Annotated in this window: 65 protein-coding genes and 1 tRNA gene (2 of these 66 running past the window's edge); 29 read left to right on the forward strand and 37 right to left on the reverse strand. The window is 69.6% G+C overall.

Translation table 11 applies throughout. The annotated features are described in order from the left end of the window. The 3 genes from KZX17_RS14585 to KZX17_RS14595 form a co-directional block, all read right to left on the reverse strand. Window positions 1-954, reverse strand: partial view of a glycine cleavage T C-terminal barrel domain-containing protein gene (locus tag KZX17_RS14585; RefSeq protein WP_248175011.1) — the 5' portion only. 123 nt of this gene lie to the left of the window's left edge; the window shows 954 of its 1,077 coding nt (coding positions 1-954); its start codon is at window positions 952-954; its stop codon lies beyond the left edge, outside the window. Next, entirely contained in the window at window positions 951-1,556 is a 606-nt protein-coding gene (locus KZX17_RS14590; protein WP_248175009.1) for an FABP family protein, read from the reverse strand. The genes KZX17_RS14585 and KZX17_RS14590 overlap by 4 nt, the downstream gene beginning before the upstream one ends. 154 nt (window positions 1,557-1,710) lie before the next feature. Continuing rightward, window positions 1,711-1,998, reverse strand: coding sequence for a hypothetical protein (locus KZX17_RS14595; RefSeq protein WP_248175007.1), 288 nt, complete (start codon window positions 1,996-1,998; stop codon window positions 1,711-1,713). A gap of 127 nt (window positions 1,999-2,125) precedes the next feature. Between KZX17_RS14595 and KZX17_RS14600 the strand changes: the two genes are divergently transcribed. The 8 genes from KZX17_RS14600 (at window position 2,126) to KZX17_RS14635 (ending at window position 11,350) form a co-directional block, all read left to right on the forward strand. Continuing rightward, window positions 2,126-2,812: a response regulator transcription factor gene (locus tag KZX17_RS14600; RefSeq protein WP_248175005.1), complete on the forward strand. Its 687-nt coding sequence runs from the start codon at window positions 2,126-2,128 to the stop codon at window positions 2,810-2,812. Window positions 2,813-2,875: 63 nt separating this feature from the next. Then, window positions 2,876-5,044: an RNA degradosome polyphosphate kinase gene (locus tag KZX17_RS14605; protein WP_248175003.1), complete on the forward strand. Its 2,169-nt coding sequence runs from the start codon at window positions 2,876-2,878 to the stop codon at window positions 5,042-5,044. Continuing rightward, window positions 5,041-5,979: an NUDIX domain-containing protein gene (locus tag KZX17_RS14610; protein WP_248175001.1), complete on the forward strand. Its 939-nt coding sequence runs from the start codon at window positions 5,041-5,043 to the stop codon at window positions 5,977-5,979. The genes KZX17_RS14605 and KZX17_RS14610 overlap by 4 nt, the downstream gene beginning before the upstream one ends. A 137-nt stretch (window positions 5,980-6,116) precedes the next feature. Beyond that, entirely contained in the window at window positions 6,117-7,235 is a 1,119-nt protein-coding gene (locus KZX17_RS14615; protein ID WP_248174999.1) for a phosphate ABC transporter substrate-binding protein PstS, read from the forward strand. Between the two features lie 82 nt (window positions 7,236-7,317). Further along, complete coding sequence (gene pstC, locus KZX17_RS14620) at window positions 7,318-8,292, forward strand: phosphate ABC transporter permease subunit PstC (protein ID WP_248174997.1); 975 nt, start codon at window positions 7,318-7,320, stop codon at window positions 8,290-8,292. Next, on the forward strand, window positions 8,292-9,386 hold the full coding sequence (gene pstA / locus KZX17_RS14625) for a phosphate ABC transporter permease PstA (protein WP_248174995.1): 1,095 nt from the start codon (window positions 8,292-8,294) through the stop codon (window positions 9,384-9,386). Before pstC ends, pstA begins: the two co-directional genes overlap by 1 nt. Before the next feature lie 29 nt (window positions 9,387-9,415). Continuing rightward, complete coding sequence (pstB, locus tag KZX17_RS14630) at window positions 9,416-10,195, forward strand: phosphate ABC transporter ATP-binding protein PstB (RefSeq protein WP_248174993.1); 780 nt, start codon at window positions 9,416-9,418, stop codon at window positions 10,193-10,195. A 246-nt stretch (window positions 10,196-10,441) separates the two neighbouring features. Further along, on the forward strand, window positions 10,442-11,350 hold the full coding sequence (locus tag KZX17_RS14635) for a type IV toxin-antitoxin system AbiEi family antitoxin domain-containing protein (protein WP_248174991.1): 909 nt from the start codon (window positions 10,442-10,444) through the stop codon (window positions 11,348-11,350). Between the two features lie 95 nt (window positions 11,351-11,445). Here the strand turns inward: KZX17_RS14635 and KZX17_RS14640 are convergent, their stop codons facing one another. The 4 genes from KZX17_RS14640 to sigK form a co-directional block, all read right to left on the reverse strand. Next, window positions 11,446-12,330, reverse strand: a complete 885-nt coding sequence (locus KZX17_RS14640; RefSeq protein ID WP_248174989.1) for an aminodeoxychorismate lyase — start codon at window positions 12,328-12,330, stop codon at window positions 11,446-11,448. A 230-nt stretch (window positions 12,331-12,560) separates the two neighbouring features. After that, window positions 12,561-13,199 (reverse strand): DNA-directed RNA polymerase subunit beta, encoded by a 639-nt coding sequence (locus tag KZX17_RS14645; RefSeq protein WP_248174987.1) that lies wholly within the window; start codon window positions 13,197-13,199, stop codon window positions 12,561-12,563. An 81-nt stretch (window positions 13,200-13,280) separates the two neighbouring features. Then, window positions 13,281-14,138, reverse strand: coding sequence for an anti-sigma factor (locus KZX17_RS14650; protein WP_248174985.1), 858 nt, complete (start codon window positions 14,136-14,138; stop codon window positions 13,281-13,283). Then, window positions 14,135-14,722: an ECF RNA polymerase sigma factor SigK gene (gene sigK, locus KZX17_RS14655; RefSeq protein ID WP_248174983.1), complete on the reverse strand. Its 588-nt coding sequence runs from the start codon at window positions 14,720-14,722 to the stop codon at window positions 14,135-14,137. The genes KZX17_RS14650 and sigK overlap by 4 nt, the downstream gene beginning before the upstream one ends. Window positions 14,723-14,903: 181 nt before the next feature. On the opposite strand from sigK, the gene KZX17_RS14660 reads away from it, so the two are divergent. The 3 genes from KZX17_RS14660 (at window position 14,904) to KZX17_RS14670 (ending at window position 15,956) form a co-directional block, all read left to right on the forward strand. Beyond that, complete coding sequence (locus KZX17_RS14660; protein WP_248174981.1) at window positions 14,904-15,581, forward strand: fasciclin domain-containing protein; 678 nt, start codon at window positions 14,904-14,906, stop codon at window positions 15,579-15,581. An 83-nt stretch (window positions 15,582-15,664) separates the two neighbouring features. Continuing rightward, window positions 15,665-15,844 carry a hypothetical protein gene (locus KZX17_RS14665; RefSeq protein ID WP_248174979.1) on the forward strand — a complete coding sequence of 60 codons (180 nt, stop codon included), beginning with the start codon at window positions 15,665-15,667 and terminating at the stop codon, window positions 15,842-15,844. 39 nt (window positions 15,845-15,883) lie between these two features. Further along, window positions 15,884-15,956: transfer RNA gene (locus KZX17_RS14670), tRNA-Lys, on the forward strand. Between the two features lie 93 nt (window positions 15,957-16,049). On the opposite strand, the gene KZX17_RS14675 is transcribed toward KZX17_RS14670, so the two are convergent. Continuing rightward, on the reverse strand, window positions 16,050-16,556 hold the full coding sequence (locus KZX17_RS14675) for a hypothetical protein (RefSeq protein WP_248174977.1): 507 nt from the start codon (window positions 16,554-16,556) through the stop codon (window positions 16,050-16,052). Between the two features lie 114 nt (window positions 16,557-16,670). Here KZX17_RS14675 and KZX17_RS14680 point away from each other — a divergent pair, with 114 nt between their 5' ends. Then, window positions 16,671-17,174: a hypothetical protein gene (locus tag KZX17_RS14680; protein ID WP_248174975.1), complete on the forward strand. Its 504-nt coding sequence runs from the start codon at window positions 16,671-16,673 to the stop codon at window positions 17,172-17,174. Between the two features lie 128 nt (window positions 17,175-17,302). On the opposite strand, the gene KZX17_RS15235 is transcribed toward KZX17_RS14680, so the two are convergent. From KZX17_RS15235 to KZX17_RS14695, 3 genes are all read right to left on the reverse strand, one after another. Then, a complete protein-coding gene (locus KZX17_RS15235; protein ID WP_308194638.1) occupies window positions 17,303-17,896 on the reverse strand; it encodes a site-specific integrase in 594 nt (197 codons plus the stop codon). 434 nt (window positions 17,897-18,330) lie between these two features. Then, complete coding sequence (locus KZX17_RS14690; RefSeq protein ID WP_248174967.1) at window positions 18,331-18,681, reverse strand: hypothetical protein; 351 nt, start codon at window positions 18,679-18,681, stop codon at window positions 18,331-18,333. A 123-nt stretch (window positions 18,682-18,804) separates the two neighbouring features. Beyond that, entirely contained in the window at window positions 18,805-20,379 is a 1,575-nt protein-coding gene (locus KZX17_RS14695) for a DUF6119 family protein (RefSeq protein WP_248174965.1), read from the reverse strand. A 161-nt stretch (window positions 20,380-20,540) separates the two neighbouring features. Here KZX17_RS14695 and KZX17_RS14700 point away from each other — a divergent pair, with 161 nt between their 5' ends. Then, window positions 20,541-21,374: a hypothetical protein gene (locus KZX17_RS14700; RefSeq protein ID WP_248174963.1), complete on the forward strand. Its 834-nt coding sequence runs from the start codon at window positions 20,541-20,543 to the stop codon at window positions 21,372-21,374. 3 nt (window positions 21,375-21,377) lie between these two features. Here KZX17_RS14700 and KZX17_RS14705 read toward each other — a convergent pair whose 3' ends face one another. Beyond that, on the reverse strand, window positions 21,378-21,818 hold the full coding sequence (locus tag KZX17_RS14705) for a DUF488 family protein (RefSeq protein ID WP_248174961.1): 441 nt from the start codon (window positions 21,816-21,818) through the stop codon (window positions 21,378-21,380). A gap of 535 nt (window positions 21,819-22,353) precedes the next feature. Continuing rightward, the gene (locus KZX17_RS14710; protein ID WP_248174959.1) at window positions 22,354-22,860 is read right to left on the reverse strand and encodes a hypothetical protein; all 507 of its coding nucleotides are present in this window, start codon (window positions 22,858-22,860) and stop codon (window positions 22,354-22,356) included. Window positions 22,861-23,092: 232 nt separating this feature from the next. Between KZX17_RS14710 and KZX17_RS14715 the strand changes: the two genes are divergently transcribed. Beyond that, complete coding sequence (locus KZX17_RS14715) at window positions 23,093-23,674, forward strand: 1-acyl-sn-glycerol-3-phosphate acyltransferase (RefSeq protein WP_248174957.1); 582 nt, start codon at window positions 23,093-23,095, stop codon at window positions 23,672-23,674. Window positions 23,675-23,777: 103 nt separating this feature from the next. On the opposite strand, the gene KZX17_RS14720 is transcribed toward KZX17_RS14715, so the two are convergent. Then, window positions 23,778-24,722, reverse strand: a complete 945-nt coding sequence (locus KZX17_RS14720; RefSeq protein WP_248174955.1) for an SDR family oxidoreductase — start codon at window positions 24,720-24,722, stop codon at window positions 23,778-23,780. Window positions 24,723-24,810: 88 nt separating this feature from the next. Here KZX17_RS14720 and KZX17_RS14725 point away from each other — a divergent pair, with 88 nt between their 5' ends. Then, a complete protein-coding gene (locus tag KZX17_RS14725; RefSeq protein WP_248175228.1) occupies window positions 24,811-25,647 on the forward strand; it encodes a helix-turn-helix transcriptional regulator in 837 nt (278 codons plus the stop codon). A 51-nt stretch (window positions 25,648-25,698) separates the two neighbouring features. Here the strand turns inward: KZX17_RS14725 and KZX17_RS14730 are convergent, their stop codons facing one another. From KZX17_RS14730 to KZX17_RS14765, 8 genes are all read right to left on the reverse strand, one after another. After that, window positions 25,699-26,097: a nuclear transport factor 2 family protein gene (locus KZX17_RS14730; RefSeq protein ID WP_248174953.1), complete on the reverse strand. Its 399-nt coding sequence runs from the start codon at window positions 26,095-26,097 to the stop codon at window positions 25,699-25,701. 49 nt (window positions 26,098-26,146) lie between these two features. Next, on the reverse strand, window positions 26,147-28,255 hold the full coding sequence (locus tag KZX17_RS14735; RefSeq protein WP_308194637.1) for an iron ABC transporter permease: 2,109 nt from the start codon (window positions 28,253-28,255) through the stop codon (window positions 26,147-26,149). Between the two features lie 8 nt (window positions 28,256-28,263). Beyond that, window positions 28,264-29,295, reverse strand: a complete 1,032-nt coding sequence (locus tag KZX17_RS14740; RefSeq protein WP_248174949.1) for an iron-siderophore ABC transporter substrate-binding protein — start codon at window positions 29,293-29,295, stop codon at window positions 28,264-28,266. A gap of 37 nt (window positions 29,296-29,332) precedes the next feature. Beyond that, window positions 29,333-30,142: an ABC transporter ATP-binding protein gene (locus tag KZX17_RS14745; RefSeq protein ID WP_248174947.1), complete on the reverse strand. Its 810-nt coding sequence runs from the start codon at window positions 30,140-30,142 to the stop codon at window positions 29,333-29,335. 104 nt (window positions 30,143-30,246) lie between these two features. Further along, entirely contained in the window at window positions 30,247-31,197 is a 951-nt protein-coding gene (locus KZX17_RS14750) for a manganese catalase family protein (RefSeq protein WP_248174945.1), read from the reverse strand. Window positions 31,198-31,296: 99 nt separating this feature from the next. Next, window positions 31,297-32,031 carry a glycosyltransferase gene (locus tag KZX17_RS14755; protein WP_248174943.1) on the reverse strand — a complete coding sequence of 245 codons (735 nt, stop codon included), beginning with the start codon at window positions 32,029-32,031 and terminating at the stop codon, window positions 31,297-31,299. Next, the gene (locus KZX17_RS14760) at window positions 32,028-33,386 is read right to left on the reverse strand and encodes a bifunctional PIG-L family deacetylase/class I SAM-dependent methyltransferase (RefSeq protein ID WP_248174941.1); all 1,359 of its coding nucleotides are present in this window, start codon (window positions 33,384-33,386) and stop codon (window positions 32,028-32,030) included. The genes KZX17_RS14755 and KZX17_RS14760 overlap by 4 nt, the downstream gene beginning before the upstream one ends. Further along, complete coding sequence (locus KZX17_RS14765) at window positions 33,380-34,465, reverse strand: acyl-CoA dehydrogenase (protein WP_248174939.1); 1,086 nt, start codon at window positions 34,463-34,465, stop codon at window positions 33,380-33,382. The genes KZX17_RS14760 and KZX17_RS14765 overlap by 7 nt, the downstream gene beginning before the upstream one ends. 213 nt (window positions 34,466-34,678) lie before the next feature. Between KZX17_RS14765 and KZX17_RS14770 the strand changes: the two genes are divergently transcribed. From KZX17_RS14770 to KZX17_RS14800, 7 genes are all read left to right on the forward strand, one after another. Beyond that, the gene (locus KZX17_RS14770) at window positions 34,679-35,005 is read left to right on the forward strand and encodes a hypothetical protein (RefSeq protein WP_248174937.1); all 327 of its coding nucleotides are present in this window, start codon (window positions 34,679-34,681) and stop codon (window positions 35,003-35,005) included. A 65-nt stretch (window positions 35,006-35,070) separates the two neighbouring features. Beyond that, a complete protein-coding gene (locus KZX17_RS14775) occupies window positions 35,071-35,349 on the forward strand; it encodes a hypothetical protein (RefSeq protein ID WP_248174935.1) in 279 nt (92 codons plus the stop codon). Window positions 35,350-35,472: 123 nt separating this feature from the next. Then, the gene (locus KZX17_RS14780) at window positions 35,473-35,883 is read left to right on the forward strand and encodes a phage holin family protein (protein WP_248174934.1); all 411 of its coding nucleotides are present in this window, start codon (window positions 35,473-35,475) and stop codon (window positions 35,881-35,883) included. Then, window positions 35,870-36,253, forward strand: coding sequence for a DUF3618 domain-containing protein (locus KZX17_RS14785; protein WP_248174933.1), 384 nt, complete (start codon window positions 35,870-35,872; stop codon window positions 36,251-36,253). The genes KZX17_RS14780 and KZX17_RS14785 overlap by 14 nt, the downstream gene beginning before the upstream one ends. Window positions 36,254-36,277: 24 nt before the next feature. Then, window positions 36,278-36,589 carry a DUF4235 domain-containing protein gene (locus KZX17_RS14790; protein WP_248174932.1) on the forward strand — a complete coding sequence of 104 codons (312 nt, stop codon included), beginning with the start codon at window positions 36,278-36,280 and terminating at the stop codon, window positions 36,587-36,589. Window positions 36,590-36,661: 72 nt separating this feature from the next. Continuing rightward, window positions 36,662-37,066: a VOC family protein gene (locus tag KZX17_RS14795; protein ID WP_248174931.1), complete on the forward strand. Its 405-nt coding sequence runs from the start codon at window positions 36,662-36,664 to the stop codon at window positions 37,064-37,066. Next, window positions 37,063-37,353, forward strand: a complete 291-nt coding sequence (locus tag KZX17_RS14800) for a helix-turn-helix domain-containing protein (protein WP_248174930.1) — start codon at window positions 37,063-37,065, stop codon at window positions 37,351-37,353. Before KZX17_RS14795 ends, KZX17_RS14800 begins: the two co-directional genes overlap by 4 nt. Window positions 37,354-37,356: 3 nt before the next feature. Here the strand turns inward: KZX17_RS14800 and moaA are convergent, their stop codons facing one another. The 6 genes from moaA to KZX17_RS14830 form a co-directional block, all read right to left on the reverse strand. After that, window positions 37,357-38,445: a GTP 3',8-cyclase MoaA gene (gene moaA, locus KZX17_RS14805; RefSeq protein WP_374107966.1), complete on the reverse strand. Its 1,089-nt coding sequence runs from the start codon at window positions 38,443-38,445 to the stop codon at window positions 37,357-37,359. Window positions 38,446-38,561: 116 nt separating this feature from the next. Next, window positions 38,562-39,038: an SRPBCC family protein gene (locus tag KZX17_RS14810; RefSeq protein WP_248174929.1), complete on the reverse strand. Its 477-nt coding sequence runs from the start codon at window positions 39,036-39,038 to the stop codon at window positions 38,562-38,564. A 38-nt stretch (window positions 39,039-39,076) separates the two neighbouring features. Then, window positions 39,077-40,117, reverse strand: a complete 1,041-nt coding sequence (locus KZX17_RS14815) for an ABC transporter ATP-binding protein (RefSeq protein ID WP_248174928.1) — start codon at window positions 40,115-40,117, stop codon at window positions 39,077-39,079. Then, window positions 40,114-40,896 (reverse strand): ABC transporter permease subunit, encoded by a 783-nt coding sequence (locus KZX17_RS14820; protein ID WP_248174927.1) that lies wholly within the window; start codon window positions 40,894-40,896, stop codon window positions 40,114-40,116. Before KZX17_RS14820 ends, KZX17_RS14815 begins: the two co-directional genes overlap by 4 nt. After that, entirely contained in the window at window positions 40,893-41,642 is a 750-nt protein-coding gene (gene modA, locus KZX17_RS14825) for a molybdate ABC transporter substrate-binding protein (RefSeq protein WP_248174926.1), read from the reverse strand. Before modA ends, KZX17_RS14820 begins: the two co-directional genes overlap by 4 nt. 1 nt (window position 41,643) lies before the next feature. Then, window positions 41,644-42,036 carry a molybdopterin-binding protein gene (locus KZX17_RS14830; protein ID WP_248174924.1) on the reverse strand — a complete coding sequence of 131 codons (393 nt, stop codon included), beginning with the start codon at window positions 42,034-42,036 and terminating at the stop codon, window positions 41,644-41,646. A gap of 113 nt (window positions 42,037-42,149) precedes the next feature. Between KZX17_RS14830 and KZX17_RS14835 the strand changes: the two genes are divergently transcribed. The 4 genes from KZX17_RS14835 to KZX17_RS14850 are packed head-to-tail and all read left to right on the forward strand — an operon-like array spanning window position 42,150 to window position 44,873. Then, a complete protein-coding gene (locus KZX17_RS14835) occupies window positions 42,150-42,932 on the forward strand; it encodes a HesA/MoeB/ThiF family protein (RefSeq protein ID WP_248174922.1) in 783 nt (260 codons plus the stop codon). Beyond that, complete coding sequence (glp, locus tag KZX17_RS14840; RefSeq protein ID WP_248174920.1) at window positions 42,929-44,158, forward strand: gephyrin-like molybdotransferase Glp; 1,230 nt, start codon at window positions 42,929-42,931, stop codon at window positions 44,156-44,158. The genes KZX17_RS14835 and glp overlap by 4 nt, the downstream gene beginning before the upstream one ends. Then, window positions 44,158-44,643, forward strand: a complete 486-nt coding sequence (gene moaC / locus KZX17_RS14845; RefSeq protein ID WP_248174918.1) for a cyclic pyranopterin monophosphate synthase MoaC — start codon at window positions 44,158-44,160, stop codon at window positions 44,641-44,643. The genes glp and moaC overlap by 1 nt, the downstream gene beginning before the upstream one ends. Continuing rightward, window positions 44,640-44,873: a MoaD/ThiS family protein gene (locus tag KZX17_RS14850; RefSeq protein ID WP_248174916.1), complete on the forward strand. Its 234-nt coding sequence runs from the start codon at window positions 44,640-44,642 to the stop codon at window positions 44,871-44,873. Before moaC ends, KZX17_RS14850 begins: the two co-directional genes overlap by 4 nt. A gap of 26 nt (window positions 44,874-44,899) precedes the next feature. Here KZX17_RS14850 and KZX17_RS14855 read toward each other — a convergent pair whose 3' ends face one another. The 6 genes from KZX17_RS14855 to KZX17_RS14880 all read right to left on the reverse strand — a co-directional run bounded on the left by KZX17_RS14855 (window position 44,900) and on the right by KZX17_RS14880 (window position 48,952). Then, window positions 44,900-45,328 carry a molybdenum cofactor biosynthesis protein MoaE gene (locus tag KZX17_RS14855; protein ID WP_248174914.1) on the reverse strand — a complete coding sequence of 143 codons (429 nt, stop codon included), beginning with the start codon at window positions 45,326-45,328 and terminating at the stop codon, window positions 44,900-44,902. Beyond that, on the reverse strand, window positions 45,325-45,813 hold the full coding sequence (locus tag KZX17_RS14860) for a molybdenum cofactor synthesis domain-containing protein (protein ID WP_248174912.1): 489 nt from the start codon (window positions 45,811-45,813) through the stop codon (window positions 45,325-45,327). The genes KZX17_RS14855 and KZX17_RS14860 overlap by 4 nt, the downstream gene beginning before the upstream one ends. 34 nt (window positions 45,814-45,847) lie before the next feature. After that, window positions 45,848-47,404: a molybdopterin-dependent oxidoreductase gene (locus KZX17_RS14865; protein ID WP_248174910.1), complete on the reverse strand. Its 1,557-nt coding sequence runs from the start codon at window positions 47,402-47,404 to the stop codon at window positions 45,848-45,850. Between the two features lie 165 nt (window positions 47,405-47,569). Next, window positions 47,570-47,917: a hypothetical protein gene (locus tag KZX17_RS14870; protein WP_248174907.1), complete on the reverse strand. Its 348-nt coding sequence runs from the start codon at window positions 47,915-47,917 to the stop codon at window positions 47,570-47,572. Window positions 47,918-47,977: 60 nt separating this feature from the next. Then, on the reverse strand, window positions 47,978-48,646 hold the full coding sequence (locus KZX17_RS14875; protein WP_248174905.1) for a hypothetical protein: 669 nt from the start codon (window positions 48,644-48,646) through the stop codon (window positions 47,978-47,980). A gap of 135 nt (window positions 48,647-48,781) precedes the next feature. Continuing rightward, window positions 48,782-48,952 (reverse strand): CsbD family protein, encoded by a 171-nt coding sequence (locus tag KZX17_RS14880; RefSeq protein WP_248174903.1) that lies wholly within the window; start codon window positions 48,950-48,952, stop codon window positions 48,782-48,784. A 128-nt stretch (window positions 48,953-49,080) separates the two neighbouring features. Here KZX17_RS14880 and KZX17_RS14885 point away from each other — a divergent pair, with 128 nt between their 5' ends. Further along, window positions 49,081-50,124, forward strand: coding sequence for a GNAT family N-acetyltransferase (locus KZX17_RS14885; RefSeq protein ID WP_248174901.1), 1,044 nt, complete (start codon window positions 49,081-49,083; stop codon window positions 50,122-50,124). 24 nt (window positions 50,125-50,148) lie between these two features. Here KZX17_RS14885 and KZX17_RS14890 read toward each other — a convergent pair whose 3' ends face one another. Beyond that, window positions 50,149-51,003, reverse strand: coding sequence for a MerR family transcriptional regulator (locus KZX17_RS14890; protein ID WP_248174899.1), 855 nt, complete (start codon window positions 51,001-51,003; stop codon window positions 50,149-50,151). Window positions 51,004-51,076: 73 nt separating this feature from the next. Between KZX17_RS14890 and KZX17_RS14895 the strand changes: the two genes are divergently transcribed. Then, a complete protein-coding gene (locus tag KZX17_RS14895) occupies window positions 51,077-51,931 on the forward strand; it encodes a PhzF family phenazine biosynthesis protein (RefSeq protein ID WP_248174897.1) in 855 nt (284 codons plus the stop codon). A 66-nt stretch (window positions 51,932-51,997) separates the two neighbouring features. On the opposite strand, the gene KZX17_RS14900 is transcribed toward KZX17_RS14895, so the two are convergent. Continuing rightward, window positions 51,998-52,942 carry an alpha/beta fold hydrolase gene (locus KZX17_RS14900; RefSeq protein ID WP_248174895.1) on the reverse strand — a complete coding sequence of 315 codons (945 nt, stop codon included), beginning with the start codon at window positions 52,940-52,942 and terminating at the stop codon, window positions 51,998-52,000. Between the two features lie 86 nt (window positions 52,943-53,028). Here KZX17_RS14900 and KZX17_RS14905 point away from each other — a divergent pair, with 86 nt between their 5' ends. After that, window positions 53,029-53,661 (forward strand): MBL fold metallo-hydrolase, encoded by a 633-nt coding sequence (locus tag KZX17_RS14905; protein WP_248174893.1) that lies wholly within the window; start codon window positions 53,029-53,031, stop codon window positions 53,659-53,661. Between the two features lie 8 nt (window positions 53,662-53,669). On the opposite strand, the gene KZX17_RS14910 is transcribed toward KZX17_RS14905, so the two are convergent. Then, window positions 53,670-54,255 carry the final stretch of an NAD(P)/FAD-dependent oxidoreductase gene (locus KZX17_RS14910; RefSeq protein ID WP_248174891.1) on the reverse strand. The gene runs 593 nt beyond the window's last position, so only the last 586 of its 1,179 coding nucleotides appear in the window; its start codon lies beyond the right edge, outside the window; it ends in the stop codon at window positions 53,670-53,672.

Genomic DNA, 54,255 nt, shown 5'->3' on the forward strand with positions numbered 1-54,255 from the left:
GTCGACGGGTGTCGATCGCTTGACGATCGCCAGGGCGATCGGCCCCTCCTCGTGATGGCGCGCGACCGAGGTGACGGCGCCGACCTCGGCGCCGCCTGCTCGGACGGGAGCGCCCTGCTCGGGCAAGTCGGCGTCGGAGCCGTCGAGCTGCAGGGCGACGATGCGGCGGGGCGGGTGGCCGAGGTTGTGCACCTTGGCGACCGTCTCCTGGCCGCGGTAGCACCCCTTGTCGAGGTGGACGGCGCTGCGGAGCCAGTCGACCTCGTGCGGCAGGGTCCTGCCATCGGCCTCGTTCGATGCGCGCGGTCGCCACGCCGCGACGCGGAGCGCCTCGGCGGCGAGTCGGCCGGCGAGCACGCGTTCGCCGCGAGCCGCCTCGGTGACGAGCTCGTCGAGGGCCGCGACCGGGATGACGGCCTCCGACCAGTCCCGCTCCCCACCGGGGTGCGGGCTCGCCGGGGCGTAGCCCCAGCCGCCGGGTGCGACGACGGGCCACGGGTCGTGCCAGACAGCGACCGACGGGAGCGCGTCGACCGCGTCGCGCGTGCCACCCACGACGGCGTACTCCGCCGAGCGGTCCCTCGGGTCGACGCGGAGTCGGAAGCGCATCCTGGTGAGCCAGGTCAGCAGCCCCGCGGCACGGTCACCGTCGACGATGAGCCAGGTCTGCTCGCCGTCGTCGACGACGGATGCCGCATGCTCGACGTGACCCTGCGGGTCGAGGACCAGCAGCTCCGTCGATCGTCCGGGCTCGAGGTTCGTCAGCGCCTGCGAGGTGACCGAGTCCAGCCACGACAGCCGGTCCTCGCCGGAGACGCTCAGGACGGTCCGGTCCGCCAGCGGCGCGAGTGCTCGACCGGACGCCAGGTCGCGCTGCTCGCGCATGGGGTTGCCGAGGTGCTCGAGTCCTCGCTCGTCCACGACCGCACCCGGGACGGCGCCGAAGTCCGTCACTGGACCCTCGCCAGCCGGGCCGAGGCGTGCGAGCCCAGCTCGGAGCCGAGGGCGGCGATGTCCCACGCCCACAGCAGATGGCCGTCGACGAGGCCGTACATCCGCGTGGCCGCAGCGTAGGGCTTGGCGCCGGAGGGCCGGACGATGGCATCCGTCGCGATGTCGATCCGCGGCCCGCGCACCTGCCCGAGGTAGAGCTCGCTGATGCCGTCGGAGTGCACGAGCGCGACCTCGATCTCGAAGCCCGCGCCGTCGACGCGGAGTGCCTCGACGTCGTCGACCGTTCGCGCCGTCTCCCGCGGGGCGAGGGCGGGAAGCAGGGCAGGACCCGCGTCGGCGTCGGTCGCGGGCCGGGACAGGCGCCAGTACCCGGTCTCGGCGACGAGGTCGCGGCGATGACCGTCGGCATCCTCGAACCAGGCGGTCGCGGCGTAGTTCAGCGCGTCCCCGCCGTCATGGCTGAAGCTGACGCGGTGCGTGAATTCGCCCGACATCGTCCGGCCCTGCGCGTCGTACTCGAGGACGCCGGTGCCCTCCCAGACGCCGAGGAGCCAGGAGAGCGGGACGAGATCGGCCGGGAGGTCGGTCGGCAGCTCGATCACGGGGTCAGCGCTGGCCGCGGTAGAGGTTCCAGATCACGACGCCGGACACGAACGCGATCGCGAGCGATGCGAGGCCGAGCAGCCCGACGAAGAAGAGTTCGAGTGCGACGAGGTCCATGGCTCCACTTTAGCCGCCGCGGGGGGCGACGCGGGCTCAGCCGACCAGCTCGGCGAGCGCGAACCCCGCGCCGATCAGCCCCATGACGACCATCGCCCCCAGCACGCTCGCCGAGATGCGCAGGATGAACCCCTGCGAGCGGCCGTAGGCCAGCTGCACGGCGAACGAGAGGAAGAAGCAGACGCCGAGACCGACGAGCAGCCACGCGCCGCGCCAGTCAGGCTCGGTGAGGATGCCGATGCTCAGCGCCACGACCACGGCGGCGCCCCACACCGCGAGGACGCCCGCGATCCGTTTGCGGGGCACGATCTCGGGGGCGGTCATGCTCCTCATTCTTGCGCACCCCCGGGCCGGTCGCACGGGGCGGGCCTCGACGACGGCCCCGGCACGGGGTGCCGCGGCGGACGCCCTAAGATGAGGACGGTTCCGAGTCCGCATCGGAGGGTCCCCCTTGGCACAGCTGCTCGTTCTGAGCTCCGCCGCCGGCGGCGACTCCGTCCTGCCTTCGCTCGAGCTCCTGAGCCACCGGGTCCGCCAGATCCCGGCCGAGGCGGCGCAGCTGGTCAACGCGCCGAGCGCCGACATCGTCTTCGTCGATGCGCGCCACGACCTCGTCGGGGCCAAGTCGCTGTGCAAGATCCTCACGACGACCGGTGTCGATGCGCCCCTCGTGCTCGTCGTCACCGAGGGCGGGCTCACCGCGGTCTCCCCCGACTGGGGCATCGACGACGTCGTGCTCGTGAGCGCCGGTCCCGCCGAGGTCGATGCGCGCATCCGCCTCGCCGTCGGGCGGGTCTCGAAGGAGCAGGTGTCGACCCGCATCCAGACCTCCGGCATCACGATCGACGAGTCGTCGTATTCGGCGAAGGTCCACGGCCGGCCGCTCGACCTCACCTACAAGGAGTTCCAGCTCCTGCACTTCTTCGCGACGCACCCCTCGCGCGTCTTCACGCGTGAACAGCTGCTCAGCGAGGTGTGGGGATACGACTACTTCGGCGGCACCCGCACCGTCGATGTCCACGTCCGTCGCCTCCGCGCGAAGCTCGGCGATCTCGAGCAGCTCATCGGCACGGTGCGCAACGTCGGCTACCGGTTCAACGTCTACGAGGACGAGCAGCTGCCGGGCACACCCGCCTGATCCGGGTGCGTGGCATCCCGCCATGTTCACGCGTACGTCACGCCGCCCTGCAATGATGTGGGGATGATCGACACCCAGGTTCACGACTCCGGACTGGGCGACGCGGACGACGACGACTTCGACGATGTCGTCGAGGCGTACGACTCGCAGCTCCCCGACAGCCGCTATCTCGACCGCGAGCTCAGCTGGCTCGCCTTCAACCAGCGCGTGCTCGAGCTGGCCGAGGATCCGAACCTGCCGACGCTCGAGCGCGCGAACTTCCTCGCCATCTTCGCAAGCAACCTCGACGAGTTCTTCATGGTGCGCGTCGCCGGTCTCAAGCGCCGCATCCTGACCGGCCTCGCCGTTCCGACGAACGTGGGCCGCGCGCCGCTCGACGTCCTCGCCGACCTCGCGACGGCCGCACACGCCCTGCAGGAGCGCCACGCGGCCGTGTGGTCGGAGCAGGTCCGCCCGTCGCTGGCAGAGGCCGGCATCGAGGTCGTGTCGTGGAAGGACCTGTCCGACCAGGAGCGCAGCGACCTCTACGACTACTTCTCGGCGCAGGTCTTCCCGGTGCTGATGCCCCTGGCGGTCGACCCGGCGCATCCGTTCCCCTACATCTCGGGTCTGTCGCTGAACCTCGCGGTCCGCATCCGCAACGCCCGGACCGGCCGTCAGGAGTTCGCGCGCCTCAAAGTGCCGCCGATGCTCCCCCGCCTGGTCGAGGTCGCCAAGAACGGCTCGACGGTGCGGTACCTGCCGCTGGAGGAGCTGATCTCCGAGAACCTCGGCGACCTGTTCCCGGGCATGGAGATCCTCGAGCACCACACCTTCCGCCTCACACGCAACGAGGACGTCGTGATCGAGGAGGACGAGACCGAGAACCTCATCCAGGCCCTCGAGGCCGAGCTCCTCCGCCGTCGATTCGGGCCGCCGATCCGTCTCGAGATCACCGAGGACATGGACGAGGTCACCCTCGCCCTGCTCCTCGACGAGCTCGACATCACCGACAACGACGTCTACCGGCTGCCCTCGCCGCTCGACCTGCGCGGGCTGTTCTCGCTCTCGCAGATCGAGCGCCCGGACCTGCGCTACCCCGCGCATGTGCCCAAGACGGCGACGCCGTTCCAGCCCGCGGAGCAGAACGGGCGGGCCGACATCTTCGCGGCCATCCGCAAGGAGGACGTCCTCGTCCACCACCCCTACGAGTCGTTCACGACGAGCGTCGTCGCGTTCCTGCAGCAGGCCGCCCGCGACCCGCACGTGCTCGCGATCAAGCAGACGCTCTACCGCACCTCCGGTGACAGCCCGATCGTCGAAGCGCTGATCGACGCCGCCGAGAACGGCAAGCAGGTCCTCGCGCTGGTCGAGGTGAAGGCCCGCTTCGACGAGGCGGCGAACATCGTCTGGGCTCGGAAGCTCGAGAAGGCGGGCGTCCACGTCGTCTACGGCCTCGTGGGGCTGAAGACCCACTGCAAGCTCCTGCACGTCATCCGCGAGGAGGACGGCGTCCTCCGCAGCTACAGCCACATCGGCACGGGCAACTACAACCCGAAGACGAGCCGCATCTACGAGGACTACGGCCTCTTCACCGCGAACGAGCAGGTAGGTCGCGACCTGACGCGCCTGTTCAACGAGCTCAGCGGCTACGCGATCGAGAAGAAGTTCAAGCGGCTGCTGGTGGCTCCCCTGCACCTGCGCAAGGGACTGCTCCGCCGCATCGACGCCGAACGCCGCAACGCGCAGGCCGGCAAGCCCGCCTCGGTCCGCATCAAGGTCAACTCGATGGTCGACGAGCAGATCATCGACGCCCTCTACCGCGCCAGCCAGGCGGGCGTGAAGGTCGACGTCTGGGTGCGCGGCATCTGCTCGCTGCGGACCGACCTGCCGGGCGTCAGCGACAACATCACGGTGCGATCGATCCTCGGCCGCTACCTGGAGCACTCGCGCATCTTCATGTTCGAGGGCGACGGCGAGCCGCAGGTGTTCATCGGCAGCGCCGACATGATGCACCGCAACCTCGACCGCCGCGTCGAGGCGCTCGTGCGGGTGACCGAGCCCGCGCACGTGGGCGAGCTGACCGCGCTGTTCGACCTCGCGATGGCCGACACGACCAGCTCGTGGCACCTCGGTCCCGAGGGCGAGTGGACGCGTCATCACCTGGATGCCGAGGGCACCCCCCTCGTCGACCTGCAGGAGAAGACCATGTCGCAGGTGCTCCGTCGGCGCCGCGCGCGGGCGGTGCGATGACCGAGACCGCGGTCTACGCGGCCGGCGGCGTCGTCTGGCGTCTCGTCGAGGGCAAGCTGCACGTCCTGGCGATCCATCGCACGAAGTACCGGGATCTGACGCTGCCCAAGGGCAAGGTCGATCCCGGTGAGACGCTCGCCGAGACGGCGGTGCGCGAGATCCACGAGGAGACCGGCATCCGCGTCGCGCTCGGCGTGCCCGTCGGCGTCTCGACCTACCGCCTGCCCAGCAAGCGGAAGAAGATCGTGCACTACTGGAGCGCCGAGGCGACCGACGAGGCCATCCGCGCGTCGGCCTTCGTGCCCAATCGCGAGATCGCGGCGATCGAATGGCTCCCGCCGCGCAAGGCGCTCAGCCGGCTCAGCTATCCGGTCGACATCGAGATCCTCGAGAACTTCCTGCGCCTCGTCGACGACGGGGTGCTCGCCACCTTCCCGATCGTCGTCCTGCGCCACGGCAAAGCGACCCCGCGGGAGGACTGGAAGGGGAAGGATGCCGATCGCCCCCTCACCGACCGCGGTCGCCGTCAGGCGAAGGCGGTTGTCGGCCCGCTGCGCTCGTTCGGCGTGCAGCGGGTGGTCTCGAGCGACGCCGTGCGCTGCGTGGACACTGTGGCGCCCCTCGCGAAGGCGCTGCACCGCGACATCCGCCGCACCGAGCTGATCTCGCAGGATGCCTGGGAGGGGGGCCGCGCGGACCTCCGGAAGGTCGTCGGCAAGCGCGTGCGCGCCGGCAAGCCCGCGGTGCTGTGCTCGCACCGGCCGGTGTTGCCGGAGCTCATGAGCGAGATCGCGCTGGCCACGGGGACCATGAAGGGCTCGTATCTCGGCAGTGCCTCGTCGCTGGAGACGGGCGGGTTCTCGGTCGTGCATCTGTCGGCCACGAACCCCGGGTCGGGCATCGTGGCGATCGAGACGCATCCGCCGAAGGTGTGAATCAGCCGGGTGGAGGCGTTCGGACCCGGTCCGTTCACCTGTCGTTCACCTGCGGAGCGGAACCTGGTCACCAGCGACTCCTACCGTCGAGCCAGCCCCTGCACCGGGGTGTCCCGATCACCCGAAGGAAATCACACGTGAAGCTCAACCGCATCGCCCGCGTGGGCGCTGTCGCAGCCGTCGCAGCCCTCTCCCTCACCGCTTGCGCGGCCAACGAGCCCGCCGCAGGCGGCGGCGCGCAGCCGTCCGCCGGTGGCGAGACCGCGCTGTCCGGCACGGTCAAGGCGACCGGCGCGTCGTCGCAGGGCGCCGCCCAGCAGGCGTGGACCGCGGCCTTCCAGCAGGCGAACCCCGACGTCACGATCAACTACCAGCCCACCGGCTCGGGCACGGGTCGCGACAACTTCCTCGCTGGCTCCAGCAACTTCATCGGCTCCGACCGCGCGTACGACGCGGACGAGCTCGCCGCCGGCGGCTTCGGCGCCTGCGCGACCGACGACATCGTCGAGGTCCCCGCCTACATCTCCCCCGTCGCCGTCGTCTTCAACCTCGAGGGCGTCGACACGCTGAACCTCACCCCCGAGGTCATCGCGGACATCTTCAACGAGCAGATCGAGAAGTGGAACGACCCGGCGATCGCCGACCTGAACGAGGGCGTCGAGCTCCCCGACCTCGCCATCACCCCGGTCTTCCGCGGTGACGCGTCGGGCACCACCGGCACGTTCACCGAGTACCTCGCCTCGGTCGCACCCGACGCATGGCCCTACGAGGACGCCGACGAGTGGCCCGTCTCGACCACGCGCTCCGAGGCTGCCCAGCAGACCTCCGGCGTCGAGGCAGCCGTCACCGGCGGCCAGGGCACCATCGGCTACATCGACGCCTCGCGCGTCGGCGAGCTCGGCTCGGCCGCGGTCCAGGTCGGCGACGAGTTCGTACCGTTCTCGTCCGAGGCCGCTGCGCAGCTCGTGGCCGCGTCGCCGCTCGAGGAGGGCCGCGGCGAGGGCGACCTCGTCTTCGCGGTCGACCCGGCCTCGGCTCCGGCCGGCTCGTACCCGATCGCGCTCGTCAGCTACCTCATCGGCTGCGTCGAGTACGAGGACGCCGCCGTCGCCGACGTCGTCCGCTCGTACTTCTCGTACATCGTGAGCGAGGACGGCCAGAACGCCGCGAACGAGGCCGCCGGTTCGGCGCAGCTCTCGCCCGAGGTCGCCGAGCAGGCACAGGCTGCCATCGAGCTCATCGGCGCCGCCGAGTAAGACACCCTCGCTGCTGGTGCCTCCCCGCCCGGGAGGCACCAGCAGCACTCATGTGAAACCCGCTTCCAACCCGAGGACTGCGATGCCCCCCACCACCACGACGGTCGTCGACCAGGACGCGTCGACCGACACCGGCCGCCGCCCCACCCGGCGCCGCGGCGATCTGTTCTTCTCCGGCAGCGCGCTGGCTGCGGGCATCATCATCCTCATCGTCCTGGCGGCGGTGACCCTCTTCCTCATCATCGAGAGCGTCCCCGCCTTCACCGGCAACCCGGACGAGATCCAGTTCCTGAACGGCCGACCCTTCTGGGAGTACGTCTGGCCCTTCGTCTTCGGAACGCTGTGGGCATCCGTCATCGCCCTCGTCGTCGCAACACCGCTCGCCATCGGCATCGCGCTGTTCATCTCGCACTACGCGCCCCGCCGTATCGCCGCGGTGCTCGGCTACATCATCGACCTCCTCGCCGCGATCCCCTCCGTCGTGTACGGACTGTGGGGTGCGCTCGTGTTCTCGCAGCTGCTGCAGCCGTTCTACGTCTGGCTGAACGAGAACCTCGGCTGGATCCCCTTCTTCGCCGGTGCGGTCTCCCCCACCGGGCGGACGATCCTCACGGCATCCCTCGTCCTGGCCGTGATGATCCTCCCGATCATGACCGCGATCACCCGGGAGGTCTTCCTGCAGACGCCGGTCCTCCACGAAGAGGCGGCGCTCGCGCTCGGCGCGACACGCTGGGAGATGATCCGCATGGCCGTCTTCCCGTTCGCCCGCGGCGGCATGGTCTCGGGCGCGATGCTCGGCCTCGGCCGCGCGCTCGGCGAGACGATGGCCGTCACCATGGTGCTCTCGGCCACCGGCGCCGTCACGTTCCAGGTGCTGAACTCGAACAACCCCACGCCGATCCCCGCGAACATCGCCCTCAACTTCGGTGAGGCCTACGGCGACGGCGTCAACGTCCTCATCGCGACGGGCCTCATCCTCTTCATCGTGACCTTCGCGGTCAACGCGATCGCGCGGTGGGTCGTCAACCGCCGCGCCGAGTTCTCCGGAGCGAACTGATGTCCACCACCCTCACCCGCTCCGCCACCAAGACCCCCGTCGGCAACTCGCTGACCGCGGGGCAGCTTCCCGCATGGATGCCGTGGGTCCTCCTCGCCGGCGCCCTCGCCCTCTCCGCGGCGGTCTTCGCGATCCTCCACGGCGGGCGCCCGATCGCCGACTTCAACATCGCCGGCACGGTCTTCGTCGGGATCATCCTGTTCTCGGTGGTGCTCGTCGTGCTCTCGAGCGTCGTCGAGACCCGCCGGCGCGCCGCCGACCGCCTGGCGACCGTGCTCGTCTCGACGGCCTTCACCATCGCGCTCCTGCCGCTCATCTCGCTGCTGTTCACGGTGATCGTGAACGGCGTCTCGCGGTTCGACGGTGAGTTCTTCAGCTTCTCGATGCGCAACATCGTCGGCGAGGGCGGCGGCGCCATCCACGCCGTCTGGGGCACCCTCATCGTCACCGCCTGGGCCGCGCTCATCTCGGTGCCGATCGGTCTGCTGACCTCGATCTACCTCGTCGAGTACGGCCGGGGCCGGCTCGCGAAGGCGATCACCTTCTTCGTGGACGTCATGACCGGCATCCCCTCGATCGTCGCGGGCCTGTTCATCGTCGCGGTCTGCGCGCTGCTCTTCGGTCCGGGTCTCAACACGGGCTTCATGGGCTCGCTCGCCCTGTCGGTGCTGATGATCCCGGTCGTCGTCCGCTCGAGCGAGGAGATGCTGCGCCTCGTCCCGAACGAGCTGCGCGAGGCGAGCTACGCCCTCGGTGTGCCGAAGTGGCTGACGATCGTCAAGGTGGTGCTGCCGACCTCGATCGCCGGCATCACGACGGGCATCATGCTCTCGATCTCGCGCGTCATCGGTGAGACGGCGCCGCTGCTGCTGACCGCCGGCTTCACGCAGTCGCTGAACGTCGATGCGTTCGACGGCCCGATGATGACGCTGCCGGTCTTCGTCTACGACCAGTTCCAGAACCCCGGCACGAACATCGCCGCCGCGCTCGAGCGCGCGTGGGCCGGAGCGCTCACCCTCATCATCATCGTCATGGCGCTGAACCTCGTCGCACGCTTCGTCGCGAAGAAGTTCGCCCCCAAGTTCGGCCGCTGACCCGCGGCATCCGACAGAAAGCACCCGAAGTGTCCAAGAGCATCGAAGTCAACGACCTCAACGTCTACTACAGCGACTTCCTCGCCGTGGAGGGCGTGTCCCTCGAGATCGAGCCCCGCAGCGTCACGGCGTTCATCGGCCCGTCGGGCTGCGGCAAGTCCACGTTCCTTCGCACCCTGAACCGCATGCACGAGGTCATCCCCGGCGCGCGCGTCGAGGGCGAGGTGCTGCTCGACGGCGAGGACCTGTACGGCCAGGGCGTCGACCCGGTGCTCGTGCGCCGCCAGATCGGCATGGTCTTCCAGCGCCCGAACCCGTTCCCGACGATGTCGATCCGCGACAACGTGCTGGCGGGCGTGAAGCTCAACAACTCGCGCATCTCGAAGTCCGACGCCGACGCGCTCGTCGAGAAGTCGCTCCGCGGAGCGAACCTCTGGAACGAGGTCAAGGACCGGCTCGAGAAGCCCGGCTCCGGCCTCTCGGGCGGTCAGCAGCAGCGCCTCTGCATCGCGCGTGCGATCGCCGTCTCGCCCGACGTGCTGCTCATGGACGAGCCCTGCTCGGCGCTCGACCCGATCTCGACCTTCGCGATCGAGGAGCTCATCCAGGAGCTCAAGAGCGAGTACACGATCGTCATCGTCACGCACAACATGCAGCAGGCGTCGCGCGTCTCGGACAAGACCGCGTTCTTCAACATCGCCGGCACCGGCAAGCCGGGCAAGCTCATCGAGTACGACGAGACCGGCACGATCTTCACCAAGCCGTCCGTACAGGCCACCGAGGACTACGTCTCGGGCCGCTTCGGATAAGGGACGCGTCGCAGCCGGGGGGCTCGGCGACGCAGGAGACGCGCCGGTACGGATTCGGGTTTCGTGCCGGCGCGTCTGTGTGCGCCGGGGGCGGCGGCGTGCGGGGTGCGGCGTGCGGGATTGCAATGGATGCCGGGGAGTCGGGGTCGGTCTCGGTCGCGGTGCAGGGCGTCGGATGCCGCGACTCGCCGCGCGGCGTGTTGTCGCCGAGTACTGGGTGGCGGGCCGCGGTATCCGACACCGCGCATGAGCAAGGCCTCCTCCCCCGGCCGCAGGATGAATGGCCAGTACCCGGACAGGCCGACTGCTCGATCGTGGGCTCACGCACGGCTGCAGGCTGGGGGCATGTGCGGGGACACCTCGATCTCGACCTTCGCCGCGCTCCGCGCGGCCGGCATGCCGCGTTCTGCCATCGACCGAGCGGTACAGCGAGGAACGCTCCACCGTGTTCGCAACGGCGTGTATGCGACGAGGGATGCATGCGTGGATGTCGTGGGCGCGGCGGCGCACGGAGGATCCACAGCCTGCATCACTGCGGCACGTCACCTGGGCCTCTGGGTCCTGGATGACGACCCTGCGACGCACGTGTGGATGGGCCACGACGGTCGCGCCCACCATGCCGCCGGGTGCGGATGCGTCGTGCACTGGGACGGCGGTGCTCGCCGAGGCTTCGGCATCCCTTCGCTGGCCATCATCCTGTGGCAGATCAGGCGCTGCCGCGGGCTCGAGTCGTTCTTCGTCGCACTGGAGTCCGCGCTCAGACAAGGGATGCTGCGATCAGACGACCGGTCGGAACTGGTCGGCCTGCTCGATCATGAGGCGCAGAGTGTGCTGGCACTCGCGAGGACGGATGCCGACAGCGGGCTGGAATCGCTCGTGCGCTTTCGGCTGCGAGGACATGGCCTCCGCATCCGCACCCAAGTCTCGGTTGTCGCGGTCGGCCGGGTCGACCTGATGATCGGCGGCAATCTGATTGTCGAGGTCGACGGTCGCGAGAACCACGAAGGACCTTCTCATCGACACAGGGACCTGGTTCGCGATGCGAACGCGGCGGTCTGGGGTCATCGGACCCTGCGATTCGACTACGCCATGATCATTCACGACTGGGATCTCGTCGAGCGTGCGATCCTCGCCGCCGTCGCGGAGTCGTCCTGACACGTCGTCGGATGACAGACCTCGCAGCGCGGAGCGTCACCCGATCGCACGGCGTGTCTGGCTGCTGCATCCGACACCGTGCGTCGAACGCCCGGTCAGTCGCGCGGGCTCAGCAAGTACCGGTTGAAGGATGCCGTGAGCTCCGCGTCGAGGGCGATGCGGCGCCCGTCGACGGCGGTGATCGGGGCGGCGAGGCGCACGCTCGAGACGAGCCAGGCGGCATCCGCCTCGTGCAGGGCCGACACCGGCAGGGTCTCGTACGCGGTCTCGACGCCCTGTTCGGCCAGGTGGTCGAACAGGCTCAGCTGGGTGGTGCCGTGCAGGATGCCGCCGTTCGGCGCCGGGGTCACGAAGGTGTCGCCGCGGCGGATGATGAGCGACGCGGTCGGCGCCTCGAGCACGAACCCGTCGGAGCTGACGAACACGGCGTCGTCGGCGCCGCGGCGCTTGGCCTCGCGGATCGCCGCCATGTTGACGGCGTACGACAGGGTCTTCGCGCCGAGCAGCAGCCAGGGCGCTCGTCCGGGCAGGTCGATGCTGTAGCCGCGATCGAGGACGGCCACCGCGATGCCCTCGGTGCGGGGCTTCGTGAAGTCGGATGCCGGGGCGACCGTGACCCACGCGGTCGGAGTCGGCCCGTGCTCGACGCCGCGGCTGAGGATGAGCTTGATGACCGCCTCGCCCTCCCCCGACGCGGCCTGCGCGCGGCGGATCGCCTCGCGCCACTGCCCGAGGTGCGGCGCCGGCAGCTCGCAGATCTCGGCCGAGTGCGCGAGGCGCTCGAGGTGCGGCTCGACCTCCTGCGCGTGGCCGTCGACGACGCCGATCGACTCGAAGATGCCGTCGCCGCGCTGCGTGCTGAGCTCCCCCACCGTCAGCGCCGGAGCCGACGGATCGACCTCGGTGAAGGTGTCGGCGAAGTCGGTGCGGGCGTCATCGGATGCCGCGGGGTCGATCATGAGAGCGAAGCGCCAAGCCATGAGCCGAGCCTACGCTCGGCCGCCCGCGCGACACGCCCGGGCTCGGCGGAATCCGGCGACGGACGGAATACCTCGCGGGCCCCTCCGTTACACTTTTCTAGCCGGGCCGCAGTAACCCCGGGCTCCAAAATTCGCCGCTCCGAGCGGCCTCGCGCCGAGAGGCGTTTCTGCGGCTCGGCACTTTCATGCCCGGATGCCGGCAGTCGCCCGGGCTCGCCGAGGCATCCCGATCAGGTCAGGCTGTCGCGTCGCCAGAGGTTCGCGGCGACGGTGAGGTCGCCCGCATAGGTGTCGAGGCGCAGCGCGCGGGTCGTGAACTGCGACGCGCGCTCGGGTTCGCTGCGGTCGTAGTCGTCGGCGAGGTCGGTGGCACCCGCGCCGACGACGCGCGAGAACGCGGCGGCCCGGTCGAGTGCGAGGCCGAAGTCGCCCGCGAACACGCCCCGCAGGATGAGGTCGGTGAGCGCGACGAGCTCATCGGGGCTCGCCGGTGCGGGGGCTCCCGCGATGACGACGTCAGCGGAGGCGAGGCGGGTGCGCCCGCGCTCGTAGAGCAGGGCCGAGGTCTGCGGGTCGTCGTGGATCATCAGCTGCAGCAGGTACAGCCGCCACAGCGCGCCCGGCAGGGACTTCGCGGGCGAGTGCGACCACAGCTCGGCGATCGTGGCGATGCCGTGCGCGTCGGTGAAGCTCACGAGGCGGTCGATGACCTCGTCATGCGGCTGCTCGCGGACGCGGGACAGCAGCGCGGATGCCGTGGCGTGCGCCACCCGGCTGGCCTCAGCGGGGTCGTCGGCGGCGAGGTTCCGGTCGAACACGTCAGGTGAGCGACGGACCGGCTTGTGGAAGTCGCGGGAGTCGTCGGGCATCGTTCCAGGCTACCCGCGGGCGGGAACACCGACGCGGCCCCCGGATGTCGGGGACCGCGTGGGCGTGGCGACCTCGGGTCGTCAGGCTGTGGGGATCGCGATGATCGGGTCGGTGGTCGGCACGCCGTCGGGCGAACCGCCCTCCTGCTCGACCGTCACCGCGATGACGTCGCCCGGTTCGGGTGTGCCCTCGAGGAGCGCGGTCACGTCGTCGCCGGGGTTGAACGTTCCGGCCGAGATCGGCTCGTCGCCGCGGACGAACCACATCTCGAACGTGCGGTCGGCATCGATGGAGGGCAGGTCGTCGGTGGTGATGACGGCCTTGCCGACCTCGGCCGACCAGTGCAGCACGGCCTCGCCGCCGTCGGTGAACTGTCCGGCGATGGTCTGCGTGTCGGGGGCGCTGTCGATCTGCTCGAGCGCCTGGACCTCCAGCGGCGTGCGCGCCTGCTCGACGATCGATCCGACGCCCCAGCCGATGCCGACGAGCAGCGCAGCGGAGGCGACGAGCGCGAAGAGGCCGCGCGTCCAGTTGCGGCGCTGGACGGTCTGCACGACCTCGGTCGGCGGTCCCGCGGCCATGACCGGCTCCGCGTGGGCAGCTTCGGCCGCGGCCACGGCTGGTCGCGGCGGCACCTCGTCCGCGGCGCGCGGCGCGGCGACGGGTGCGGGAACCGGCTCGACGGCGGGTGTCGATGCGGGCACAACGGCCTGGGGCATCCCGACGATGCGGTCGAGGATGCGGGCGCGGAGTTCGGCCGGCGGGGCGTCCTCCCCCATGCCGTCGGCGAGGGTGCCGACGACCTGCGCGTCGGCGTCGGCGAGCGCGGCCCATTCGGGGTGCGCGGCGAGCGCCTCGTGGTAGGCGCGTTCGTCCTCTGGGGACAGCGCGTCGAGCGCGTGGCCGGCTGAAAGCTCGGCGAAGTCCTTCTCGTTCACAGCGTCACCCCCATCTCCTGTCGTAAGCGAGTCAATCCATCACGCATTCGGGTCTTGATCGTTCCGAGCGGTGCGTTCACCAGTGCAGCGATCTCACTCTGGCTGTATCCCCCGAAGTAGGCGAGAGTGATGGCTTCGCGCTGCGGGTCGGGCAACGTTCGAAGGGCTCGCACGACACGGCGTCCTTCGATGCGCAGCTCGACCTGCTCGGCTATTGATTGTTGTGGTGTGTGTGCGTCTCGGACTCCGATGCGCACATCGCGGTCTGCGCTCGCCTGCGACGATCGCACCCGGTCGACGGCCCGACGATGCGCGATCGTCAGGACCCAGCTTCTTCCTTGACCCTTGTTCGGAGCGAAGGCTGCAGCGGATTGCCAGACCTCGAGGAAGACTTCCTGCAGCACTTCTTCGCTCTGCGAGGGGTCCACCAGGACGCGGCGGATGAGTCCGAAGACGCGGGACGAGAGCATGTCGTAGAGGTCCGCGAACGCTGCCTGGTCGCCGGCGGCGACACGGACCAGCAGGTCTGCGACGTGATCCGCCGCAGGCCCGTCCTCGGGGACGTCAACACCGTCGATAACCATTCCTCCAAGCATGCCATCCCGCTCCGCGCGCGCGCGAAGAACGGTCCCGGATGACGGCGCGTCGAGGCGCGGGTCGAGGTGTGTGTCGAAGAATCTCGAAAAACTTGCAATCCAATTCCTGAGCTACTCCGAAGACCAGACATCGCCGCCGCAGAGGGCGGTCCCAACACATGGAGGAATCATGCTCAGCACGAAGAAGAAGATGACCGCAGCGCTCTCTCTGACTCTGGCCGGAGCCTTCGCTCTCGCCGGATGTTCCACCGGCGGCGGCGCCGAGGGTGGAACGACTGAAGAGGGCATGGAGTCGCAGGCTCCCATGGAGTCGTCGGCACCCGCCGAGACCGATGAGGGCTCGATGGAGGCCGCCACGCTTGTCGGCCCCGGTTGCGCCGACTACGCCGAGGCTGTTCCGGACGGTGCCGGCTCGGTCGAGGGCATGGCGCAGGACCCGGTGGCCACTGCGGCATCCAACAACCCGCTCCTCAAGACGCTCGTCTCGGCTGTCAGCGGCGAGCTGAACCCCGACGTGAACCTCGTCGACACGCTCAACAGCGGCGAGTACACCGTCTTCGCTCCGGTGGACGACGCCTTCGCGAAGATCCCCGCCGACACGATCGAGGGTCTGAAGACCGACTCGGAGACGCTGACGTCGATCCTCACCTACCACGTGCTCGACGGTCAGGTCGCCCCTGACGAGATCGCCGGCACCCACACCACGCTGCAGGGCGCTGACCTCGAGGTCACCGGCTCGGGCGACGAGCTCACCGTCAACGGTGAGTCCATGGTGATCTGCGGTGGCGTCACCACCGCCAATGCGACCGTCTACCTCATCGACACGGTGCTGATGCCCCCGATGTGATCACGGTCTTCTTGACCGGCGGCGTCGTCGGAGCTCTGCGGGCTCCGGCGGCGCCGCCTTTTTCGTGCCCGTAGGGTCGAGGCATGGCCGCGAAGAAGAAGAAGAAGCCGATCTCGTTCGGACTGGCGATCGCCTTCGGCATGCTGGGCGGCTCGATCGTCGGCCTACTGTTCCTCGACAACATCGGCCTCGGCGCCGCATTCGGCCTGTCGTTCGGGATCATGTTCGGTGTCATCTTCGGTTCGGTGAAGGACACCGAGTGACGGATGCCGCGCCCGTCGCCTATTAGGCTGGGTCGCTGAGGGCCTCTAGCTCAGTCGGTAGAGCATCGGACTTTTAATCCGCGGGTCGTGGGTTCGAGCCCCACGGGGCCCACCTCTGAAACAACGTCAGGATCCCTGATTTCCCGGGGAATTCGGGACGCCGGACCACCCGCTGGCAACAGCGTGACAACAAACTGACAACAGCTCAGACGCGCGGTTTGCGCTGGAACGCAGCGAGGACTCGACTCAGCCAGCCCTCAGCGTCACGGTCGTGAGCCGATTGCAGTTGGTGGTCGCTCGCGTCCCAGCACCACACGTCCTCGAAAGTCGACCATGTGCGGCCACGATTATCAGCGATCGCCGCAGTGACGGTGGCCCGGTGCACGGCGGTCCCGGCGGCCCAGGCTGCGCGCGTGTGGCTCTCCCCTCGCGGCGTCACGTTGCGCTCAATCGCGATGCGCAGCGTGCACGACTCGATCCATGACTCGGGGATGCGCTCGTCCCTCACCCTCGTTCGGAGCCAATCCGCCTGGTCTCGAATGAACGGTTCCGCCGCGGAGACGAAGTCATAGGTCGCCTCGGACTGACCGGCATGATGGATCGCCTCGACGATCACACCGATCCCCCATTGACCGTCTATGTCGTTGTTGCGGCTGGTGAATCGACCGACGATGCCGCGGGTAAAGTCGGCGAGCTGACTGCGAGTGGGCATCGAACACCACTTCCAAGACCACGCGAGACGGTGGAGAGTCAGCATAGTGTCGCAACGCCTCCGAGGCGATGACTTCTGATCGGCCGCACGGCCGGACTGACTATCTTGAGCTGCGTGCGCCGAACCGACTTTCCGCTCCCCTCTTCATGGAACCGATCCAGCCTAGAAGAGCTCGGGTTTGAGGGGTTCATCCCGCTCGTCGGGCTGGATCCTCGCAGCGTGCCCGTCGGGCACGGCGTCTACGTCGTGTTGCGCCGCCACAACGAACGCCCCCACACGCTCCTCGAGGACAACCCGGTCAGGCGTGCGCGCCTCCGCAAGTACACGCTCGACGACCTCAATCGTCGATGGGTGACCGGCACGCCCGTCATCTACATCGGCAAGGCGATGGGTCAGGAGGGGCTCCGGGATCGCCTCAAACCCTTCAGCAAAAAAAGTGGGAGCCACTCGGGCGGTCGTGCGATCTGGCAACTGGAGGAGGCTGATTCGTTGCTCGTGTGCTGGACGGAAACGCCCGGTTACCTTGCTGACAGAGTCGAAGACGACCTTATCGACCAATTCAAGGCAGTCCATGGGCGCACGCCGTTCGCGAACGTTCGCGAACGAGGGCATCACTGAAGCGCCGCTAGGCGCATCGCGAGGAGTTACCCGCTGCGTGCAGTCCACTGACGGACGCGGCAAAGGCCAGGAGGAAGACCGAGGCGGCAGCGAATCACACCGAACCGCGAGTGTGCCGTCCTGTCTCATCAATCCTGCAATAGCACTTCGCTAACCCCCGCACTCTCGGCAGCCCGGTCGAGCGCGTCGGCGACGTTGTCGAGGTCGTCGTCGAACAGATCCGCGTAGGTGTCGAGCGTCATCGCCGCAGACGCGTGTCCGAGCATCCGCTGCACGGCTTTGACGTTCGCTCCCGCACTGATCGCGAGTGACGCGGCTGTGTGGCGAAGATCATGAGGCGTTATCCGTGGGAACGGTTCGGGTGGCCGCTCCCCCGCGCTCGTTGCGGCGTCGATGCGCTCCCGGGTCTCACGAACCAGCTGCATGACCGCGCTGTTGAACCAGCCAGTTGTCGACTTGGCTCGGCGGATGAAGTGGTCACCGTCACCGAACACCAACGCGTCGCGCGGACGCGTGGCCACGAGGTGCTCGATCGTCGGCGCGAGGAACGCCGGGTACCGCACCTGCCGCTTCTCGTGCGTCTTCGGCGTCCCGACGATCACCTGGCTCCCGACCTCCACCGCGTTCTCCTCGATGCGGACGCGGCGCCGCACCGTGTCGACGTGCTTGATGCGAAGCGCAGTCGCCTCTCCCCAACGAAGACCCGTGTAAGCGAGGAACACGACAAGGTCGGGATGCTTCGCAATTGCCGCGAGCTGCGCGACCTGCGCGTGGCTCAGGTAAGCGCGTTCTTTCCCGACCTTCCTCGGCAGGAGCGACTGTCGATCCAGGACGTCCCGATCATGCCGACGGTGATCCGCGCTTCCGAAGGGTCGACGTAGTCGCCACGATGCTTCGAGAGTTCGACCTCTGCGAGTCGCAGCTCGGCGGCTCGCTTCGTCCGGAAGCCCCGCTCGTTCGTCTGCGAGTGCTCTGGCTTGCGATACGCGATTCGGTACAGGCGTGATCCGGATGCCGTCGTGTACGCGTGGATGCTGCCCATGCGAAGCCCTCCTTCTCGGAGCTTTGCTTCGCACCATAGGTCGGCTTCGCGATTTCCGCAGGCTTACAGCGAGATTGTGAATATCTGCCTAGTCGGTGTCTGTGGAGAAGGCCGTCAGCCGTTGTCGGCCGGGACCTGAGCCGCGCGCTTCATTAGCGCCTGACGGCTGAGTCGTGTCCGCGAACTGAGCGCGTTCCAGCTTTGGCCCGCCGATCGCAGCCCATCGACAAGCGCATCACGTTCTTCGAGCAGCTTCTGCTCTTCACGATGGAGACGTTCGATCTCGCGAGCTACGCGACTCAGCTGCTCGAGCGCCCCACGCTCGCCGCGCGCTTTCGCGATGGCGCGGACGGCACGGCGCGCCCGCTTCTCAGCGTCGGCACGCTCCGTCTCAACGCGAGCTTCGTCGGCCGCTTGATGCTCCTGAGCTCCCGTCTTCTTGGCACTTCTGCGTCCTCGAGCCACGTAACCAGGTTGTCATTCTCGGCCCCTGTCGACAACGCATCCGCGGGCTCCACTGGAAAGTGCCTGCGTGCATCCAGGTTCAGTCCATCCACGTTCAGTCCGCCGCTGAAGTAAGACACCGCTTCAGTTTTGGAGCGCGGTGAGGGAGACGTCGAAGCCGAGGGTGTGTAGCTGCTTGCCGTGCTGCATGAGGTTGAGCTTGCTGAAGAAAGGCAACCAGCCGGTCCCCGACTCAGCGCGGCTCGTTAGCACGACGTAACAAACCGTGTAGCGGCTCTTGTCCACGACCGATCCGCTGCCGGGGACAAGATCGAGCCACTGGTGTTGCGTCCCAACTGGCGCCGTCTGCTGAATGTGGGCTCGAAGCTCATCTCTATATGGACCGTCACTCACGAATGTCGTGGCAGAAACGGCGCCTTGTGCGAACAGGTGGCTCAGCGTGGAGGAACGGGACTTGCGCTTGACATGGATGAGGTCGCCACTCGCCGAGAGGAGGTCACAGAACTCGATCCCTGTCGATGAGCCGCCGGGTCGCTTGATTTTCGCGTCAAGGAGAAGGAGCTTTTCGGGGTACGCCAGCGCCATTCGCTGGTTGTAATCCGGCTCCACTTCGCCAGGCGCCGCATTGTCGATGCCAGGTGTGCGATTCGAAAGGGTCGCTAAATAAGTGTCGACCTGGCGCACGAGCGTGTCACTGATAGCGAACCATCGACCCTCGATCAGAGCAAAGAGCTGTCCCTGGATGCGCTGCTCACTCACTAGGCATTGGTAGACATTCCAGACACCGTCGAAGTCCCCTGAACGGGTGTAGCGAATCGAAACGTCGCGACTCTTCAGCTTGCTGATCGTGATGCCTGCCGCCTTCGGGCCCAACGCGGCAAGGTACTCATCTAGGTCTAGATCGTCGTACTCCCTCTTGTATGTTCCCGAGATTCTGAATGCATCAATGTCCTCCCAGGCAATCGGCTCCGGCGTGGCCATGTGTGTCTGACGGGTGTCAGCCGCCTGGAGCTGGGCTTCAAGCAGTTCGTCCAGTTCGCTAACGCGAGCCTCATCCTCAACAATCTCGAGGTGATCGATCCATTCGAAATCATCGCGATACATGGTGTCTTCGTACGCCGTTAGGAGCTCTTCACATTTGGCGGTCACGTCAGTCAAAGCGAGATCGAGCGAGAGGACGAGCGCGTCCGATCCCGCCAACCGCTTCGCGAACGCCTTGTCGCGCGGCTCGCCTGCGACTGCTCGGAGGATGTCGCGAGACACGTCTACACCGAAGGTGGGGATGTCTGAGCTCTTGCTGGTCTGGGTGTTCTTCGTGACCACCATGTCCTCGAAGGTCTTGGTGTCCATACTCCGGATCTGCGCCGGGTCAATTCGGTTCAACGCAACCCGAAGCCCAAACTGACGCTGGATCTTCGACGGGTCCAAGAAGCCTTTGCCATATCCGAACGTGATCGCAAAGAATCGCCCCGAGGCCCGCAAGATCAGCAAGCCCGAGGCGGAAGCCGAGAAGACTGCCGATATCGGAGCTCTGAGAACGGAGTTCACTTCCGTTACCCAAGACGGCGCGTTCTGATGTGAGCGCTGATAGTAGAAGCGCCCGTCTAGGCCGCTGGTGGCATCGAGCAACATCGAATCGGGACTCTTCGCCGGCCGAATCGCGTCGTCTGGATCACTGACATCGCGCAACAGGAACACGGTGAGCCGCTTTAGGGACATCTGATTCCACCCCCCAGTGAAGAATCCTCAGTGTCGTCATCATATGGTGCCGCAGACAGCTGCTCCGAGGTGGCCCTACAGCGTGCGACTTTCATGAGGGGTGTCAGAATCGCGTCCGCGCCGCCCCCTATGCTCGCGGCATGAGAGTGAAAGGCGAGCTGGCACGCGTCCTCATTACTGTGAAGGCCACACCTCAGCCGTCGACGAGTTACGGGGACACCTCATGTGTTGCCGGCATTCGTATCGATGATGGCGCGCCCAGCTGGATCCGGTTGTACCCGATCGCGTTTCGATGGTTGGACGGTGACGCCCAGTTCAAGAAGTACGACGTCATTGAACTCGAGGTGAGGCGGAAGGACTCCGATACCCGTCGCGAGAGTTACTCTCCTACGCAGGGATCATGGGCCGCGCTACGCCACGTGCCCCCATGGAAGGCGCGTCACGAAATCATCGGCCAACTGGAGCCGACGACTACATGTGGTCTCATGCGCGAAGCATCCGCCGATGGTGCCGCCCCATCGCTCGGTCTTGTCTATCCGACTGACATCGATCGGCTCGAGTTCGAACCTCACCCGAAATGGACGGCGGATCAACTCTCCAAGATGCAGACGCGGATCGACAAGGAGTCAGCGGCGCTCATCCCGATGAGCGGGGCGATTCCTGTCCTCTTGAAGGAACCGGAGTTCATCGTTCGCTATCGGTATCGGTGCGCCCACGTCGCGTGTCCCGGCCACCAAGGTCGCATTTTGGATTGGGAGCTTACTTCCCTTCAGAATCGCCTGCGTCATCGAGGAGATGACGTGAAGGCGGGCGTGACCGAGAAGTTTCTCGAGCAGATGTTCGCTCCAGATCGCCGTTCGGGCTTCTACATGGGGAACTTCGAGCTCGCAGCCCGCCGAGGGAAGTTCAGCGTCCTTGGCGTCTATTGGCCTCGCGCGAAGGAAGCCGTCTTGCCCGCCCCGACACTGTTCTAGACGTCACGTGGTAGCGAGGGCACCGCTGATGATCGCCCGGACACGTTCAATCACCTGCTCACGATGGCAGTGTCGCTCGTCTTCTTCGTAGCAGAAGATCGCCACCTCGCCAGCCTGCGCGAGATCAGCTACCTCCCGCAGAGCTTTCGACGCCTCCTCAGCATTGAGCTCTTGACGGAACCTCTCTCGCACTTCATGTGCGAGCACGGAGTCGAGCTCGGCGTAGCCGGCCCGGTTGTCCCGCTGATTGCCCAGCATCGGTAGGTGGACGTACGCGATTCCAGCTCCAACTAGCGCCTCAGATAGGGCTCGTTTCGAGAAGCCGCGCTTTCTCGAGATGGCGTTTAGTCGGACATCCACGAGCGTCACGACGCCTCGGAGTCGCAGTCTTGAGACGAAAGCGTCCAAGGTTAGCCCTTGGTACCCGATCCCGGAGATTCTCATCTGGTACCCCTTCCGTCGGCGAAGCCGGTGAGCAGCAACGCGGCACCGCGAGCTGCAGTGTCGAGCGTCCTTCCGGGCAACAAATCGCGCACCGCAAGCGACACATGTGCAGTTCGAGGCACGTCGTGAGCGGAGTTCGGCCTCTACTGAGACCCGCAACGCCGCTAGCTCATCTAACGATAGGCGGCGGAGATCAGTCACGTAACAGATAGTAAGTGTTACAGCGCGCACAACCAAGCGTGCTGGCGCGTCAATCAACGCATCCCATGAGCGATCGCGATGGCGACCGATTTCGTCCGCAGACAGTCCACATGAGGTCTGCACTGCCCGGGCGCCGCGACGCTCACGATCGGCGCGATAGCCACACGCTACGAACAGACCGTGACAACACGGTGACAACAAACGCTCGAGTCGAGGCTGCCTGGCGTGATCGAACTGAAGCATCGAACCCCGGAAGATCAACGATCCTGATCGAACACGATCCGGCTGATGACCCATCGGCCGAGTTCGAGCCCCACGGGGCCCACCTCTCTTGTCAGCCCGCCGGCCGGAGCACGGCCCAGCCCGCATTCAAATCGTCAGCGAACATCTTGAGTTGCACGAGGGTGTCCGCGTCGTAGGCGACGCCCTCGATGCGGCCGGGCGCGGCGCAGTCCTGTGTGACGGACGTCGGTCCCACGGGACTGGCCGGCTCCTCGCCTGCGGCCGGCGCCGGGACCCATTCGAGCGTCACCCGGGCGGTCGACGGACTGCAATCGAAATCGATCACGTACCGCTCCCCCGCCGCCACCACACCCGAGACGACCGCCTCGCCTTCCGAGGTGCCGTCGGCCCCCTCGGCGATGAATGTGATTCGCGAGAGCTCGTCGTCAGTGACGCCGGGCACGGCATAGTCGCCGTCGACCGTTGCGGGAGGGCTGGGAACGGACGGGGTGGGAGACGGCGTCACCGCCTGCGCAGGCGTCGTCGCGTCATCGTCCAGATCGGTCGTGGAGACACACCCCGCAAGCGACGTCGACGCAGCGAGCATCACGGCGGCCATCCACACCCGGCGTCGGATCATGCGCGCCACGTTACCCGCGACGCAGACCCGGCACGGCTGCAGGGAAGGACTGGGGGCCGCCTGGGCAAAGAAGAAGCCCCGACTGTTACCACACAGCCGGGGCGAGACGAATGAGAAGTCCGCCTATCGGGATCAGGATACCCCGGAAATCTGGGAGCTGACCCGGCGACCCTCGAGTCCGGAGCGCGCGCGGGAGCGTTACGGTTGCGGGATGCTCCGCCTCGTCGCCCGCGTCTATTGGACCTTCAGCAGATGGACGCTCGCCACCGAGCCCGCGCCTACCCAGCCCACCGTCGTCCTGGGAGCGCCGCACACGTCCAACTGGGACTTCGTGCTCATGCTGGCGATCGCATGGCGCCTCAAGATGCGGTTCCGCTGGCTGGGCAAGGAAAGTCTCTTCCGCGGCTGGCGCGGCCCGCTGATGCGCTCGATCGGCGGCATCCCGGTCGACAGAGCGAACCCCGCTGGAGTGGTCGACGCGCTCGTCCGCCGCATCCGCGACGGCGAGGTCTTCGGCCTGGTGGTGACACCGGAAGGCACACGCGGCGGTGTCGGGCACTGGAAGTCGGGCTTCTACCGCATCGCCCGCGAGGCCGGACTCGCCGTCACGCTCGGGTACGTCGATCGCACCACCATGACCACCGGGCTAGGCCCAACGCTCGCACTCACCGGCGACGTGATTACGGACATGGACGCCATCCGCGCGTTCTACTCCGATAAGTCAGGATTTCGTCCCGAGCGACGCGTCGAGCCTCGCTTGCGCGAAGAGGGGCGGCCGGCGACCTCGGCCTAGCCGGAACTCCCCCCTGGATCGCTGGCCCTGCCGCGATCTCGCCGCTCGAGCTCGATCTCGATCGCGCTCCGCGACGCATTCGTCGCGTCGTCCGCTGATCCGGTCATATCCCCGCGTTCGCCGATGTTCCGGTGAGCTCTGCCGACAACTCCCAGATGCGGCGAGCGTGCTCGGGGCTTCGCAGACGGGAGTAGACGCGTTGTGTGGCGGGTCGACCCCCGAGGTGTCCGGGCCCGCTCGGGCCGAAGAGCTTGCTGTCGGCGTCGGGAGCTGTCGCTGCGAGGAGGGCGGGCAGGGCGGCGGAGGCGACCGTTCCGAGGAGGATGCCTCGTCCTGACAGCATCCGGATAATCCTGCGACCGGCGGTCTCCCGGGTGCGACCCAACTCGGGTCGTGCGGCGAGGAGGTTCGTCGGGGCGACGCCAGGGTGCGAGAGCGCACTCGTGACGCCCCATCCGTTCTCACGACTGCGTCGGCTGAGGTCGAGTCCGAACAGACCGAAGGCGATCTTGGAATGACTGTAGGCGCGCATGCCGTCGTAGTCGCGTTCCCAGTTCGGGTCGGTCCAGTTGACGGCGCCCTGGTTGGCGGCGACGCTGATCTGCGAGACCACGCGTGCGTTGCCGGCGCGCAGCAGCGGCAGCAGGTGCGCGACGAGGGCGAAGTGGCCGAGATGGTTCGTGCCGAACTGCAGCTCGAATCCGTCGGCCGTGGTTTGCCGCGTAGGCGGCGTCATCACGCCTGCGTTGTTCACGAGCAGATGTATGGGCCGCCCCTCGGCGAGGAGCGACTCGCCGAGGTCGGCGACCGACGTCAGTGAGGAGAGGTCCAGATCGCGCAACTCGACGGTCGCGGCAGGCGCGGCATCCCGCATCGTGGCGATTGCCGCCTCCCCTTTCGCGCGGTTGCGGACGGGGAGGATGAGGTCGGCGCCCGCGGCGGCGAGGCGGGTGGCGATGACGAGACCCACGCCGTCGCTTGCGCCCGTCACAAGCGCGCGGGTGCCGGTCAGGTCGGGGAGGGTGATGTCGATGGGTGTGCGAGACATGCACTCAGCGTCGAGGGACGGCGCGAGCCCATCCAGGGATCGTCGATCCATGGATCGACGCCCGCATGCCGGGTAGAAACAGAGCATGGTGATCGATCGACCCGCGTTGGCGGACTTCTTGCGTCGCAGGCGCGCGTCGCTGCAACCAGAAGACGTCGGGCTCACCTCCGGGCCGCGCCGTCGGACCGGAGGGCTGCGTCGCGAGGAAGTCGCCGGGCTCAGCCACATGTCGACCGACTACTACACGCGCCTCGAGCAGCAGCGCGGTCCCCAACCGTCCGAGCAGATGATCGCGTCCATCGCGCAGGGCCTCCACCTCACCCTGGAGGAACGCGACCACCTCTTCACCCTCGCCGGCCACGCGTCGCCACCGCGCGGCGGCATCAGCGACCACATCAGTCCCGGGATGCTGCGCATCTTCGACCGCCTCGGCGACACCCCCGCCGAGGTCGTCACCGAACTCGGCGAGACCCTGCGCCAGACGCAGCCGGCCATCGCGCTGACGGGAGACCTCACCCGGTTCACCGGCCCGTCGCGGAGCATCGGCTACCGCTGGTTCACCGACCCCGCGACGCGCGCGCTCTACGACCCCCGCGACCACGAGTTCCTCGGCAGGATGTTCGCCTCGGGTCTCCGTCAGTTCACGGCCCTCCGTGGCCCGGACTCCCGCGCGGCAGCGCTCGCCGAACAGCTCCTGCACGAGAGCGACGTTTTCCGAAGCGTGTGGGCCCTTCACGAGATCGGCGTCCGCCCCCGGGACACCAAGCGTTACGTCCACCCGCAGGTCGGAGCGCTCACCCTCTCCTGCCAGACCCTGCTCGACGAGGAGCAAGGGCACCGCCTGCTCGTCTACACGGCGAACCCGGGAACCGCGAGCTATGAGAAGCTCCAGCTCCTCACCGTGCTCGGCGCCGCTCAGGTCTGACCTCCACCCGGTCGCTCCTCCGCATCGGGCCAGGGGCGGGCCGATGTACGTTCACTCGTCCGTCTCGGCAGCATCGGGCACCACGAACCAGTCGGTGAACGACCGGGCGCGGCCGTCGTCGGTCAGCTCGATGACCATGAGGTTGTCGTACTGCCGACTCTTCTCGGTCGAGCTCGGATACCTCGTCCGACCGCGGATGATCGCGACATCCCCGTCGACAGCAGTGAGCTCGTAGTCGAACGACCACGTGCCCGGCGCATCCTTCTGCGCGAGCCAGCCCTCGACGATCGCGTCCTGACCGACCCAGGGCGGCGTCGACGGGCCGTCACGGTACTCCGCCGCGGGCGTGAACAGCGACCGGATGTCGTCCGGGTCATTGGTGTCCCACGCGCGGACATACCGGGCGATCCAGGCGTCGGCCGCCTCCGCAGCTGCCTCGCGATCCCACATCACCTCAGGCTCGCCGACGGCCGCGGCGAACGCAAGGCCCTCCGACGCCCTACGCGCGCGACCGCGCGAGCAGGTAGATGAAGTAGGGCGCACCGACGAGGGCGACGACGATGCCGGCGGGCAGCTGCGCCGGGGCGATCACGGTTCGTCCGAGCAGATCGGCGATCGCGACGAGCGCAGCGCCCAGCAGCATCGAGACCGGGACGACGCGGGAGTGACGTCCGCCGACGAGGGCACGCGCGGCGTGCGGTGCGATGAGCCCCACAAAGCCGAGCACGCCGATCGCGCTCACACTGAACGCGGCGAGCAGCGCGGCCGTCACGAGCAGGACGAACCGGGTGCGTTCCAGCCGAACGCCCGCGAGACGCGGCGTGTCGTCGTCGAGCGCGAGCAGATCGAGCTCACGCGTCCGCGGCACGACCAGCACGAGCGCGACGACCATCGACAACGCGACCGGCAGCGCATCCGACCACCCCCGGCCGTACGTCGTGCCCGACAGCCACGTGTAGATCGCGGGCGTGTCGAACGGATTCGCGCGGAGGAGGAGGAACGTCGACAGCCCCGCGGTGCCGTACCAGACGCCGATGCCGATGAGCACGAGCCGGTCGGCGCTCAGCCCCCGACGCCACGCCAGGCCGTACACCAGCGCGAACGCGAGCAGCCCTCCCGCGATCGCGGGCGGCAGGATCCCGACGCCGAGCGCAGCGCCCGACGTGATGGCGATCACGGCTCCGAGGCCCGCGCCGCCGGTGATGCCGAGGATGCCGGGCTCCGCCAGCGGATTCCGGCTCGCCGCCTGCACCAGCACGCCGGCCAGCGCGAGCGCGGCACCCGCGGAGACGGCGACGAGCACCCGCGGCGCACGCTCGTCGAGCGCGAACCGGATGACGGGCGCGGCATCCCCATGCACCCACAGCAGCAGATCACCCGTCAGCAGCCAACGATGGCCGCCGAGCAGCCCCAGCAGGATCGCCGCGAGCAGGAGCACGGACGTCGCCACGACGACGAGCACGACGCGCCGCCGGTTGCGGACGGTGATGGTCGCCGCGGGCGGGCGCCGCGTGGGTCCGGCGTCACGAGCCCTGCGGGCCAGCGCGACGAGGAGCACCGCACCCAGCAGCGTCGTCGCGACCCCGGTCGGCACCGACGTGGCCCGGTCGGCGCCGAGGATGGCGCGGATCGCGACGTCGGATCCGACGACGACCGTCGCTCCGACGAGACCCGACGCGATCAGGAGGATGCTGTGGCGATGCAGCGCGGGCACCCGCGTGCTCAGCAGCCGCGTGATGATGGGCGCGGCGAGACCCACGAACCCGATCGGCCCGGCGAGCGTCACCGCAGCAGCCGTGAGCAGCACCGCGAGGATCGTGCCGATCGCACGCGTCGACCGCACCGGCACACCGAGCGACTGCGCCGTGTCGTCGCCGAGCGCGACGATGTCGAGGCGACGCGAGAGCAGCACGCCGACGACGACGGCGACGAGCACCAGCGGCGCAGCCTGCTGGAACGCGGCGAGGCCGAGCTGGCTGAGGCTGCCGCTCCCCCACGCGAACAGGCCCGTGGTCTCCTGCGCGAACAGGATGAGCAAGGCGGATGTCGCCGCCTGCAGTGCGAGCATCACCGCCGAACCCGCGAGGATCAGCCGTGTCGTCGACGACCCCGCGCCGCCCGCGAGCCCGAGCACGACCGCCGCCGCGGCCAGCCCGCCGAGAAACGCGACACCCCCCGAGGCCCAGAACGGCAGCGTGATGCCGAGGACGGAGACGAGCGCGACGGCGAAGTACGAGCCGCTCGTCACCGCCAGCGTGTCGGGCGACGCCAGCGGATTGCGCGCCAGCGATTGGAAGAGCGCGCCGGCCGCGCCGAGGGCGAAGCCGACCAGCAGCCCGGCCGCGAGGCGCGGCACGCGCGACCCGATGAGGATCTCGCGCGCACCCGGCTGCGCCGTGCCGTCACCGAACAGGAGGGGCAGGAGCTCGGTGAGCCCGAGCCCCGAGGTGCCCTGCGTGAGGTGGACGCCCGATGCCAGGAGCAGGATGCCGCTGAGCAGCACCAGCACCGCGGTCGCCCCCAGGGCGAATCGCGCGCCGGTCTGCGCGGGCACCGGCGGGACTGCAGCTGCAGCGCCCCGCTCCCGGCTCCTGGTGTCGGACGTCACCTGCGGGCTCAGCTCGTGAGCGCTGCGACGTAGGCGTCGAGGATCTGCTCGGCCGAGCGGGGACCGCCGAAGGTCCAGATGCCGACCGGGAAGCCGGCGATGCGATCCTCGGCCACCGCGGGGATCGAGTTCCACACCTCGCTCGTCGCGAGCTCGGGCATGATGTCGCTCTCGGCGTCATTCGTGCTGGTGTGCAGCAGGTACGCGTCGCCGATCGCCGTCGCACCCTCGATGTCGGTGATGCCGAGGCCGTAGGCCGGGTCGGCTTCACCCGTCCACGCGTTCTTCAGGCCGAGCTCCTCACCGAGCGCGCCGATCAGCGAGCCGCTGCTGAAGAAGCGGAGCGACACGTTGCCGCCGTCGATCCAGCCGTCGAAGTATGCGAACGAGTCCGAGACGAGATCCGCCTCGGCCACCGTCTGCTTCGCCTCTGCGACACTCGCGTCGAACGCGTCGAGCACGGCGTCGGCGCGCTCCTCACGGCCCGTCGCCTGCGCGATCAGGTCGAACGTCGCCTTCATCTGACCGATCGGGTCAGCGGCATCCGCGCCCTTGGTGGCGAGCACCGGCACGCCGTACTCCTCGAGCTGACCGATGATCTCGTCCTCGGCGGTGTACGCCTCGACGATGATGAGGTCGGGGTCGGCGCCGAGGATGGCGTCGAAGTTCGGCTCCTGGCGCGTGCCGACATCGGTCACGCCCTCGGGCAGCACCTCGGCGGTGTCCCACGTCGTGTACCCCTCGGCATCCGCGACCGCGACGGGCGTGACGCACAGCGTCAGCGCGTCCTCGATCTGCTGCCACTCCAGCACGGCGACGCGCTCGGCGGGCGCGTCGAGCTCGACCGTCCGGTCGAACGCATCCGTCAACGACACCGGGCCGGTCGAGGTCGCCGTGGTGTCATCGGCGCAATCGGCGCTTGCCGCGGCCGCGGGTGTCGAGGCGTCGTCGGTCGTCTGCGTGGTTCCGCACGCGGTGACGAACAGCAGGGGCAGGATCAGTGCGGCGCCGAGCAGGGGGCGCGCGGATCGAAGGGTCATGCTTCTCTTTCGATGAGGGACGGGAGACGGGAAGGGCTCAGGCCAGGGCGCGGCCGTGGTGACGACCTCGCGGGTGCACACGGATGAAGCCGGTCGCAGGATCGCGGTCGACCTCGATCCGCAGGCCGTACACCTCGCTGAGGTGGTCGGACGTCAGCACGTGCTCGCGCGCTCCGTGGGCGACCACGCGGCCCTGGTGCAGCAGCACGACCTCGTCGGCGACGGTCGCGGCCTGGCCGAGGTCGTGCAGAACCACGCCCAGGGCGGTGCCGTGCTCGTCGGCGAGCTCGCGCACCAGGTCGAGCGTCTCGACCTGGTAGCGGAGGTCGAGGTGGTTCGTGGGCTCGTCGAGCAGCAGGACGCCGGTGTCCTGCGCGAGGCAGGTCGCGAGCCAGACCCGCTGCAGCTCCCCGCCGGAGAGCTGATCGACGGCGCGCCCCTGCATCCCGGCGAGACCGGTGAGCTCGAGGGAGCGGTCGATCGCGTCGAGGTCGTCCTGGGTCATCGCGGCGAAGCGGCGCCGATGCGGATGCCGGCCGTAGGCGACGACGTCGCGGACGGAGAGGCCGGACGGGTGCGGCCGGGACTGCGAGAGCAGCGTCACGTGGCGCGCGAAGTCACGAGCCGACAGCGGTGACACCGGGACGTCACCGTCGAGGACGCGGACGTCGCCGGACGAGCGCTCGTGCAAACGCGCGAGCGCTCGGAGCACCGTCGACTTGCCGCTGCCGTTGGGACCGATGAGCGCCGTGACGACGCCCGGGCGGATGCGCACGGACACCCCGTGCACCACCTCATGCCGCCCGTAGGCGAGGACGAGGTCATCACCGCGCAGCTCCGTGTCCACGAGAGGTAAGCCTAGCCTTACCTGACCCGGCGCGTGTGCGCGGACGCCACGGAGCCGACCCCGACCCCGCGGAGCGAGGCCGGGGTGCCATCGGAGCCGCCGGCCTACTTCATGCGTCCGAACGTGGCGTCGATGTCGGCCATCTCCATCGCCGCGGTCGCCTCGATCAGCGCGCGGAGGTCCTTGTCCGCGCCCGGAGAGAACTCTTCGGGCCGCTCGGGCGAGATGGTCATCGGCGATCCGACGGGTGCCTGCTCACTGGCATCCAACTCGGTGCCGTCGTTCGACGGCGAGGCGCCCTGGAAGATGCGACCGGCTTCGGACTGGTCGCCGAGATCGAACGAGTACTGCTTGCTCTGCAGGCCCATGTCGACGAGCTTCTTCACCTCGGGGAACTGCTCGGCGTTCGTCTTCGGGATCGGCAGCGCGGTGCGCCAGCTCACCCCGAGCGTCTCGAGCGCCTTCGCGTACGCGTTCTCGTGCGCCTGGTCGCGGACGATGAGGTACGAGATCGTGCTGCGCGCCATCTTGTTGTCGGTCATCTCGTACAGACGGCACTTCTGCAGACGCCCCGTCGACTCGAGCATGAGGTTGTAGAGCAGATCGAGCACGAGGTTGCCCGAGTTGTAGACGTAGCTGCCCATCCACGGGTTGCCCGCGGCATCGACCGGCAGCGCACCCTGCGCGCCGACGAGGTAGTGGTGGATGTTGCTGTGGTCGACGGCGATGCTCAGCGGCGTCGCACCGCCGGCACCCGGCTCGTCGACGGGGTCAGTCGGCTTGCCCTTGTACCGCGGCGACCCGTCGAGCAAGCGCGAGATCGTCGTGCCGATGAGCTCGACGTGGCTGATCTCCTCGGTGCCGATGCCCTGGATCAGGTCCTTGTATGGCTTGCCCGAGGGCCCGCGGAAATTGATGCTCTGGAAGAGGTACTGCATCATCGTGCGCATCTCGCCGAACTGCCCGCCGAGACCCTCCTGCAGCGCGTTCGCGGCGGCGGGATCCGGCTCGTCCTGCGCGATCTCGTTGATGAACTCTTGAACGTGAAAGTACATGGTTCCTCCGATGGGGTGTGGGGATGCCTCACGATCCGCACCTCCTCCGCGCCCACCGATCCCCTCGCCAAGCGGAGCGACAACGAGTACCCTCCCGCGTCAGCCTCGCACCTCCCCCGCGATGCGCTCGTGCGTCTCCCGGACGAACGCTGCATAGCCCGCGGCGGTACGTCCCCAGAAGCGGCCGGAGGTGACGACCTCGTTCCCATCCGTCGCGCGCACCCGCGCACCCGTGGCGCGAGCGGCGCGCACGAGTTCGACGTCCTCGTGCTGGTCGAGGTCCGCGAACTCCCCCGCCGCGAGGTACACGTCCGCCCGCAGCCCGAGGTTCGCGCCGTGCACATTGCCCGCGGGGTGGCCCGGCGGGTGGGTCGCGAGCCAGTGCGCAGCGTGCTCGACGGTGAGGTCGGCGAAGTCGGGGCGGACGGTGCCCAAGACGACATCCGCCCCCACTGCCCGCAGGTCGAGCTGATGGCTGAGCCACGCGACCGGCACCGTCGAGTCGCCGTCGGTCGTGGCGATCCATGTGGCGCCCGGCGGCACGTCCCGCAGTGCTGCGAGCGCGGCGGCGACGCCGAGCCGCCGCGCGGTGCCCACGTTCCGGGCGTCGATGCGCAGCGTCTGCACCGGCCACGGCGCCGCGATCTGCTCGGACGCATCCGTGCAGGCATCCAGGACGACGACGGTCACGACCCGCACGTCCGGATGCGTCCGGCGCGTGTGCGCGATCGCCGCCTCGAGCGCGGCGAGACAGCCGCCCAGAAGCGCGGCCTCGTCGTGCACCGGCACCACGATGGCGACGGCGGCGACGGCATCCGACTCCCCCGCTGTCACGTGATGAGCCCCGTCTCTGCGGCGACCGACCTCGCGCCCGCCACGCCGTAGACCTCGAGCACGAAGTCCTCCTCCTCGTGCGCCACCAGGCGGACGAGGCCGTCTGCCGCCCGGAGGGCCGCGTGGACGTCGTCCCCCGACAGCGGGTACTCCGAGACGCGATGCCGCCAGTGGCACGCGAGCAGCTGCCCGTCATTGGCGAGGGCGCCCCGCATCCGCTCGACGGCACCGGCCAGGTCGGTCGCGCCCCAGTAGTAACCGACCTCGGACAGGACGATGAGGTCGAACGAGCCCTCCGGCCAGTCGCGGGGCAGCGCGCGGCGCTCGAGGCGCACATCCGCACCCTCGCCGAGGCGACGACGCGCGGCCTCGAGTGGGGCCTCGGCGATGTCGACGGCGAGCACGGCGTCGCACCGCTCGGCGAGCAGCTGCGTCAGCACGCCGGTCGAGCAGCCCAGCTCGAGCGCGCGGCCGTACCGTGCTCTCGGCAGGCTCGCCAATGTGACCGCGCGCTTGCGCTGCTCGTACCACCGCGACTCGAACCCCCACGGGTCGTCGCCGTTGCGACGGTAGAACGCCTCGAAGAAGGTCTCGTCCAGGCTGCCGCGATCGCCGGCGGGCCGGATGAAGACCTCGAACGGGCGGTCGAAGTGCGCCTGCATCCGCTCGTGGAGCATCACCTCGTCGCCCGGCGCGTCGGACAGCGGCTCGATCTGGCTGCGGTGGCGACGCAGGGCACGCCGCTTCACGTCGACGTTCGCGTCGTCGAGCGGGAGGACCTCGACGTCGCCCCACGGAACTTCGTCGGGCGTGCCCCAGTGCCACAGCCAGATGGGGTACCACCGGTACGGGATGCCCCGCTCGGCGCACACCTCGGCCGTCACCTCGCCGACCACCCGATGATCGCGATGGCCGTCGCCCGTCCACGGCGCGACCACGAGGCACGAGCCGGCGTCGGCGACGATCTCGCGGAGCGCCGCGGAGATGCGGGTGCGATGACCGTCGGTCCCGCCGTCGGGGATGCCGAGGAACCGCAGCTCGATCGACGGCGCCAGCTGCGCGAGTGCGTCGGCCGCCTCACGCCGGCGCAGCGCGCCGAGCTCGGCGGGTGTCGCGGATGGCGAGTCGGGGTGCGACCCCTCCCCGTCGGTGACGACGAGCACCGTCACCCTCGCCCCGCGGTCAGCCGCGGCGGTCATCAGCCCTGCCGTTCCGAGGGTCTCGTCGTCAGGATGCGCCGCCACCACGACGAGGTGGTCGAACTCGACGTCCAGGCTCGCGGGGTTCCGTTCGGCGAAGGCCTCGGCCCATACGTCCTCGCCCGTCCCCGGGTCGAGGTGGCTGAAGCTCACCATGCGCCGCGCCCCTGACTGAGGTCGGCGCCGATCCGAGCCAGGTCCCGCTCGCCGTGGTGCTGGCGGAGGTAGATCTCGAGATCTGCGACCCGACGCGCGTGCGCGTCGTCGGCGACCAGCGGCAACGGTCCGAGCGCACGGGCCGACTCGGCGAGCGCCGTCTCGACGGCACCCGCGACGATGGCCCGCACGCGGGCGGCCAGGATGCCGGGATCGGGATCGCGGTCGGATGCGGCGGGCGCGGCATCCATCTGGTGCGCAGCCGACTGCAGCGCGAGTCGCGCCGCCCACAGCGACGTGTCCACGCGACCGAGGTGCAAGCGCGACAGCTGGTCGGCGCCGTCACGCTGCGCCGCCGCGAGGAGCGCCGCGCGGAGCGGGAGCGCGCCGCCCCACCAGCACGCGGCCACCCCGACCCCGCCGGCCGCGAAGCCCGGCCGCCGGAGGTACCAACCGGGCTCGCCGACCGGCACGGCCGGCGCCGCCGCGAAATCCACCGGGGCGCTCACGACCTGGCGCAGTCCGCGCGCATGCCAGGGCCCGTCGTGAGGGCGGACCTCGGGCCGCTGCAGCGCAACGGCGAAGAGGCGGCGCTCGTCGCCGACCCATGCGGTGACGAGCGCGTGGGTCAGGTGCTGCGCGAGCGAGCACCACGGCTTGGTTCCCGTCAGCATCCAGCCGGAGCCGACGTCCCGCGCATCGAGGCGCACGCCCCCACCTTCGGCGGCGAACACGCCCCACGACGAGCCCGGGCCGGCACCGATCGCTTCGAGGTCCGGCCCGACGGCCGCGCGTTGCGCCTGGTCGAGGATGTCGAGCGCGTCGAGGTGCGGTTCGAGGATGCGGGCGGCCGCGACATCCCGCTCCGCGACCGCCGCCAAGAACGACCAGTCGTCGGCGAGGGAGCGGGCATCGTCACGTGCGGCACCGACGCCGACTGCCCACGCGAGGGTGGCGGACACGTCGGTCCCGAACCCTGCGAGCTCATCGGCCCCGGCGAGCGCGGACCGCTGTGCGCTCGGATGCGGGTGGTCGCCGAGGGCGGAGGACGTGGATGAACCTGCAGCGGGAGAACTCACAGGGGCGAGTCTGAGGTCGGGCGGCGACGAACGGCAGAGGCTTGCCATCGCGTCGACCTCTTCGCTAGCGCTCGATCGCGGCGGTCGACCGCCGATGCAGCTGCTCAGTACACAAGCGCCTCATCATGGTCCTGAGATGGGTCCGGACTCGGCGTAGTCTCAGGATCGGGTCGAACAGCCGCGCGATCCGAATTCTCGAGAAAGCAGCACGACATGGGGCATCTGATCTACGGTGTCGCACCCGCCATCAACATCGAAGACCGGACACTGCACCACCTCCGTGCTGTCATCGTGACGAAACTCCGTCGTGACGAGAGCTTCGTCTTCACGTGGGACGACGAGCCCACCACCACCGGCGATGACTCGTCCACGGAAGGCGGCCAGTACGGCAGCGTCTGGATCTCGAAGTCCTCGTCGCTGTACTTCAAGTTCGACGCTCCGCTCGGGGGCGCGCTCAACGCGGAGTGGCTGCAGCTCCTCGCGGACTCGGCGCAGAGCGTCACCGGACTCCGCCCGCTGCCGGAACCCGCGCATCTCTGACTCGTCGTTCCGGACCGGTCTGTCAAGGGGACTGGTCATGAGCGCAGGGGGCGTACGCTCACCGCATGACCGCACGTTCGCCCAAGCAGAAGACGATCGTCGCCGTCGACGATGATCGCTTCGAACTGGATGGCGATGCGTCGGTTCCCGCGCTCCGGGATGCGATCGAGGCTGCAGTCGCGTCAGGGGGAACGTTCGTGGACATCGCTGTCACCCACGGCAACTCCGTCGCGGTCCTGATCACTCCACGCACGCGCGTGGTCATCAGCAGCATCCACGAGATAGATCCGGAGCCCGAGCCGCTGTCGTACCCCAGCGGTCTTCACATCATCGACGACATCTGAGCGTCCTGGGGCGCCGGCTGCGGTTCTCGCCCTCACGCACCGCCTCCATCAGATGTCAAGCCTGTCGTGCGGATCGACGACCGCCCCGAGCCTGGGACTCCACCCTGTTGAGAGGAGCCGGTCGTGACGCAGGCCAACCCGTCATCCGAACCGTCGACCGCGGAGCTGATCTCCCGCCTGTCCGAGCAGACGTCTCGCCTCGTGCGGGATGAGATGCGTCTCGCCCGCGCGGAGTTCTCGTCGAAGGCGAAGCAGGGCGGGCTCGGTGTGGGGCTGCTCGGCGCGGGCGGCGTACTCGCGTGGTTCGGCGTCGGCGCGCTCGTCGCGACCGCGATCATCGCGCTGTCGCTGGTCCTCCCCGCGTGGGCCGCCGCGCTGATCGTCACCGCCCTGCTGTTCATCGTCGCCGGCATCCTCGCGCTCGTCGGCAAGAAGAAGGTGTCAGCTCTGTCGCCGACGCCCGAGCGGACCGTGCAGAGCGTGAAACAAGACATCACCGAAGTGAAGGAGCGCACCCACCATGACCACGCCTGACGTCCCCGCACGCGAAGTCCCCCTCTCGGCCACCCCCGCGACGAAGCCGGAACTTTCGGACGACGCGTCGGTCGCCGAGATCGAAGCCGACATCGCGCGGACGCGCGCGGACCTCGGTGACACGGTGGAGCAGCTCGCAGGCAAGCTCGACGTGAAGGCGAGGGCGAAGCAGCAGGTCGAAACCGTGAAGACGAACGTCGCCGCGCAGATCGGCGACGCCCGCGAGCACGCGGCCGACTACGTCCACCAGGCGACGGATGCCCTCACGGACGACGCCGGCAAGCCGAACCGCAACGGCTGGATCGCCCTGGCCGTCGTGGTCGTCGCGATCGGCGCCGTCATCACCGCTGTCGCACGCCGCGGCCGCTGACACATACCTCGAAAGGACCCCCGCATGTCGAAGAAGACCTCGAAGCCGGAGAAGAAGTCGAGCACGTCGGCGAAGATCCTGTACCGCCCGATCGGGCTCATCAGCGGCATGGTGAGCGGAGCCCTCGCCGGTGTGATCTTCAAGCAGCTCTGGAAGCGCGCGAGCCCGACCCACCGCGACGACAGTCCGAAGGCCCTCGAGTCCGAGTTCGGTCTCGGCGAGGTGCTTATCGCAGCGGCCTTGCAGGGCGCCCTATTCGCGCTGGTGAAGGCGCTGGTCGACCGCGGCGGCGCACGGGCGTTCGAGCGCGCGACCGGAGAGTGGCCCGGCGACTGACCCCGCGGTCAGCCGCCGAGGGGCAACGCGACGACCCTTGACGCAACACTTGTATTTTGCAAGTATCGCGACATGAGCCTCTTCATCACCTGTCCGGTCGCCGACGTCGCACGGGCCACCGCCTTCTACAGCGCCATCGGCTGGACGCTCAACACCGAGATGTCGGACGACAACGTGTCGTGCTTCGCCATCGCCCCCGACCAGTACGTCATGCTCGGCAGCCGCGAGACGTACGCGAGCGTCGGCGGCGTCGACGATCTCATCGGTGGACCTGACACCCCGTCCAAAGTGACCGTGTCGTTCGACATGCACAGCCGCGAGGAGGTCGATGCACTGCTCGAGCGAGCAGAGGCCGCCGGGGCGCGCATCGGCGACACCGACGACTACCCCTTCATGTACCAGCGGCAGTTCGACGACCCCGACGGCTATCACTACTCGCCGTTCTGGATGAAGCCGGACGCCGACCAGCGCGCGTGAGCGACCTCGCCGCAGCGCTGGAGGTCGTCGGGTCACGTTGGGCTCTGCTCATCGTCGAGCAGCTCCTCAAAGGGCCGCAGCGATACGGCGACCTGCAGCGCCAGCTCGGTGTACCGACGAACATGCTGGCCACGCGGCTCAAGGACCTGGAGGCAGCCGGCGTCCTGCGCCGACTCCCCCTGAAGCACAACACCCGGGCCTACGTCCTCACCGATCGCGGGCTGGCGCTCACCGAGACCATCACGGCGCTCGGACGCTGGGGCGCCGACCTGCCCCGGGAGGAATAGGGGTCAGCCGCCGATCGCGTTCATCCCTCGCGCAGGCTGGAGGAACGAGGGGTCGTTGATCGCGTGACCGGGGAGCTTGCCGCGCACGCACGCGTGCAGGATGCCGGCGATGACGCGATCGCGGTCGGCGCGCGAGGCATCCACCGGCATCCCGCGCAGCGCACCCGTCACGTCGTACTCAGTGAGTGAGAACAGGCAGTTGCGGAACTGCCCGTCGGCGGTCAGGCGCAGTCGGTCGCACGCGCCGCAGAAGGGTGCGGTCACCGACGCGATGACGCCGACCTCGTGCGGCCCGCCGTCGATCCGCCACTTCTCGGCGGGCGCTCCGCCACGGCCAGGAACCGGCTCGAGCGACCACCGTTCGGACAGCGCCGCGAGGATCTCCTCGCGCGTGACCATCGCGCTGCGATCCCAGGTGTGGCCGGAGTCCAGCGGCATCTGCTCGATGAACCGCAGCTGCGCCCCGACCTCCATCGCGAACGCGACCAGGTCGGCGAGCTGGTCGTCGTTGACGCCGCGCATGGCGACCGCGTTGAGCTTCAAGGGTTTCAGATCGGATGCCGCGGCGGCCGCGATGCCGGCGAGCACGTCGTCGAGCCGGTCACGGCGCGTGAGCGCGGCGAAGCGTTCGCGGTCGATCGTGTCGATGCTGATGTTCAGTCGTGTGAGACCCGCGTCGATGAGATCGGGCAGGACCTCGTCGAGACGGATGCCGTTCGTCGTCATCGCGACCTCGACCGGCCCCTCCGGACCCGAGATCGCGGCCACGCGCCGCACCACGTCGACGATGTCGGTGCGCAGCAGCGGTTCGCCGCCGGTGAGCCGGAAGGTGCGGATGCCGAGGCTCGCCGCGACCTCGGCCACCTCGACGATCTCGTCGGTCGAGAGGATGCTCGTGCGCGCCAGCCACTCGTTGCCCTGCTCAGGCATGCAATAGGTGCAGCGCAGCGAGCACCGGTCGGTGAGCGAGATCCGCAGATCGCGGTGAACGCGGCCGTGGGTGTCGACGAGGCCGACGGCCGGGTCGGGAAGCCCGGCGGATTCGGAAGGAACCTGCGGCGGGCGACCCAGCGAGATCGGGACGGCGGTCACCGCTGCGTCCCCCGTCGCTGTCTCATCTTCCGAGCCTAATCGGCGGGACTGGGATGAGGGCTGGTCAACGGCTCGAATGTGCGGGTGGCGTCGACCGGGCCTGAACGAACGATCCGTCACCGCACGGCCGCGAGCACGACCGGGTCTGCACACCCTCTCGCGAAGCCCTGGATACGCCGGTCCATATCGCGCTTGAGCACGATCGCGCCGCTCCGCTCGGCGAGCGGCGCCAGCCACCGAGGGCGACACGCGAAGTTGTACCGCCAGACGGCCAGCGTGCTGCCGGGATCACCGGGGACGGGCGTGAACTTCCACCCGCCGGCGAGACGCTCGAAGAACCACGATCCCTTCGTCATCTTCATGCCGACGTTCGACGGCGGGTTGAACGAGACGTACTCGCTTACCATCCGAAAACCGAAGCGCTGCACGGTGAACGTCCGCACACCCTTGGCCGGAGCGACCGCGCCGCCCAGGAAGTACTGGCGCCGGATGAACGGATCCCAGCGCTTACGGATCTCACCAGTCGTCTGCGAGACGGCGAAGGCGATCTCCACCTCGACCGGCACGACGCAACGGGACTCGATGACGGGCATGGACTCATCGTCGCAGGCCCGCGCTCATGACGCGCACCTCAGCCCAGCGGCACGAACCGCACCCGCGACGGGTCGACGCGCAGCCACACCGCGTCCCCCGGCGACCACCGAGCACCCGCCTCGGCGACATCGACCGCACCCGCCGACGTGTGCACCCGGACACCGGCGAGGGTCGGCTCGACGCGCACCACGTCCGCCGGCCAGGCGTTCGGCCCAGCCCCGTCCACGATCCGCACGTCGCCCGGCCGGAACACGGCGGCGAGCGCGACGCCGTCCCCCACGGCGGGTGCGGCATCCGCACTCGTCAGCACGCGACCCGCGGCGTCGGTCCACCCGCCGCGGGCCGCGACCCCCGGCATCCGATTCATGTCGGCAACCGATGCGACGAACGCGGATGCCGGAGCCCCGAACACCTGCCGCACGGGACCGCTCTGCACCACGGCGCCCGCCTCGATCACGAACAGCCGCTCCGCGAGCGCGACCGCGTCGCCCGCGTCGTGCGTCACGGCGACCGTCGTCACGCCGGCGAGTTGCTCCCGCAGCATCCCGCGGATCTCGGACGCCGTCACGGGATCGAGCGCGACCAGCGGCTCGTCGAGCAGCACCACCCGCGGCGACGCCGCCAGCGCCCGCGCGATCGCGACGCGCTGCTGCTCTCCCCCCGACAGCTCGCGCGGCATGCGCGATTCCAGCCCGCCCAGGCCGACCCGGTCGATCCACGCGTCGGCATCGGCACGGGCCTGCGCAGCGGGTGTGCCGCCAGCGCGCGGCCCGAACGCGACGTTCTCGCGGGCGCTCAGGTGCGGGAACAGCCGCGGGTCCTGACCGAGCAGCACGACTCCGCGATGCATCGGCGGCGTGTGCACCCGGGGCTCGGCCGCACGCTCCACGGTCCGCCCAGCCACGACGACCTCGCCGCCGTTCAGCGGCACGAGCCCGGCGAGCGCGTCGAGCAGCGTCGACTTCCCGGCGCCGCTCGGCCCCATGATCGCGACGGTCTCCCCCGCGGCGGCGTCGATCGCGACGTCCACGCGGAACCGCGGCCGGTCGACGACGACGTGCGCCTGCAGCCCGCTCACCGCGCCGCCCCCGGTCGCCAGCCGCGCACCAGCATCAGGACGAGCACCGCGGTCGCCAGCAGCAGGAGCGCGAGGGCGACCGCGGTCCCCTGCGTCACGCCCGCCCCGTTGAACGCCGTGTAGATCGCGAGCGGCATCGTCTGCGTGACCCCGGGACGGTTGCCCGCGAACAGGGCGGTCGCGCCGAATTCGCCGATCGCCCGCGCGAAGCACAGCACGACACCCGCCACGATGCCGGGCGCCGCGAGCGGCAGCGTGATGCGCCGAAGGATCGTCCAGCGGCCGGCTCCCAGGGCGGCGGCGGTCCGCTCGAAGCCCACCCCGGTCGCGCGCACTGCGCCCTCGACGGCGAGCACGAGGAACGGCAGCGCCACGAACGTCTGCGCCACGACGACCGCGGGCGTGGTGAACGACAGCCCCCACCCGCCGAGCCACCCCTGACGACCGAACAGGTACAGCAGCGCGATCCCGCCGACCATCGGCGGCAGCACGAGCGGAACGGTCACCGCCGCACGCAGCACCGCCGCGAGCCGCGGACCCGATCGAGCGATCAGGAGGGCCAACGGCACACCGATCACGATGCACGCCACGGTCGCCGCCGCACCGGTGCCGAATGACAGCCCGAGGGCCTCGAGCGCTGCGGGCGAGGTCACGTCGGCGACGAACGTCGACCACTCCACCCTGGCGATGAGGGCCAGCAACGGGAGGATGAGGAAGGCGAGACCGACGAAGGCGGGGACCGCGAGGCTCCGCGGAACGTATCCCCGATCGATACTCACGGCGCCCCGAACCCGTGGTCCGCGAGGATCTCCTGCCCAGCCTCGGACCGCACGAACGCGACGAACGCCCTCGCGGTCTCGGGGTTCGCGGCATCCTGCAGCGCGGCGATCGGATACCTGTTGACGACCTCGTCGGCCCCCTCGGGTACCACCGACGCGACGTCGCTGCGCCCGACGACGTCGGTCGCGTAGACGAGACCCGCATCGGCTTCACCGGCCGCGACCTTCGTCAGCACCGCCGTGACGTTCTGCTCGAGGCTCGCGGCGTCGACGGTCACACCCGCCGCACTCAGCAGCGTCGCGGATGCCGCGCCGCACGGCACCTCGGGAGCGCACAGCACCGTGACGACATCCGCCAGGTCGGCCAGCGTCGAGACCTCCTTCGGGTTGCCTGCCGGGACGGCGATCACGAGTGTGTTCGAGGCGAAGACCGCGGGGTCGAGCGCGAACTCCGACACCTTCGCCATCGTGGCCTCGTCGGCCGACGCGAACACGTCCGCCGGGGCGCCCTCCGCGATCTGCGTCGCCAGCGTCGACGATCCGTCGTAGACCGGGCTGATCTCCACCCCGGGATGCTGCGCCGTGAAGGCCTCGTCGATCTCGTCGAACGAGGCCGTGAGGGATGCCGCGGCATACACCGTCAGCGAACCGGCGATCTCATCGCCAGCGGGCGCAGCCGCCGCGCACCCGGTGAGCACGAGCGCGAGCCCGCCGAGGGCGGCCGGCCGGAGGACGGAACGACGCACGTCACTCCACCGCCAGGTCGACGACGACGTTCGTCGCCTTGACCGAGGCCCGCGCGAGAGTACCGACCTCGAGCTGCAGCTCGCGCACCGCCTCGGCCGACAGGAGCGAGACGACACGGTGCGGGCCGGACTGGATGTCGACCTGCGCCATGACGCCGTCGACCTGCACGCGGGTCACGATCCCGACGAAGCTGTTGCGGGCGCTCGAGCGATGCTCGTATCCGTCGCCCGGGTCGTTCGCCATCGAGACGGCGAACGCGGCGAGCGCTTCGCCGGGGATCTCGGCCGGCACGGCATCCGTCACCGGCAGCAGTCCCTGGTCGATCCAGCGCCGCACCGAATCGTCACTCACGCCGAGGAGGCGGGCGGCTCGCGCCACGCGGTAGGTCGTCATGGAATGATCATGCCGCATGCGCGGACTCAAGTGGTGCCAATGAGCCGTATCTGCGGATGCCAACGGCGAGAGCATCCGATCCCGCGGCATCTATACCCCCGTACACTCGGGACATGCGCCCTCTGGTCGAACCCGTGCCCGAGCTGGATCCCGACGAGCGCCGGCGGACCGCGCGGCACACGGTGCTCAAGGGCATCGGCGACGAGGGGCAGCGGCGCCTCGCGAACACGCGCGTTGCCGTGGTCGGCGCCGGGGGCATCGGGTCGCCCGCGATCCTCGCCCTGGCTGCGGCAGGCGTCGGGGCCATCACCGTGATCGACGACGACACCGTCGAGCTTCACAACCTGCAGCGTCAGATCGCGCACCGCATCGAGGACATCGGCGTCCACAAGACGGAGAGCACCGTACGCGCCGTCGCGGCCCTGTCGCCCGTCACCGTCGTCACCCCGATCACGGCCCGCCTCGACAACGAGAACGCGCAGGAGTTCTTCGTGGATGCCGACATCGTGATCGACACGAGCGACTCGTTCGCCACCCGTCGCGCGGTCGCGGCCGCCACCGAGGCGCTCGGACTCCCCCTCGTATGGGGAGCGGTCCGCGAATGGCACGCGCAGATCACGGTCTTCTGGTCGCAGCCGTCCGAGGGCGACCCGGTCGTGCTGAACGACCTCTTCGCGGTCGGCACCGAGGGCGACCCGCCCACCTGCGCGCAGGTCGGCGTGCTCGGCGCCCTGTGCGTGCAGGTCGGCGGCATCCTCGCCACCGAGGTCGCGAAGCTCGCGATCGGCGTCGGCACGCCGCTGCTCGGCCGCATGCTCGTCGTCGACGCGCTCTCGAGCCGTCAGCACGAGATCCCGCTGCGATCGGCCGCAACGTCTGCGGCGGCGAGCGCATGAGCGGGCTCCTCAGCGTCGAGGAACAGCTCGCCCGCGTCCTGGCCGCCGTTCGCACCCTTCCCACCGAGGTCGTCCCCGTCGGGCGATCCGCGGGCCGCACGCTTGCGGCACCGGCCGTCGCGGCGCACGACATCCCGCTGTTCGACAACTCCGCGATGGACGGCTTCGCCGTGCGCGCCGCGGACGTGGCGTCGGCCGGCCCGGGGCATCCTGTCTCGCTGCGGGTCGTCGCGGATCTTCCCGCCGGGGTGCCGGACGACCCGGCCCTCTCGGAAGGTGAGGCCGCCCGGATCATGACGGGGTCGCCTACACCCAGTGATGCGGACGCGATCGTCCCGTTCGAGCACACCGCAGGCGGGCTCGCCGACTCGCTCGACGTCGTCGAGGTGCTCGAGGCTCCCGCCGCGGGCGCGTTCATCCGCCGTCGAGGCGCGGACCTGCGCGCCGGGGACGTGGTCATCGCTGCCGGCGAGCGGATGGGTCCGTTCCAGGTCGCCGCCGCCGTCGCCGCCGGGGTCGACAGGGTGACAGTGGTCCGCCCGCCGCGGGTCGCGGTCGTCTCGACCGGCAGCGAGCTGACGGGACCGGGCGAGCCCGTGCGCCGCGGACTCATCCCCGATTCGAACGGACCGCTCCTCGCGCAGCTCGTCCCCGGGGCCGATGCCGAGGTCGTGATGGTCGCCCGCGTCGCGGACGATGGCGACGCCGTCGCGCAGGCCACCGCCGACGCGCGGGCCGCAGGTGCCGACGTCATCATCTTCACCGGCGGCGTGAGCGCCGGGGCATACGAACCCGTGCGGGCCGCCTTCGACGGGCACGGCGAGGTCGAGTTCGCCAAAGTCTCGATGCAGCCCGGCAAGCCGCAGGCCTTCGGGACGGTGGGAGACGGATGCCTCGTCTTCGGCCTCCCCGGCAACCCGGTCAGCGTCGCCGTGTCGTTCGAGGTGTTCGTGCGACCCGCGCTCCTCGCGCTGCAGGGACGGTCGGTCATCCACCGAGCGCACATGACCATGGCGGCGGCGGAGCCCTGGACCCCGCCGCCCGGACGGCGGCAGTACCTGCCGGCCGTGGTCGATCTCGCGGCGGGGACCGTTCGCCCCGCGACGGCGGGAGGCTCGGGCTCGCACCTGGCCGGCGGGCTCGCACAGGCATCCGCCTTCGCGATCGTCCCCGCCGAGGTCGCGAGCGTCGCCGCGGGCGACGCTGTGGATGTCATGCTGGTCTGATGAGCTTCCCCCACCTCGATTCGGCCGGCAGGGCGCACATGATCGACGTCACGGCGAAGGCCCCCACGGTCCGCACCGCCACCGCGCGCGGCTTCGTCCGGTGCAGCCACGAGGTCGTCGCCGCCCTCCGCGACGGCACCGCCCCCAAGGGTGACGTGCTGGCGGTCGCGCGCATCGCCGGCATCCAGGCGGCGAAGTCGACGGCGACGCTCCTGCCACTCGCCCATGTCATCGGTGTGCACCGCGCATCCGTCGAGCTCGGCATCACCGACGAGGGCGTCGAGATCGAGGCGACCGTCGGAACCGCCGACCGCACCGGCGTCGAGATGGAGGCGATCACCGCGGTGTCGGTCACCGCGCTTGCCGTCGTCGACATGATCAAGGGCCTCGACCGCGCCGTGGTGATCGAGAACGTCCGCATCGTCGCCAAATCGGGCGGACGCTCGGGCGACTGGGTCCGGCCCGGCGAGGAGCAGTCGTCATGACGCTCGTCCGTTATTTCGCGGCTGCCGCCGAGGCTGCCGGGACCGAGAGCGAGGAGCGCGCTGAGGCCACCCTCGCCGAGCTCCGCACGGCGATCCTCGACGAGCACCCCCAGCTGTGGTTCGTGCTGCCCGACTGCGCCGTCCTCGTCGACGGGGTGCGGACCGACGGGGATGCCCCGCTCGCCGACGCCCGGCTCATCGACGTCCTGCCGCCCTTCGCCGGAGGCTGAGTGCGCGGCCGGGCGGGCGGCTGACCTCAGCCGCCGATGCCCTTCCAGGCCGTGGATCCGTCCGACTCGAGCTGACGCTTCCACACCGGCAGGTCGGTCTTGATCGTCTCGATGACGGCCCGGCAGGCCTCGAACGCCTCGGCCCGGTGCTCCGACGCGACCGCGATCACCACCGCGGCATCCCCCACCGCGAGGCGTCCCACGCGGTGGCTGACGGCGACGACGGCGCCCGATGCGGCGCCGGCCTCGGCCGCGATGCGGTGAAGGGTCTGTTCGGCATCGGGGTGCGCGGTGTACTCCAGACCGACGACGGGAGTAGCGGCATCCGGATCGTTGTCACGCACCCGGCCGATGAACGTCGTCACGGCGCCGTACTTCGGGTCCTCCACGGCACGCAGGTGCGCATCGATGTCGAGGGCGGTTTCTTCGAGGCGGGCGATCCGCACGGTGCTCACGAGTGGTCGCCGCCCTTCACCTGATCGACGACGTGCGCCGCGACCGACACGATGACGGGGATGCCGGAGGCCACCGCACGGGGCGATCCGGGCAGGTTGACGATCAGCGCACCCTCCGGATCGGCGATGCCCGCGACGCCGCGAGAGAGGACGGACAGCGGGGTGTCGGCGATGCCGACGCGTCGCAGCTCCTCGGCGATGCCGGGGATCGCGCGGGTCACGACGCGCTCGGTGCCCTCGGGGGTCCGGTCGCGAGGACCGACGCCCGTTCCGCCCGTCGTGACGACGAGGCGTGCGCCGGTGGCGAGGGCCCGGCGCAGGGCATCCTCCACCGCATCGGCGCCGTCGGGGACGATCTCGGACCCCGCAGAACCGATGCCGGCCTCGGCGAGCAGCTCGACCGCACGAGGGCCTGCACGGTCCTCGCGCGCACCCGAGGCGGACCGGTCCGAGACGGTGATCACGTACGCGCGGAGGGAGGTCACGTGATCACCCTAGGGGCGGCAGCGACAGCCCTGGTCACGAGACGGTGATCAGCGACCGCTGCCACCCCGACGAGCCGTCGGGGGCGATCGGTGCGCGCTCCTCGATCTGCAGGTCGCCGTTCTTGTTGACCGCGCGGACCGCCACGTAATGGGTGCCGGGGGTGGCATCCCATTCCAGCACCCACTGCACCCAGGTGTCTTCGTTGATCGGCTTCGACAGCGTCGCCGCCGTCCACTCGCCGTCGTCGATGCTGACCTCGACACGCTCGATGCCCACGGTCTGCGCCCACGCGACACCGGCCAGCGGCACCTTGCCCGCCTCGACCGGCTTGCCACCCTTCGGCGTGTCCAGGCGGGACGCGAACTTGATGGGCGCCTCGGCGCTGTAGCCGCGCGGCGTCCAGTAGGCCTCGTCGGCCGCGAAGGTCGTGATCTTGAGCTCGGTCACCCACTTCGTCGCCGAGACGTAGCCGTAGAGGCCCGGCACCACCATGCGGACGGGGAACCCGTGCTCGGGCGGCAGCGGCTCGCCGTTCATCGCGACCGCGAGGATCGCGTCGATGCCGTCATCGGTGACCGCCGACAGCGGGGTGCTCGCGGTGTATCCGTCGACGCTCTTCGAGAGCACCATGTCGGCGCCGGACTGCGGGCCGGCCATCTTCAGCACGTCACGCAGGGGCACGCCCTGCCAGATCGCGTTGCCGACGAGCTCGCCGCCGACCTCGTTCGACACGCACGTGAGGGTGATCGCGTACTCGTCGAGGCCCATGTCGAGCAGGTCCTGGAACGTGAGTTCGACCCGCTGGTCGACCATGCCGTCGATGACCAGTCGCCATGTCTCAGGATCGACGGTCGGGACGGTCAGCGCGGTGTCGACGCGGTAGAAGTCCTTGTTCGGGGTGATGAGCGGGCTGATCCCAGGCACGTCGAGCTCCGCCCCCGCAGGGACGGTCACCGTCGACCTCGGCGCCGGCAGCTTCAGCGCCCTCCGGATCGCCTCCGCCGATGACGTCGCCGCGCTCACCGCCCGAGCGGTCACACCGACGATGACGGCGGATGCCCCGGCCACAGCGGTCATCACGAGGAACCGGCGCCGGTCGACTCCGGCGTCCTCGGCGCGGTCGCCGTCTGCCGAGTCCCGCCAGGCGCGCAGCCGACGACCCAGCAGGTGGAGGACGACGCAGGCCGCGACGGTCCCCAGGATCGGGGGCACGTACGCGAGGATCGTCGCCTCTGCCCGCGTGACGATCGCAGCGCCCGACAGCACGCCCGCCAGGACGAGGGCGACGACGCCCAGCGGGGGGCGCACGTACTCGAGGATGCCGGCGATCGCCGACGCGATGACGACGGCAAGGCCCAGTCCCGCGAGCAGGGCGATCTTGTCGAACTCGCCGAACGTCGTGATGGCCAGCTCCTTCAGCGGTCTCGGCACGATGTCGATGACGAACGCGCCGACGGCCAGGATCGGGCTCGCGGTGCGTGCGACCAGCAAGGCCGCCAGCTCCGCGATCGCGAGGAACACCGCTCCCCCGACGAGGCCCGATACGGCCGCCCACACGATGAATCGCTTGCGTCTGCTCTGCGTGGTCATGTCACCCCTCCATGAGTACTTCGGAGCGGACCCGTGATCAGATGCGTCGGCTTCCGGCTGCGAGACAGGTGCGTGCCTCGTGCTGGTCTCAGCATCGCCGCTCACAGCGCGCAGAACTCGCTCTTGCGCTCGGGCGCGAATGGTGGTGGAGTGCCGTGCCGACTGTCAGTTCGAGGTCTGCGGCCAGGAAGCGGCGGCGATGGGGTCGAGTTCCGTCGCGGCATCCGGCTCGGGGACGACGTGCAGTCCGGCCGGTGAGTTGGCGGACGACATCAGCGCCTCGACCCAGGCCGGGTTGATGGGGATCCTCGCCCGGTCGTCGAAGCGGAAGTCGATGTGCCCTCCGGGGTGCACCCATTTCGACTCGCGGCCACTCCCGTCGGTGACGTCCTTCACCCACGTGAACACGAACGACTCGTGACGCCGAAGCTTGCTCACAATGACGAGTTCGAGATGAGCGGTCAGACGGTCGTCGAGCTTGACGGTGACCGAGTCGATGGTGATGCGTCCCACAGCGGGAACGATCCGGCGCGGATGCGATCCCCGGGAGGGGCTTGCTTTCTCTCCGACGCGTCAGATCCGATCCCGACCGAGACCGACTCGGTCGACGCGGCGGTGGAACCGCATGCCCGCGACACCGCCGAGGACCGCGCCCACCAACGCAACCAGGGCAGCGCCGACGGCGGCCAGGATCCCGGTGAGCGTAGCGGCCTCGGGTGTCACGGGGATGCGGGGGAAGCTGTCGAGGTTGCCCAGCAGATCCCATTGGCTTCCGGCGAGCGCCGTCACAATCGCGACCACCACCGCGATGACGATCGCCCAGAGCCAGACCGCGATCCCCTGCTTCACTCCGCTGAAGCGCGCCATCCGACCGGCGACGTACCCTCCGGCGAAATAGCCGACGAGCAGGACGAGGCCGATCACGACCGCGCCGACGATGCCGGCGGTGCCGCTGTTCTCCGTCGCCGCCTCTGCCGCCTGGCCGGGGTCCGTGCCCGTGCTGAGTCCGATCGCCCCGCCGATCGCGGCCACGAGGGCCGTGAGCAGGACGACGGTGCCCGTCGCGGTGAGCCAGCCGAAAAACGCCGAGCCGAACTTGAAGCCGCCGAACTCCTGCTTCTCCCGCTCGAGCACGTCGTGATGCAACGTGTGCGCGCCAGCCGTCCGCGCGGGCTCGGCAGCCGGTGCCGCCTCGCTCCTGGGTCGTCCCGCGTCGTTGCGGTCGTCATCGTGAGTCGTCATGGGGGCGAGCTTCCGCCGATGGGTCGGTTCGCGGGCGAGGGTTGCCCCGCACTCGACGGGGGCGTATCGTTCTTCCGCCTCTGACACAGCTCCGCGCCCTGTCGCGGAGCGGACAGGGCGCGGAACCGGGTGCGATTACTTGAAGGCGTCCTTCACGTTCTCGCCGGCCTTCTTGACGTCGGCCTTGGTCTGGTCGCTTCGACCTTCGGCTTCGAGGCTCTCGTCGCCGGAATGCTTCCCGGCGGTCTCCTTCCCCTTGCCTGTCAGGTCTTCGGCCGCGTTCTTGATCTTGTCGTCGAGTCCCATGAGGGCTTCTCCTTCCGATCAGGTACTTCCCGAACCGGCGCCCACGCTACGTCGCCGTCACCCCGACACCAGGGGGGTGGCGCATCGCCATGGCGTGAGGTACCCGACGCGCGGGTAGGGTCGGGTCGGTGAGCGCTTCGAACCTCGCCCGCCGGCTCGACCACACGTCTGAGCCGGGCCTCCCGACGCATCCCGAGATCACGACGTGGCGCCCCGCATCCGCGCCGGACATCGACGCGATCCATGCGCTGACAGCCGCAGCCGATGCGGTCGACCACCCGACGTGGCTCACGCCGCGACAGGACGTCGCCGAGATCTTCCAGACCTCGCACATCGACCCGGCCCGCGACACGCTCGTCGGGTTCGCCGCCGACGGCACCCTCGTGGCGACGGGCACCGCGACGCTGCATCCCTCCCGTGTCGGCGGCCTCCTCTCGGTCGACATCAGCGGAACGGTGCATCCCGACTGGCGGCGGCGCGGCATCGGCACCGCGCTGACCGCGTGGCTGGACGCACGCGCGCAGCAGCAGGTCGCCGCGGCCTCGGCGTCGCTCGACGACGGGGGCACGGAGGGCCGGCTCAAGGCGTACGCCGAAGAGACCAACGCGGATCAGGCCGCCGTCCTGACTGCGCGCGGCTACACGCCCGAGCGCTGGTTCTCGACCATGGAGCGCGACCTCGCGGACGCGGTCCCGCCGATCGCTGCCCCGGACGGCATCACGCTCGTGGCGTACGACCGGGACCGCGACGCGGATGCCCTCGCCGCCCGCAACGACGCGTTCCGCGACCACTGGGGAAGCCTGCCCTCGAACGAGGAGCGCTGGCAGCAGTTCGTCGGCGGCGACTTCTTCCGCCCCGATCTCTCACGCGTGGCCGTCACCTCGGAGGGCGCGATCGTCGCGTTCTGCCTCGCGTCGGTCAACGAGGAGGACTTCGCCGCGCTCGGGGCATCCCATGCGTACATCGACCTCATCGGTGTGGTCCGCTCCCACCGGCGACGCGGCCTCGCGCCGCTCGTCGTCTCGGCCGCGCTCGAGGCGATCCGCGCCGACGGTCTGGAACGCGCCGTGCTCGACGTCGACACCGACTCCCCCACAGGCGCGAACCGGCTCTACGAGGGGCTCGGCTTCAGCGCAACCGAGCGGGTGGTGGCGTTCGTCCGCCACCTGTGACGCGGTCGCCCACCATGCGCGCGGTCACTGCGTGTGGGATCCCGAGGCGGGTGGCTGCGAGCCGAACGGCCACACGATCGTGAGTCGCAGCGGGTCGTCGTCGCGCGGAGAGTTGTGCCAGACCTCGCGGGGAGGTCCGACGGGCGTGAACCCGCTCTCGGCGATCCACGCGTACACCTCGTCGTAGAGCGCCAGGATCTCGGGGAAGTCCGTCTCCCGCCCCTCGGCGTGGCGGCGGGCGACCTGTCCGCCGGTCATCCGATAGCTGCGGGCATCGCCCCCGGCATCCATCAGGCCGTCCACGGGCTGCACGATCTCGAGCGGGCCGTCGGAGTCGTCCGTCACCGGCGCGTGGAAGACGCCGTACGGATCGCCGGTCGGACGAAGCCCGCCCTGTGCGGCGAGGTCGCGCAGCCGCGCCACCTCGTCGTGGATGATCTGGTCCATCTCGTGCGGCGCCATCCGGCGCATCACGCTCAGGACGGGGTGGTCGCTCTCCCATGCGGTCTCGACGGCGGGCATGCCGGTCTCCTTCTTCAGGTGGAGTCGTGCTCGACCGAGCACGACATGGTGCGCCTCAGTGCGGCGGTCCAGCGCCGCGACCGCCTCGTCGAGCAGTCCGACGGCGCGGGCCTCGTCGATCTCGGCGCACTCGACGATCTTCGCGATCTGCTCGAGCGGCAGGTCGGCGGACCGCAGCAGGCCGATGAGCCACCCCGTGTGCACCTGGTCTGCGGCGTAGTACCGGTACCCGGTGTCGGGATCGACCCGCCGCGGGGGCAGGAGCCCGCGGTCGGCGTAGATCCGGAGCGCCTTGGCCGACAGCAGCGTCGAGGCACCGAACCGCCCGGCGGTCATGAGGTCGTCGTTCGAGGTCACATCGTCAGCCTCGACCATGCCCCTGGGGCGAGGTCAAGCGCGGGTTCGCATCGATCCGTCGTACTGTCGGGTCGTGGCATCCCCCGACGTCCTCCGCTACTCCGCGTTCTCCGCCCGCCCTGACGGCGGCAATCCGGCGGGGGTCGTCCTCGATGCTTCCCGGCTCGAGGACATCGGGATGCAGCGCATCGCCGCCGAGGTCGATTACGCGGAGACCGCGTTCATCACGGGGACGACCGATGACGGTGCTCGGACGGTCCGCTACTTCTCCCCCATCGCCGAGGTGCCGTTCTGCGGGCACGCGACCGTCGCGACCGCGGTCGCCCTCGCCGATGGCGGCTTCGCGCAGCCGGGCGAAGTGCTCCGGTTCGCGACACCGGTCGGGCCGGTGGCGATCACCGTGTCATCGGACGCGACCGGGATGCGCGCGTCGTTCACGAGCGTGCCACCGGTGGTGACGGAGCTCCCGGCGGATGACCTCGACGCGATCCTCCGTGAGATCGGCGTCGACGCGGGAGCGGTGGATGCCGATCTGCCGCCGCGCATCTCGAACGCGGGCAACCCACATCCGATCATCGTCATTCGGGACCGCGCCGGGTTCGACGCATTCACCTTCGACCCGGACCGCGTGCGCGTGCTGATGAACGAGCGCGGCTGGCCCGCGACGATCACGGTGCTGCACCGGCTCGCGCCGGACCGCTTCGTGGCCCGGAACCTCTTCCCGGTGGGACGCATCACCGAGGATCCCGCCACCGGATCGGCGGCAGCCGCCGTCGGCGCCTATCTCCGCGAGCTCGGGGTCGTTCCGGAGCCGAGCCGCGTGATCATCGAGCAGGGCGCGCATGTCGGTCGCCCGAGCGAGCTGATCGTGGACGTTCCGCCCGAGGGCGGCATCGTCGTCAGCGGCTACGCGGTGCCGATCGTCTGAGCGTCACTCCATGTCGTCGTCGGCCGAGCAGTCCGAGGCGACCATGAAGCCGGCGCGCACCGAAGATCACGGCCGGCCGATCGCGCCGAACATCGCCGCGATGCTGCTCGGCTGTTCGACGGCGGCGAAGTGCCCGGCATCCGGCAGCACCGTCTCAGTCACCTGCGGGACGAACGCCGACAACCGCCGGGCGTCGCGTCCGTGCACGAACACGTCGCGTTCGCCTCGAACCGAACGGACCGGGCATCGGATGCCGCGCCAGACCGACTCGTCGTACGCGGCGGCAGCTCGCGCGGCCAAGACGAAGGACTGCGGCCGGATCTCCTCGGCCAGCGCGCGGAGGACGGACCCGTCGACCGCGTGCGGCGCGGAGAACAACGGAGCGCTCAGCACGCGGAGCAGCCCGACCCGGTCGAGCCCGCGCAGCAGCGGACGGGCTGCGCCGCGCAGCGCCGAGAGCACCCGCATGGCGAGCAGCATGCCGGCGAAGCCGGGCAGGCGGGCTCCACCGCGCAGCGGACGCCGGATGGCGTCGAGGACGGCGGGACCGGACGCCGAGATGACCAGCACCTCGGCGGTGCGGCCAGGGGCGCGAGCCGCGATCTCGAGTGCGAGCAGCCCACCCAGCGAGTGCCCGACGAGCACGAACCGGTCATAGCCGAGCTGGTCGGCGACCTCGACGACGGCGCGGCCCAGGCCGGGGACGTCGACGTCGGATGCCGCGGCTCCGCTCTCACCCCAGCCCGGCAGATCGAGTGCGATGACGTCGCGGACGGGGTCGCCGGACGCGATCGCCGCGCGGAGGACCGGGGTCCACGTGGTCCACGAGCCGGCGGCGCCGTGCAGGAGGATCGTCGGGGTCTCGCCGGTCCGAGGCGAGACCCGGGCGACGATCGTGCCAGCGGACGTCTCGAACTCGCGGCGACGCAGACCGACTGCCCGACCGTCCGCGACCAGGGCCGACGCGCGGCGCCGAGCACCGCGTGAGGTGGCGCCCGGCGATCTGGTCACACCGGTGATTCGACGCCGAATGGCGTTCGGATGCCGGATGTCGCCGCGCGGGCGTAGCCTCTGCGGCAGACGCAGAGAGGCGCATCATGACTGACGACCCGGCCGACGGCATCGGCATCACCCCGATCCACGTCGGCGATCTGCTCGTCGCAGACGACGAGGTCATGCCCATCGTCGTCCACCTGATCGACCATCCAGACGGCCGGATCCTCGTCGACACCGGCATCACACGCGTGCATCCTGCGGTCGCCGACATGGATCCGCGCCTGCGCCCGCTGACCGAACACGATGTCGACCTCTCCACCGTCACCGCCGTGGTGAACACGCACCTGCACTTCGACCACTGCGGCGGCAACCATCTGTTCGCAGGTACGCCGATCTACGTCCAGCAAGCCGAGCTCGACGACGCTCGCACGCTCGAGGACTACACCATCCGCGAGTGGGTGGATGCCGCCGGCGTGACGTACGAGCCGGTCAGCGGGGAACACGAGATCCTCCGGGGTGTGCGGCTGCTCCCGGCAGCCGGGCACACGCGCGGGTCGCAGATCGTGGTCGTCGACGGCGAGGGCGGTCCCACCGTCATCGCGGGCGACACCGCCGTCTGGTACGGCGAACTCGACGAACCCACGACCGAGGGGCAGCGGCTGATCCTGTCGCTGGCGCCTCGCGAGGTCTATCTGTCGCACGTCCTCGAGCCGTGGCGGCCGGGCGAGCGCTGACCCGCGCGTCACCCGATCCGGGTGCGGAGGGCCTGGGCGTCGGTCTCACCGTCGACCAGGACGGCTCGCGCAAGGTCGCGTGCGTCCTCGACGTTCCAGAGCAGCACGCCGATCGGGGCGCCCGACTCGTCGCGGTAGTAGACGACCGTGCGCTCGTCGTCGAGATCGACCACCAGCGGATCCTTCTCGGGGTCGAGGGTGCCGACCGCCTCCCACCGCACGCCGAACACGGCGGAGTAGAAGTACGGGGTGTGGCTGTACGGCAGCCGCTCCCCCGCCATCGACCGTCCGACCGCGGCGCCCTGCTCGTTCGCGTTGTCGACGTGCTCGACGCGGGAACGGCCGAGGATCGGATCGGGGTATGCCGCGATGTCACCGGCGGCCCAGATGGCGTCGTCGCTCGTGACGAGGTGCTCGTCGACGATCACGCCGCCGTCGACGTCGAGCCCGGCCTGCTCGGCGAGGTCGACGACCGGATCGACGCCGAGGCCCAGGACGACGACGTCGGCCGGACGTTCGTCGCCGCCCTCGAGCACGACGTGCAGGCGATTGCCCTCCGTACGCACCTCCTCGACGCGCGCCCCGGGGACGAGC

Origin of the sequence: Microbacterium sp. EYE_78 (genome assembly GCF_023149035.1) — a bacterium.
GTDB lineage: Bacteria > Actinomycetota > Actinomycetes > Actinomycetales > Microbacteriaceae > Microbacterium.

Coding starts and splice junctions, on each gene's coding strand:
- KZX17_RS14770 (WP_248174937.1), top strand. CDS start 34,679: ATGGGGCATCTGATCTACGGTGTCGCACCCGCCATCAACATCGAAGAC.
- sigK (WP_248174983.1), bottom strand. CDS start 14,722: ATGGTTATCGACGGTGTTGACGTCCCCGAGGACGGGCCTGCGGCGGAT.
- KZX17_RS14830 (WP_248174924.1), bottom strand. CDS start 42,036: ATGACGACCTACCGCGTGGCGCGAGCCGCCCGCCTCCTCGGCGTGAGT.
- KZX17_RS14880 (WP_248174903.1), bottom strand. CDS start 48,952: ATGGGACTCGACGACAAGATCAAGAACGCGGCCGAAGACCTGACAGGC.
- KZX17_RS14760 (WP_248174941.1), bottom strand. CDS start 33,386: ATGGTGAGCTTCAGCCACCTCGACCCGGGGACGGGCGAGGACGTATGG.
- KZX17_RS14715 (WP_248174957.1), top strand. CDS start 23,093: ATGCTCCGCCTCGTCGCCCGCGTCTATTGGACCTTCAGCAGATGGACG.
- KZX17_RS14660 (WP_248174981.1), top strand. CDS start 14,904: ATGCTCAGCACGAAGAAGAAGATGACCGCAGCGCTCTCTCTGACTCTG.
- KZX17_RS14865 (WP_248174910.1), bottom strand. CDS start 47,404: ATGACCACGCAGAGCAGACGCAAGCGATTCATCGTGTGGGCGGCCGTA.
- KZX17_RS14640 (WP_248174989.1), bottom strand. CDS start 12,330: ATGGCTTGGCGCTTCGCTCTCATGATCGACCCCGCGGCATCCGATGAC.
- KZX17_RS14675 (WP_248174977.1), bottom strand. CDS start 16,556: ATGCCCACTCGCAGTCAGCTCGCCGACTTTACCCGCGGCATCGTCGGT.
- KZX17_RS14635 (WP_248174991.1), top strand. CDS start 10,442: ATGAGCAAGGCCTCCTCCCCCGGCCGCAGGATGAATGGCCAGTACCCG.
- glp (WP_248174920.1), top strand. CDS start 42,929: ATGAGCGGGCTCCTCAGCGTCGAGGAACAGCTCGCCCGCGTCCTGGCC.
- KZX17_RS14665 (WP_248174979.1), top strand. CDS start 15,665: ATGGCCGCGAAGAAGAAGAAGAAGCCGATCTCGTTCGGACTGGCGATC.
- KZX17_RS14705 (WP_248174961.1), bottom strand. CDS start 21,818: ATGAGAATCTCCGGGATCGGGTACCAAGGGCTAACCTTGGACGCTTTC.
- KZX17_RS14905 (WP_248174893.1), top strand. CDS start 53,029: ATGACTGACGACCCGGCCGACGGCATCGGCATCACCCCGATCCACGTC.
- KZX17_RS14720 (WP_248174955.1), bottom strand. CDS start 24,722: ATGTCTCGCACACCCATCGACATCACCCTCCCCGACCTGACCGGCACC.
- moaC (WP_248174918.1), top strand. CDS start 44,158: ATGAGCTTCCCCCACCTCGATTCGGCCGGCAGGGCGCACATGATCGAC.
- KZX17_RS14810 (WP_248174929.1), bottom strand. CDS start 39,038: ATGCCCGTCATCGAGTCCCGTTGCGTCGTGCCGGTCGAGGTGGAGATC.
- KZX17_RS14710 (WP_248174959.1), bottom strand. CDS start 22,860: ATGGCCGCCGTGATGCTCGCTGCGTCGACGTCGCTTGCGGGGTGTGTC.
- KZX17_RS14610 (WP_248175001.1), top strand. CDS start 5,041: ATGACCGAGACCGCGGTCTACGCGGCCGGCGGCGTCGTCTGGCGTCTC.
- pstC (WP_248174997.1), top strand. CDS start 7,318: ATGCCCCCCACCACCACGACGGTCGTCGACCAGGACGCGTCGACCGAC.
- KZX17_RS14795 (WP_248174931.1), top strand. CDS start 36,662: ATGAGCCTCTTCATCACCTGTCCGGTCGCCGACGTCGCACGGGCCACC.
- KZX17_RS14740 (WP_248174949.1), bottom strand. CDS start 29,295: ATGACCCTTCGATCCGCGCGCCCCCTGCTCGGCGCCGCACTGATCCTG.
- KZX17_RS14785 (WP_248174933.1), top strand. CDS start 35,870: ATGACCACGCCTGACGTCCCCGCACGCGAAGTCCCCCTCTCGGCCACC.
- KZX17_RS14750 (WP_248174945.1), bottom strand. CDS start 31,197: ATGTACTTTCACGTTCAAGAGTTCATCAACGAGATCGCGCAGGACGAG.
- KZX17_RS14875 (WP_248174905.1), bottom strand. CDS start 48,646: ATGACGACTCACGATGACGACCGCAACGACGCGGGACGACCCAGGAGC.
- KZX17_RS14775 (WP_248174935.1), top strand. CDS start 35,071: ATGACCGCACGTTCGCCCAAGCAGAAGACGATCGTCGCCGTCGACGAT.
- KZX17_RS14645 (WP_248174987.1), bottom strand. CDS start 13,199: ATGCCCGACGACTCCCGCGACTTCCACAAGCCGGTCCGTCGCTCACCT.
- KZX17_RS14595 (WP_248175007.1), bottom strand. CDS start 1,998: ATGACCGCCCCCGAGATCGTGCCCCGCAAACGGATCGCGGGCGTCCTC.
- KZX17_RS14790 (WP_248174932.1), top strand. CDS start 36,278: ATGTCGAAGAAGACCTCGAAGCCGGAGAAGAAGTCGAGCACGTCGGCG.
- KZX17_RS14700 (WP_248174963.1), top strand. CDS start 20,541: ATGAGAGTGAAAGGCGAGCTGGCACGCGTCCTCATTACTGTGAAGGCC.
- KZX17_RS14835 (WP_248174922.1), top strand. CDS start 42,150: ATGCGCCCTCTGGTCGAACCCGTGCCCGAGCTGGATCCCGACGAGCGC.
- KZX17_RS14850 (WP_248174916.1), top strand. CDS start 44,640: ATGACGCTCGTCCGTTATTTCGCGGCTGCCGCCGAGGCTGCCGGGACC.
- KZX17_RS14730 (WP_248174953.1), bottom strand. CDS start 26,097: ATGTGGGATCGCGAGGCAGCTGCGGAGGCGGCCGACGCCTGGATCGCC.
- KZX17_RS14605 (WP_248175003.1), top strand. CDS start 2,876: ATGATCGACACCCAGGTTCACGACTCCGGACTGGGCGACGCGGACGAC.
- pstA (WP_248174995.1), top strand. CDS start 8,292: ATGTCCACCACCCTCACCCGCTCCGCCACCAAGACCCCCGTCGGCAAC.